This is a genomic window from Brevundimonas sp. UBA7507, assembly GCF_002478355.1.
Taxonomy (GTDB): domain Bacteria; phylum Pseudomonadota; class Alphaproteobacteria; order Caulobacterales; family Caulobacteraceae; genus Brevundimonas; species Brevundimonas diminuta_D.
The window spans coordinates 1-54632 of record NZ_DLNP01000008.1; the positions used below are offsets into that span (position 1 = coordinate 1).

Here is a 54632-nt window from a genome sequence, read left to right on the forward strand (position 1 = left end):
AGCACCTGTTCTGGTTCTTCGGCCACCCCGAAGTGTACATCATGATCCTGCCGGGCTTCGGCATGATCTCGCACATCGTCTCGACCTTCTCGAAGAAGCCGATCTTCGGCTACCTCGCGATGGCCTACGCCATGGTCGCCATCGGCTTCATCGGCTTCATCGTGTGGGCGCACCACATGTATACGGTCGGCATGAGCGTGAACCTGCGCGCCTACTTCGTGGCCGCGACCATGATCATCGCCGTGCCCACGGGCGTGAAGATCTTCAGCTGGATCGCCACCATGTGGGGCGGCTCCATCACCTTCAAGGCGCCCATGCTGTGGGCGATGGGCTTCATCTTCCTGTTCACCGTCGGCGGCGTGACCGGCGTGGTCCTGTCGAACGCCGGCATCGACTACAGCCTGCACGACACCTACTACGTCGTGGCGCACTTCCACTACGTGCTGTCGCTGGGCGCCATCTTCTCGATCTTCGCGGCCTTCTACTACTGGTACGAGAAGATGTTCGGGGTAAAGTACAACGAGTTCCTGGCTCAGGCTCACTTCTGGATCATGTTCGTGGGCGTGAACCTGGTGTTCTTCCCGCAGCACTTCCTGGGTCTGCAGGGCATGCCGCGTCGCTACGTCGACTATCCGGAAGCCTTCACCTACTGGAACCACGTCTCGTCGGTCGGCTATCTGATCACCATCATCGGCGTGGGCGTGTTCCTGGTGCTGCTGGTGGAATCCGCCATCCGTCGCCGCAAGGCCGAGGCCAACCCGTGGGGCGAAGGTGCCACCACGCTGGAGTGGACCCTGTCCTCGCCGCCGCCGCACCACCAGTTCAACGAACTGCCGGTGGTCAAGGCGGACAACCACTGATCCGTATCGGATAGACTCGGAGAGGCCGCCCTTCCGTAACCGGAAGGGCGGCCTTCGCGCTTTATGACCATGATCGAACGCCCCGCCCAAGAAACGCCCCTCGTCACCACGGCCCAGCCGGAAGACTTCTTCCAGTTGTTGAAACCGCGCGTCATGTCGCTTGTGGTGTTCACAGCGGTGACGGGCCTGGTCGTGGCGCCGGGGCAGCTGAGCTGGGTCAACGCCGTCATCGCCGTTCTGTGCATCGCCATCGGCGCCGGGGCGGCGGGCGCGCTGAACATGGCGGTCGAGGGCGAGACCGACGCCCTGATGCGTCGCACGCGCGGACGCCCGGTCGCGGCCGGACGCGTGCGCAAGAACGACGCCATCGCCTTCGGCATGGTGCTGTCGATCTTCTCGGTCATGCTGCTGGGCATGACGACCAACTGGCTGGCGGGCGGCCTGCTGGCCCTGACCATCGTCTATTACGCCTGGCTCTACACCCTGGTGCTGAAGCGCCGCACGCCCCAGAACATCGTCATCGGCGGCGCGGCCGGGGCCTTGCCGCCCGTGATCGGCTGGGCGGCGGTGACGGGCGATGCGCCGTGGCAGGCCTGGCTGCTGTTCCTGATCATCTTCATGTGGACGCCGCCGCACACATGGGCCCTGACCCTCTATTCGGCCGGCGACTACGCCAAGGCGGGCATTCCGATGATGCCGGTGGCGCGCGGAGCCAAGTCCACCCGTTTGCAGATCATGCTCTACAGCCTGGCCTTCGTGCCCGTGGCGATCGCGCCCGCCTTCACCGGCCTGGGCGGCCCCATCTATCTGGTGGTCTCGGTCGCGGGCGGCTTGGGCTTCCTGGCCCTGGCCTTCCGCCTGTGGCGCTCGCGCGCCGGCGATCAGCCCGACAAGGCCGAGGCCGTGGGGCGAGAGGCCGCATTGTATGATGTCCGGGCCGAGGCCAAACCGGCCCGCAACCTGTTCGCCTTTTCGATCTTGTACCTGATGGCGTTGTTCTCGGCCCTGCTGGTCGAGCATCTGTCGGGTGTCGGAGTCTGAGTTCCATGTCCAAACCCGAGTTCCTGAAGCTGAACGATGAACAGGTTCGTGCGCGTAAGCGTCGCAACGTGGCCATCGCCCTGGGCCTGCTGGCCTTCATCGCCCTGGTCTACACCGTGACGGTGTCTCGCATGCACGCCAACAACCAGGCGCGGCATGAAGCCGAGGCGGCGGCCCTGGCCACGCTGGAGAGGGCCGATCCGGCCCTGCCCGCGCCGGTCCAGCCGGACGCACCCGTTCCCGCGCCCGCAACCCAGGAGCCTTGAGGGCCGTGAAGAACAAGAATTCGGTCGCGTTGCTGTGCGCGGCCTTGGTCATTTTCATGACGGGCGCGGCCTTCGCCGCCGTGCCGCTGTACCGGCTGTTCTGCCAGGTCACGGGCTTTGACGGCACGACCATGAAGGCCGAGGCGGCTCCGACCGAGATTCTGGATCAGGAAGTCCTGATCCGCTTCGACACCAACGTCCGCGACCTGCCCATGACCTTCAAGGCCGAGCAGTTCAGCCAGAAGGTCCGCATCGGCGAGACGGGCATGGCCTATTTCGAAGTGACCAACACCTCGAACCAGACGATCCACGCCACGGCGGCCTACAACGTCGTGCCCGAGCGGGCCGGCCCGTACTTCCAGAAGCTTCAGTGCTTCTGCTTCGAGGGGCAGGAGATCGCGCCGGGCGCGACCGTGTCCTTCCCGATGCAGTATTTCGTCGCGCCCGAGATGGCGACCGACGCCGAGGTGAAGGGGGTGCGCGAAATCACCCTCAGCTACACCTTCTTTCCAACCAAAGGCTTTCAGCAGGCCGTTGCGAACGACTCTGCTGTTGGCAAAGCCGGAGAGCGGGGGCTATAGCCCTCTTCAAACGACTCTCGCCTTAATTCAGAGACCTTGGGAATGGCTGACGCTCACGCGAAACCGCAACACGACTACCATCTGGTCGATCCGAGCCCCTGGCCGCTGATCGCCTCCTTCTCCGCCTGCATCATGTTCGTGGGCGCCGTGATGTGGATGAAGGGCCTGTTCGGTCTGCCGGAAGGCACCAAGTGGCTGTTCTTCGCCGGTCTCGCGGGCGTGCTGTTCACGATGTACGGCTGGTGGTCCGACGTCATCAAGGAATCCAAGAAGGGCGACCACACCCCCGTCGTCGGCATCGGCCTGCGCTACGGCATGGTGCTGTTCATCGCGTCGGAGGTGATGTTCTTCGTCTCCTTCTTCTGGATGTTCTTCGACATGGCGATCTTCAACGAAGCGCGCACGATCATCCCGGAAGTCGGCAACTGGGCCGACACGGCGACCGCCTGGCAGAGCTGGCCGCCCAAGGGCGTCGAGCTGCTGGATCCGTGGAGCCTGCCGCTCATGAACACGGTCATCCTGCTGCTGTCGGGCACGACCCTGACCTGGGCGCACCACGCCCTGATCGGCGGCGACCGCAAGGGCGCCAAGCTGGGCCTGCTGATCACCGTCCTGCTGGGCGTGCTGTTCACCGGCGTTCAGGCCTATGAGTATTACCACATCCTGCACGGCCACCTGTTCTTCAGCGAAGAAGCGGCTCAGGCCAAGCTGTACGGCTCCATCTTCTTCATGACGACGGGCTTCCACGGCTTCCACGTCCTGGTCGGCACCATCTTCCTGGCCGTCTGCCTGCTGCGCCTCTACGCCGGTCAGATGACCCCGCAGAAGCACTTCGGTCTCGAAGCCGCCGCCTGGTACTGGCACTTCGTCGACGTGGTGTGGCTGTTCCTCTTCGTCTTCATGTACGTCGTCTTCGGTTGATCGAACGCGACGGACAAGTCGAGCTTTCGTCGGCGCGGGGCCCCAAGCCCCGCGCCGATTTGCTTGTCTGGCCCGCCGTGCGCGCGGGGCTCATGGGGCGCTGTCCGGCCTGCGGGCGCGGGCCTCTGTTCCAGGGCTTCCTGAAGCGCTGCGTCGTTTGCGAGGCTTGCGGCTATGATCTGGGCGCGGTCGAGACGGGCGACGGCGCCGCCACCTTCATCATGCAGCTCGCCGGCTTTCTGGTCGGCTTCTCGGCCCTGGCTGTCGAGATCGCCTGGAGCCCGCCGATCTGGCTGCACCTGATCATCTGGCTGCCGCTGGTCGCGGTTCTGGCCGTGGCCTTGATGCGGCCGGGCAAAGGGCTGATGACGGCCCTGCAGATGCTGCGCCAGCGCGGCGCCGATTCCCACCGAGACACCCGATGACCGTCGCCGCCCGGCCTCGCTTTCCCATCATCCTGACCGTGATCGCCGTCCTGCTGCTCGGCGCCCTGCTGACGCTGGGCGTGTGGCAGGTGCAGCGGCTGCAGTGGAAACTGGACCTGATCGACAAAGCCGAGGCCGCCGCGGCCCAGGCGCCGCTTCCCCTGGCCGAAGCCCTGGCGCTGGAGGATCCCGAGTTCCGCCAGGTGATCGTGACCTGCCGCGGCCTGAACGCGGCGCCCTTCGTCGAGCTTCAGACCATCGAGGACGGCGACGCCGGGGTGCGGCTGATCTCGGCCTGTCCGGTCGAGGGGCGGGGGACGGTGCTGGTCGACCGCGGCTTCCTGCCCGCCGAAGCCGCCGAGCGCCCCGCCGTGCGGGCCGAGGCCGCCATGCCGGTCGTCGTCGCGGGCGTGGTGCGCCAGGCGCCCGGCCCCAACGCCATGACCCCGCCGCCCTCGGGCAAACTCTTCTACGGCCGCGACCGGGCGGCGATGGCCCAGGCCCTGGGCGTGACGGGGGCGGTGTCGTCCTACACCGTCTATGCCACCACTTCGGCCAATCCTGAACTGACGGCGCTGCGGCCGGTGGCGCCGCCCGCCGCCTTCAGCAACAACCACCTGGGCTACGCCCTGACCTGGTTCGGCCTGGCGATCACCCTGGTCGTCTTCTATGCGGCCCTGCTGCTGCGCCGCTATCGCCCCACGCCTTCCAAGGATCGCTGACCTGACTGCTCGTCTTCACACCCTGTCCAACGGCGTGCGCGTCGTGTGCGACCCCATGCCCGGCCTGCGCACCATCGCCGTGACCGTGGCCGTCAACGGCGGCGCCCGCATGGAGGACGAAGTCCATTCCGGCTGGTCGCATCTGCTGGAGCATCTGGTCTTCAAGGGCGCGGGCGACATGGGCGCGCGCGAGATCGTCGAGCGCATCGAGGCCGAGGGCGGCTCGATCAACGCCGCCACCGGCTATGAGCGCACCAGCTTCGACGTGCGCGCCCTGAAGGGCAGCCTGCCGCTGGCCATGCAGGTGCTGTCCGACCTGGTGTTCCGTCCGACCCTGTCGCCCGAGGAGATCGAGCGCGAGAAGGACGTGGTGGCGCAGGAGATCGCCGAGGCCTTCGACACCCCCGACGATCATGTGTTCGAGATGGCCCAGACCCAGGCCTTCGCCGGCCAGGCCCTGGGGCGGCCGATCCTGGGTTCGATCGCCAGCCTGGCGCCCGCCGACCGGGCGGCCGTGGCCGACTGGCGCGCGCGCCTCTATTCGCCCGATCACATGGTGGTGTCGGTGTCCGGCGCGGTCGATGAGGCCGAGCTGCTGACCCTGGCCGAGGCCTGGTTCGGCCAGGCGGTCGCCGCGCCGCACGAACCGACGGCGTCGGCTGTCTTCACCGGCGGCGAGGCGAAGCTGGCGCGCAAGATCGAACAGGCCAATTTGGTCTTCCAGCTGCCCAGCCTGGGCGTGCGCGATCCGCGCCAGCCCGCCCTGCGCCTGTTCACCGAAATCTTGGGCGGGGGCATGGCCTCGCGCCTGTTTCAGAGCGCGCGCGAGGATCGGGGTCTGGCCTACGCCATCGACGCCTATCACGAGACCTATGACGAACTGGGCGTGCTGGGCGTCTACGCCGGGGCGGCGGCCGAGCGGTCGCTGGAACTGGCCGAGCTGTGCGCCGCCGAGATCCTCGATCTGGCCGACAAGGGGCCGACGGAGGCGGAGCTGGCGCGGGCCAAGGCCGTGCTGAACGCCAGCCTGTGGATGGCCGACGAAAGCCCGGCCAGCCGCTCGGGCCGTCTGGCGGGACAGACCCTGGCGTTCGGCGCGCCCGTCTCGTCGGAAGAGAGCGCCGCCCGCATCGAGGCCCAGACGGCGCAGGATCTGCGCGCGGTGGGCCAGGCCATGACGGGGCAAGGACTGGCGGCGACGGCGGTTCTGGGGCCCAGGGCCGCGGGCGGGGCGGGGCGCGTCTTCCGCCAGCGGATGGCGGCGGGCTGATCGCGGCCTGCTGACGCCGAGATCGCTTCGCGCTATCGTCTGCACCATGGCCCTGTTCGACTGGATGGCCGAGGCGACCGGACCGGTCCTGAACGGGCAGGGGGTTCTGCTGCGCCCGCCGCGCCCTGCGGACTATGTGGCGTGGGCCTCCCTGCGTGAGGAATCGCGCGACTATCTGCAGCCGTGGGAGCCGGCCTGGGCCGAGGACGATCTGACCCGCGCCGCCTATCGTCGCCGCCTGGGCGTCTATGCGCGGGAGATGGAGCAGGGGACGGCCTGGCCCCTGTTCGTGTTCGATCAAGCCGATGAGGCGCTGCTGGGCGCCATCACCCTGTCCAACATCCGGCGCGGCGTGGCCGAGACCGGCACCCTGGGCTACTGGGTAGGCCGTCCCTATGCGGGGCAGGGCGTCGGCACGGCGGCGGCGCGGGCCATGCTGGGCCATGCCTTCAGCGCGCTGGGGCTGCATCGGGTCGAGGCCGCCTGCGTGCCGACCAACCACGCCTCGCGGCGCGTGCTGGAAAAGGCGGGTTTTCGCCAGGAAGGCGTGGCCCGCGCTTATTTGAAAATTAACGGCCGGTGGGCAGACCATCTGCTGTTTGGCGTTCTGCGTGATGAGTTCGCCGTCGGCGTCGCCCCTTCAGTCAGAGTATCGGACCCGTCTTGAGCACACGATCCAGAGCCCTGACGTGGGATCCGACCACGGCGATCGAAGCCCTCGCCGCGGCCGACGCCGCCCTATGGATCTGGACGCCCGCCGAGGATCAGATCCGCTTTACGGGGGCCACCCGGCCGCTGGGTCTGGGGCCGCTGGCGCCGCAATGCTCGGGCGCGGCCTTCACCGCCCTGGCCATGCCTCAGGACCGCGCCCTGGCCGATCGTCTGCTGAAACCCCAGGCCGAGGGGACGGAGATCGCCGTGCGCCTGCGGATGCGCGGCTGCGAGACCTGCCTGTGGCGCGGCGTCTGGCTTGAGGACGGCCTGCGCGCGGCGGGCATCGTCGCGCTTGAAACCAAGTTCGCGGGCGCGGATCGCGATACGCTGACAGGGTTGCTGGATCGACGCACCTTCTTGGTGCGCGTGGCCGAGACGCTGGGGACGGCGGGCGACTATGAAATGGTGGTGGCCGATCTGGATCGGCTGCGTCGTCTCAACGAAGCGCTGGGCCATGAGCGCGCCGATCTGGTGCTGTCGGCCCTGGGGTCGCGCCTGTCGGCGGCCTTCTCCGAAGACTGCATCCCGGCCCGCATCGGCGAGGACGAGTTCGCCGTCCTGGTGCGGCGCGGCGGCAGCGGGGCCAGCGGCAGCGAACGCCTGCGCGAGGCGTTGGAGCAGCCGCTGCGGCTGGCGGGCTTCGACATCTATCCGACCCTGTCCATCGGCGCCGTGACGGCCGAGGGCGGACCGGACGCGCCGGACGCCGCCGAGCTTCTGCGCCGGGTCGAACTGGCGGTGGAACAGGCCAAGCAGGCCGGGCGCGGCGGCGCGGCGGCCTATGGCCGGGCGCTGGAGACCGACAGCCTGTCGCGCCTGGCGCTTGAGGCGGACCTGCGCAACGCCTTCGTACGCGGCGAGATCGAGCCCTTCTTCCAGCCGATCGTCAATCTGAACAGCGGCGCCGTGGCGGGCTTCGAGGCCCTGGCGCGCTGGCGCCACCCCCGGCGCGGCCTGGTGCCGCCGGACGAGTTCCTGACCCTGGCCGACGAAATGGGCCTGATGAACGAACTGGGCCTGCTGATGATGACCGAGGCGGCGCGTCAGCTGGCCGAGTGGCTGCAGCGCCACCCCGGCGCCGGGCGGCTGTTCTGCAGCGTCAACCTGTCGGTGGGCGAGATCGAGCGCGCCCATCTGGTCGAGGACGTGGCCCGCATCATCAAGGAGGCGGGCCTGCCGCGCGGCGCCCTGAAGCTGGAAGTCACCGAGGGCGACATCATGCGCGACACCGCGCGCGCCGCCGAGGTGCTGAAGGCCCTGCGCGAGGCGGGGGCCAGTCTGGCGCTGGACGATTTCGGCACGGGGTTCTCGTCCCTGTCCTACCTGGCCAAGCTGCCGTTCGACACGTTGAAGATCGATCGCTACTTCGTTCTGACCATGGACAAGGACGAAGGCTCGGCCAAGATCGTCAAATCCGTCGTCAACCTGGGTCGCGACCTGGCGCTGGAAGTGGTGGCCGAGGGGGTCGAAAACGCCTCCCTGGCGCAACTGCTGCTCGATGACGGCTGCCATTACGGCCAGGGCTTCGGCTATGCGCCCGCTCTGCCGGCCCAGGAGGCCGAGGTGTATCTGAACGAATCCCTCGCCGACGGCGCGGCGCCGATCAAGGCGCGGTCAGGCTGACTTTCAGCAAGCTGCAGGTGAGAGGATGCGGCCGTGTCGCGTCTCTTCGTATAAAATAGATTTGCTTCGAGCGTTAAAGGTGACGCCGGATAGGCTTTATCTAAGTTATTTGTAACTTGAACCTGTTGCTGTCGAACTGATTGATCGCCTCTTGTTTTTACATTCAGGGGCGCACAGTCGATGCGTTTGCAAGGTGAGTCTCAAACGAACGAGCGCCTTGATGTCAGCTTTGAAAAGCTGAAAGGCGCCTCGTCGGCGCCGCTCGCCGTCGGCGTACAGGATGGGGCCAGGCTCTGTTTCGCCGCCTTTCCGGACCATGAGATCGATCGGCGGTTCGAGATCGGCTCCGTCACCAAGGTCTTCACCGGCTCCTTGCTGGGCGTCATGGTCGAAGCGGGAGACGTCGATCCCGAGGCGCCGGTGGATCATCTGTTCGGCAAGGCTCTGCCCTGGCCGGTCAGGCCGCCGACCCTGGTTGAACTGGCCAGCCATCGCAGCGGACTGCCGAACACGCCCAAGCCCCTGTTCTGGCGCGAAAGCCTGGCCGCCCTGTCCCTGTCGGTGAAGGATCCTTGGCGCGGCGTGGATGCAGCGAAGTATCGCGCCATGCTCATGGCGGCGGTGAAACAGGCGCGGGTCGGCGAAGCGCCTCGGTATTCGAGCATGGGCGTCAGCCTGCTGGGCGACGCCCTAGCGCACGCTGCGGGGATGGACTTCGCCGATCTGCTGGATCAGCGCCTACTCAGACCGCTGGGAATCCGACGCACGGATTTCCTGCGGCCGGAGGAAGAGCCCGATCTGGTGGCGATCAGCGTCAACGACTGGGATCGCCCCGTGCCCTATCTGCGCGATCAGATGGCGCCTGCGGGGATGCTGGCTTCCACGGTCGAGGATCAACTGCGTTTCCTGCGCGCCGCCTGGGGCGAGGGGCCGGACGAGATCGTGAAGGGCGTGCTCAGGGCTCAGACGCCCGTGGCCCAGATGGGCGGCGTCGCCATCGGCTATTGCTGGCTTCTGGCCCCGCACAAGGACGGAGAGATCGCCTTCCACAACGGCGGGACATGGGGATCGCAGGCCGAGGTCGCCGTGGTGAAGGACCGACGGATCGCTGTCGCCGCCCTGTCCGCCAAACGCCGTCACACCGATGAGTTCGTCAGCGAGATGCTCGGAACCTGAGGGCGTTCGACCGCCTTCAGGCCCGGCCGCTCTGGCTGGACAGGCGGGCGGCGTCGACGCCGAGCGCGGCCAGGGCGCGGCTCCATTTGGTGTCGTAGTCGGCGTCGAAGATCAGGGCCGGATCGGCGTCCGTCGTCAGCCAGATGTTCTCGTTCAGCTCTTCCTCGAGCTGCCCCTCGCCCCAGCCGGCGTAGCCCAGCAGCAGGATGGAGCGGCTGGGGCCGTCCTCGGCGTCGGCCATGGCGGCCAGGGCGTCGCGGGTGCCGGTCAGGGCCAGACCCTCGCCGAAGGTCAGGCTGGCGTCCTCGCTGGTCCAGTCGTCCGTGTGCAGGACGAAGCCGCGCTCGCGCTCGACCGGGCCGCCGATCAGCACTGAACGGTCGCCCGCGGCGTCGTCGATCGGCGTGTCCAGCTTTTCAAGGACCTCGGCCAGGGACACGCCCGGCGCGGGCTGGTCCAGGCGCAGGCCCAGAGCGTGTTCATCGTCGTGGGCGCAGATCAGGATGACGGCGTGGCGGAAGCGATCGTCGTCGATACCCGGCATCGCCACCAGAAGACGCCCGGTCAGGGAGGAGAAGGCGGTCATGCCCCTATCATCGGGGCGGACGATGGCGGGCGCAAGCCATTCTCAGGGCCCCACGCGCTTGGCGATCTCCTTACGGGTCTCTATCTGACTCCCATCGTCCTGGATCGTCCGGGCCGAACTCCCGGAGACCCCGACATGACCATCCAGATCGGCGACCGCATTCCCGACGCCACCCTGACGACCATGACGCCCGACGGCCCCAAGCCGGTCACGACGGCCGAACTGTTCGGCGGCAAGACGGTCGCCCTGTTCGCCGTGCCGGGCGCCTTCACGCCGACCTGTTCGGCGCGCCACCTGCCGGGCTATGTCGATCACCGCGCCGATCTGGCGGGCAAGGGCGTGGACACGGTCGCCTGCGTCTCGGTCAACGACGCCTTCGTCATGGGCGCCTGGGCCAAGGCCAATGATCTGAACGGCGCCGACGACGTGGTCATGCTGGCCGACGGTAACGGCGACTTCACCCGCGCGGTGGGGCTGGCGCTGGACGCCAAGGGCTTCGGCATGGGCGAGCGTTCGCAGCGCTACTCCATGTTGGTCAAGGACGGGGTGGTCGACCAGCTCAACATCGAGCAGGGCGGCGAGTTCAAGGTGTCTTCGGCCGAGCACCTGCTGGCCCAGTTGTGACGACCCGCGTCGCTTATTGAACCATGGGCGACGTCTTCACCCCGGAAAAACGCAGCGCCGTCATGCGCCGGGTGAAGGGGCGCGACACCACGCCCGAGATGAAGGTCCGGCGCCTGCTGCGGGGCGCCGGGATCGGCTATCGGCTGGGCGGCTGCGGCCTGCCTGGCCGACCCGATGTGGTGATGAAGGGGCGACGCATCGCCCTGTTCGTCCACGGCTGCTTCTGGCACGGCCATGATTGCCCGCGCGGGGCGCGACAGCCCCGCTCCAACGCCGACTACTGGATCGCCAAGATTGACCGCAACCGGGCGCGCGACGACCGCGTCACGGCGGAGCTGCAGGCGCAGGGCTGGCGCGTGCTGATCCTGTGGGAGTGCGAGCAGAAGGCGCCGGATTGGGGCGAGCGGCTGCTGGACGCGTTGCTGGACCAGACGACGACTTAGGCGACGGCCTGGGCGTCGATGTCCGCCTCATCGGCCGCGCCCAGCACCTCGCTCAGGGCGGCCAACAGCACCGCCGGGGTCAGCGGCTTAGCGACGAAGTGGTTCATGCCCGCGTCCAGACAGGCGGCGATGTCCTCGGGCGCGGTGTCGGCGGTCACGGCGATGACGGGCGTCGCGACGTTCGACCCATGGCCCGAGCGCAGGCGGCGGGTGGTTTCGCGGCCGTCCAGCTCCGGCATCCGCACATCCATGAAGATGACGTCGAAGACGCCGGATTCGCAGGCCTTCAGCGCGGCCAGGCCGTCCTCGGCCATGGTCAGCTCGCAGTCGAAGGCTTGCAGGATCACCTGGATGGCGCGGCGGTTGATGGCGTGATCGTCGACCACCAGCACTCTTAAGGGGCGTTCCGCGTCGCGCGGTGCATCCGTCTCAGTCATGACGGAGGGCGGCGTCGGGGCTGGGGCCATGGTCGGGGCTGACGGCGGCGCCGTTTCGACCTCCGGGCGAACCGGCGTCGGCACGGGCGCCCGTTCAGGCGGGCTGCGGACAACGGGCGCGGCGACCAGGTCGGAGGCGGGCGCGGCGGCCTCTTCCACGCCTTCGGGCAGGGTCAGGGCGACGGTGAAAGTCGAGCCTTGGCCCGCCTGGCTGCGGACCGTCAGGCGGCCGCCCATCAGCTCGACCAGATCACGACTGATCGCCAGGCCCAGCCCCGAGCCCCCGTAGCGTGCGGCGACCCCGTCGGTGGTCTGATCGAACGGGGTGAAGAGGCGGTCCATCTGACCGGCCGTCATGCCCGCTCCGGTATCGGCCACGTCGATCAGCAGGACATGCAGCCCGGCTTCATCGCGCCAGGAGCGCAGCTGGATGGTGATGACGCCCGCATCGGTGAATTTGACGGCGTTGGAGATCAGGTTGTTCAGCACCTGGCGCAGGCGCATGGCGTCGCCCTGAACCACGCCCGGCATATAGCGCGAGCCGTCCAAACGCAGGCGCAGGCCTTTGGCCCTGACCGGGCCCTGCCACAGGCGGAAGGTGTGGTTGAGCAGGTCGCGCAGGTCGAAATCCCGCGTCTCGACCTTCAGGCGCCCGGCGTCGAGGCGGGCGTGGTCCAGCAGGTCGTCCAGCAGCCCCTTCATCATCAGCCCGGCGTCCTCGATCATGGCCGTCTGCTGACGGGTCGCGGACGAGGGGGCGGCGACGCGCGTCAGTTCATGGGCGCCGGTCAGGATGGCGCCGATCGGGGTGCGCAGGTCGTGGGCGACGGCGGCCAGAAGAGCGCTGCGGCCGGCCATGACGCTCTCGGCCTGACGGCGCTTGCCGTCGGCTTCCTTCAGGGCGCGGGCTTCGGCTTCGCCGGCGGCGTGAAGCCGGCTGCGGGTCGTCAGGCAGAAGAAGATGAAGGCCACGACGCCGATGGCGACCGGCAGGATGAAGCGGCCCTCGACCCCCAGGCGGGCCATGAACAGCGGCGCCAAGGCCAGCACCGCCACCTGGGGCGCGACCGTCCAGAGGAAGACCCGCATATTGCCGGCCGAGGCGATGACCGAATTGATCGCGCCCGCCGCCAGCAGGGTGGTGGCGACTACGCCGCCGGGCAGACCGCCCATGATCCACAGCGGCACGGCGATGCCGGCGTAGACGCCGGCGTTGGCCGTGAGCGCCAGATCGCCCAGGGCGCCGCGCCAGCCCTTGGGCGCGGAGACCTGGCCGCGCGTTACGGGGGCGAAGGCGGCGGCCTCGGCCGCTTGCATCAGCAGATAGACCGCCAGCCAGCCCAGGCAGATGGGCAGGCCCAGGATAGGGCTGAACAACAGGGCGCAGGCCAACCCCACGACAAGCCGTTGAGGCAGCATCTTGTGCCGCTGTCGGATGGCGTATGCCCACCCGTTCCGGGATGCGTCGGTCTGCGTCATGCGGCGTTCCGAACGGGCGGTAGCGCCCCTCGGTTGCATCATGGCGACGGAGACCTAATGCTCCGTCAACGGCCGGAGGCGGTCGCCTCGGCCATGCTGGCGAAGCCGTCGGCGCGCAGACGGGCCGCCAGATCGCGCTTGATCCGACCGACCATGCCCGGTCCCTCATAGATCAGGGCCGAATAGACCTGGACCGCCGAGGCGCCCGCCCGGATGCGGGCATAGGCGTCCGCGCCGTCGGCGATGCCGCCTACGGCGATCAGCGGCAGGCGCCCGCCCGCCGCCTCGGCCGCGGCCTCCAGCGCCTTCTGGGCGAAAGGCTTTAGCGGGGCGCCCGACAGGCCGCCCGCCTCGCCCTTATAGGCTGACCGCAGGGAGGCGGGCCGCTCCAGCGTCGTGTTGGACACGATCAGGGCGTCGATGCGGTGGGCGATGGAGGCCTCGACGATCATGCCGATTTCTTCGCCGATCAGGTCGGGCGCGATCTTCAGGAAGACTGGCGCCCCGTCGCCGGGGCGGGCCTCATGGATGCGGCCCAGCAGGTCGTCCAGCGCCTCGCGGCCCTGCAGCGCGCGCAGGCCCGGCGTGTTGGGCGAGGAGATGTTGACCGTGAAATAGTCCGCCAGCCCCGCCAGCTTTTTCAGCCCGATCACATAGTCGGCGGCCTTGTCTTCAGTGTCCTTGTTGGCGCCCAGGTTGGCGCCGATGGCCGTGCGGGTCGGACGCCGCGCCAGACGGGCGGCGAAGGGCTCCAGCCCCTCGTTGTTGAAGCCCATGCGGTTGATGACGGCCCGGTCTTCCGCCAGGCGGAACAGGCGCGGCCTGGGGTTGCCGGGTTGGGCGCGCGGCGTGACCGAACCGCATTCCACGGCGCCGAAGCCCAGGCGCGACAGGCCTTCCAGCGCCTCGCCGTTCTTGTCGAGGCCGGCGGCCAGACCGACGGGGTTGGACATCTCCAGCCCGGCGATCGTGGTCTTCAGGATCGGATCGTCGGCGCCGGGCGCGGGCAGGGGCGTCATCTGCAGGGCGCGGATGGCCAGGCGGTGCGCGTTTTCGGGGTCGAGTTGGCGCAGCGCCCAGGCGCCGAGGTCGGTCAGGCTCATGTTCAGGCGGTCTCTTCGACGATCATGCGGCCGTCGGCCGTCACCGACAGGGCGCGGGCGGCGCGCGTCGCCGCGACAGGCAGGGGGCCGTAGATGTGGGGAAACAGGGCGCCGCCGCGCGACGGCTCCCAGACCAAGGCGTCGCCCAGGGCGGTCAGGTCGACCTCGACCAGCATCAGCTCGGTCTGGCCCGCGTAGTGTTTCGCCGCCGTGGCTTCCAACTGGTCGGCGGCGGACAGGTGGATGTAGCCGTCGGCCAGGTCCACGGGCGAGCCGTCATAACGGCCCTCGGCCAGGACGGCGCGCCAGTCGGCGCGGCTCAGGATCTTGAAGGCGACGTCGGGCAGATCCGTCACGCCAGGGTCTCCGGCGTCAGCCAGCCTTCATAGGACGGGCGACCGGCGACATCGACGCTGAAGATCGCCGCCGCCCCGGTGGGGAAACCGCCGCTCATCTTGTCCAGCACCGAGGGCGAGGCCGCGCTCTCGATCAGATATTCGACCGCCAGCTGGTGCACGCCGGGGTTATGGGCGATCAGCAGCAGGCAGCCCGCCTGGTCCTCGGCCGTCTCGACCGCGCGGCGCAGCACGTCGGCGGGGGCGTTGTAGAGGGCGTCGGAGACGTGCAGCTCGACATCGCCGAAATGCTCGCTGACGCCATCCCAGGTGTCGCGCGTGCGCTGGGCGCCCGAGACCAGGGCCATGTCGGGCTTCAGACCCCGCGCGGCCAGGGCGCGGCCCATGGCGGCGGCGTCGCGGCGGCCGCGCTCGCTCAGGGGACGGGCCACGTCGCCGCCCGGCGCCGAGGCTTCGGCCTTGGCGTGACGCATCAGGATCAGTCTCTGCATGGCGAGGGCTTTACGGCTGTTTGCGTGCGGCGACCATAGGGTGCGCGGCGGACGCTTGATCGCGAGCGGCGGGCGAGGGGGTCAGGGCCGGGCGACCGGCCAGCACGGCCTGGGCCGCGCCGCCGGGCCGTACGCGGGCGTAGGCCCTGCGCGAGGCTTCCAGCATGATCAGGCCCGCTGCGCCGGGAAACAGCTTCGGCCCCACCTGCTCCAGACCGTCGGCCAGCGGCAGCATCGGCCGCCACGGCGGGACGTAGAGAGCCTGCGACCAGGCGGCGGGCTCCAGTCCGACCTCGCGCACCAGCCGCTCCAACTGGCCGCGGGTGAAGGGGCGGCCGTGGCCGAAGGGGGTGGTCTCGGCCCGCGCCCACATGCCGCCGCGCGCCGCCGCCGCCAGGATGATGCGCCCGGCCGGGGCCAGGACGCGCACCGCCTCGGCCAGCAGGCCTTGCGGATCGTCGGCTTCCTCGAGGGCGTGGACCAGCAGGATGCGGTCGAACGTCCCGGCGGCGAAGGGCAGGCGCCGGTCGTCGACCAGGACGGTGCGGTTGCGTCCCGCCACGGCCCATTGCTCGGCGCCCTGTCCGCCCGGCATGGCGGCGATCACCCGGCGCGCGCCGATGAAGCCGTCCAGCCAGGGCGTGGCGTAGCCCAGGCCCAGAACGTCGCAGTTGTTGGCCTCGCCCCAGGCGTCCTCCAGCCGCCGCGCCAGCATGCGCCGGGCCAGCGCGCCGGTCGGCTCGCCGTAGAAGGTGCGGAGATCGTCGATGCTGCGGCGCATGGGGGGCAGTATGGCTGAAAGTCTGCACGACTTCATCCATTCTGGGCGGCGGAGGGTTCCTCTTCGCGCGGCTTAGGATAGGGTTTCGATAGGAGACCTCCCCATGACCCTGACCGTTCGCCAGTTTCCCTGTCTGTCCGACAACTACGGCTTCCTGATCCGCGATGAGGCGACGGGGCTGGTCGCCGCCGTCGACACGCCGGACGCCGAGGCCGTCCTGGCCGATCTGGAGGCGTCGGGCTGGGGGCGGCTGGATCTGATCCTGAACACCCACTGGCACGCCGATCACACCGGCGGCAACGAACGGTTGCAGGCCGAGACGGGCTGCGAGATCGCCGGGCCGGAAGAGGTGCGCCGCGCGGCGCCGCTGGATCACGTTCTGGTCGACGGCGAGGCGGTGCGCCTGGGTGAAACGACCTTTGATGTGGTGCTGTCGCCGGGGCATACCCTGGGCCATGTGGTCTATCATGCGGCGGAGGATGGGCTGGCCTTCCTCGGCGACGTCATCTTCGCCCTAGGCTGCGGGCGGCTGTTCGAGGGAACGCCGCAGCAGATGTGGGACAGCCTGAACCGCATCGCCGCCTGGCCCGAGGCGACGACCCTCTATTGCGCCCATGAATACACGGCGTCGAACGCCCGCTTCGCCCTGTCGCTGCCGGACGCCGACGAGGCGTTGAAGGCCCACGCCGAGGCCATCTTCGCCGCTCGTGAGCGTGGGGAGGCGACCGTGCCGACCACGGTAGGGATCGAACGCCGCTTCAATCCCTTCCTGCGCGCCCGCGACGCCGCCGACTTCGCCGAACGCCGCGCCCTCAAGGACGGCTTCAAGGGCTAGGACGCCCGCCGGATTTCCAGTCACCCATCATCGGAGATGTTCATGCAGTTGAAGGATCGGGTCGCCATCGTGACCGGCGCGGGCGGGGGCCTGGGCCGCTGTCACGCCCTCTATCTGGCCGGTCAGGGCGCCAAGGTCGTGGTCAACGACCTGACCGAGGCGGCGGCGCAGGGCTTGGCGGACGAGATCGTCACGGCGGGCGGCCAGGCTATGGCGGCGGCGGGCTCCGTCACCGACGTCGACGCGGTTCAGGCCATGGTCGAGGCGGCGATGAAGGCCTGGGGCCGCATCGACATCCTGATCAACAACGCCGGCATCCTGCGCGACAAGAGCTTCTCGAAGATGACGCTGGATGACTTCCGCCTGGTGGTGGACGTGCATCTGATGGGGGCGGCCATCTGCTCCAAGGCCGTGTGGGAGATCATGCGCGCGCAGACCTACGGCCGCATCGTCATGACGACCTCTTCGTCCGGCCTCTACGGCAATTTCGGCCAGGCCAACTATGGCGCGGCCAAGCTGGCCCAGGTGGGTCTGATGCAGACCCTGGCCATCGAGGGCGCCAAGCATAACATCAAGGTCAACGCCTTGGCGCCGACCGCCGCCACCCAGATGACTGCGGGCATCCTTTCGGAGGAGGTGCTGAAGGCGCTGGACCCGGCCCTGGTCAGCCCCGGCCTGCTGGCGCTGGTGGGCGAGGACGCGCCGACGCGGGCCATCCTGTGCGCGGGCGGCGGACATTTCGCCACGGCCAACATCACCCTGACGCCGGGCGTGCGCATCGGCGGGGCTGCGGATGCGGGCGAGCAACTGATCGCACGCTGGGACGAGGCCTCGAACCGCGAGGGCGAGATCGTACCGGACTACGGCTTCCAGCAGGGCGCGCAGGAGATGATCTCGGCAGGAGTCTCGGCGCCGATGGCGGCGGGCTGAACCTTCAGGCGCGGCGGCGGTCGTCGCCGCGCCACAGCCACAGGGCGCCGAAGACCAGCGCCAGGGCGACCAGCATCAGCGCCTGGGGCGCGACCTCGGCCAGGCCGGCGCCCATGGCGTTCATCCGCACGAAGGCCTGAACCGCCGCGGTCGAGGGCGACAGGTGGGCCAGCCAGACCAGCAGCTTGGGCATCATGAAGTGCGGCCAGGCCGCGCCCGCCAGGAAGAACAGCGGCGCTGACGTGCCGACCAGCACCTGCAACACCCGCTCATGCCGGTCGAACAGTCCGCCCAGCAGCAGGCCCAGCGCCGCAACCCCGGCCGAGAAGACCGGCGCCAGCAGGATCACCCCGGCCATGTCGCCCGCGCGCGGATAGTCCTGAAACCAGAAGACGAAGCCGAAATAGAACAGGCAGGACGCCGTGCCGATCGTCGTCAGCGCCAGCCACAGGCCCAGCCGGGCGCTGCGTCGCATGGGAGCGGCGCCGGTCTCGCGACGCAGGGCGGCGATGACGCCCGCGCCCAGCAGCAGGGTCTGCTGCAGGATGATCAGGCTGACGGCGGGCACGGCGTAGTCGCCATAGCCCTCGGTCGGGTTGAACAGGGAGACCTGTTTCAGGCTCGGCGCCAACCGGGCCGCACGGGCGGCCTCGGGCAGGCCCTCCAGCCGCGTCTCGGCGACATGGGCGGCGGCCGCCGCGACCGCCTTGCCGACCGAGGTGACGCGGACCAGATAGCCGCCGTTCAGCCAGACGGCCACGCCGTCGGGCGCGCCGCGCGCCAGGTCGGCCTCGAACCGTTCGGGCAGGATGACGACGCCGTCGACCACGCCGCGCCGCATCAGGTCGGACGCTTCGGCGGTCGAGGGGAGGACGGCGGCGACCTCGACCGCGTGGGAGGCGTTCAGATCTTCGACCAGGGCGCGGGTGAGGGCGCTCTGCGTCGGCGTCACCACGGCGACCGGCAGGCCCGTCGCCGCCTGTCCGGCGTAGGCGGCCGGATAGTAGAAGGCGTAGAGAACGACGGCCAGGATCAGCAGGCTGCTGACCGGCCGGGCGCGCGGCAGGTTGCGGAAGGTCGCGATGAAGGCGGCGCCGACGCCCTGTTCGGGCAGGGGAAAGGCCAGCGCCTCCGCCTTGGGCGCGCGGCGGGCGCGAAGGCGGATCAGCACGGCAGAGACGATCAGGGCGAACAGGGTGACGACGCTCAGGATCGCCAGGTCGCGCCAGGCCCCGCCGGGCGCCGCGCCGGTCACCATCTGGCCGGTCTGAAGCCGCAGATAGTGGGTATAGGGCAGGATGTCGCTCCAGATTCGGGCGAAGCGCGGCCCGTGATCCAACGGCAGGGTGCCGTTTGAAAAGGCGATGGCCGCGCCCGAATAGATGGCGGTGGCCGAGAAGGCCATGTCGACGTCCCCCAGCAGGGCGACCAGCAGGGCCGACAGGGCGACGCTGACCGCCATCAGGGCGACCACGCCCAGCATCAGCAGGGGCAGCGACCCCGCCACGCCCCAGCCTCTGATCCCGCACAGCCAGCCGATCCAAGCCAGGCCCCACAGGGTGAAGACGACGAAGTGCGGCGTCAGCCGTCCGATCAGGGCCGCCGTGGTCCGCCCGCCGGTCTGCGCCTTGAACGCCTGGAACGAGCCGCCCTGCATCAGTCGTCCGACCGCCAGCACCGCCGAACAGGCCGCCAGCAGGTGCAGCACGCCGGGCGCCAGCAGGCCGCCGAGGAACAGCTCGAAACTCAGCTGCGGATTGCCGATGATCGACACCTGGACGGCGGGCGGCTCCAGCGCCGTGGCGGGCAGGCCCATCTGGCGCGCCCGCTCCTCCAGCCGGGGCGCGGCGGCCGAGGCGATGGCCGAGGACTGGCCCAGGGCCGACAGGGCGCCGACGGTCTGGAAGGCGCCGTTGAACGACACCGTCACCTGCTCCGGGCGGCGAAAGGCGCCTTCGCTGAAGCCTGGGGGGAAGTGGGCGATGCTGTAGACCTCGCCGCGCCGCATCAGAGCCACGGCCTCATCCACCGTCGCCGGGGCGCGGGCCACGCGCACGCCGGGGCTGGCCTCCATGTTGCGGATGGCCGCGCGGCTGAAGGCGGAATTGTCCTGATCGACCACGGCGACCGGGGCCTGGCGGATCACGCCGGGCGCCAGCATGGCGGCGATCACCGCCAGCAGGATCAGCGGCAGGCCGAAGGCGACGAAGGCGTCCCACGGGCGGGTCGCCAGCCGCCGCGTCTCGTCCTGAACGGCCGCGAGGAAGACGGCCGCGCCGCGCGTCATCGCGGCGACCAGTCGAACAGGACGCTCATGCCCGGCCGCAGCCCTTCGATCGGCCGGGCGGGCTTGGCCTTCACCTGGAAGCTGCGCACGTCATAGCCGCTGGACTGGCGGGTCGAGCGCCAGGTGGCGAACTCGCCCTGGGGGCTGATGGCGGTGACGCGGAAGGCGGCGCCCTTGATCCCCAGCGCGGGCACGTCGCCGCGCACGGCGGCGCCGATCTTCAGGTCGCGGAACTGGTCCTCGCGCACGCTGAAGGCGACCCAGGGATCGGCCGTGTCGACGATGGTGAAGACCGGCACGCCTGTCAGCACCAGTTCGCCGACATTGGCGAAGCGTTCCGACACCTCGCCGCCGTGCGGGGCGGTCAGGCGGGTTTCGCCCTGCAGGCTCTCGACCTCGGCGACGGCGGCGCGGGCGCCGCTGACGTTGGCGTCGGCGACCGACTTCTCCTGCGGCCGGGTTCCGGCCAGCGCCTTTAGATACTGCTGGCGGGCGGCCTCGGTCTGGGAGGCGGTGGCGGCGCGGGCGGCGACGGCTTCGTCGCGACGCTGGGCCGAGATGACCCCTTCGGCGAACAGGTTCTCGGCGCGGCGCGCGGTCTGGTCTGCCAGCCGGGCCGTGGCCTGAGAGGCGCGCCAGATCGATTCGACCGACTGCACGTCCTCGGCGCGGGCGCCCTCGCGGCTCATGGACTGGATGGCCTGCGTCGACTGCAGCAGGGCGCGGGCCTGGGCGTCCTTGGCTTCGACCTCGGGGCTGCTCATCAGGGCCAGCTCCTGCCCCGCCTTCACCTGATCGCCCTCGGCGGCCAGGAAGCGTTCGACGCGGCTGGGCACCTTGGTGGCGACGGTGAAGGTCTCGGCCTCGACCATGCCCTGGACCTGATCCGGCGCCGGGCGGGCGGCCAGGAACAGGCCCACGACGATGAAGGCGATCAGCAGGACCACGCCCGCCGCGACGATCAGGGGCAGCGGCGACCGGCGCGGCTTGGGCGGGGGCGCTTCGGCGGGCTGGGGCGGCGTATAGGCCGAGGAAGGCGTCTCGCTCATGGGGCGCTGATTCATGGGGCGCTGATCCGGTCGTCGCGTTGCAGATAGTCGTTCAGGGTCTGGTCGCTTCCCGCCGCCGCCAGCAGGGCCGACAGGCTGAGGTCGTATTCATAGGCCGCCGCCGCCCGTTGCAGCCGCGCCGTCCCCAGCAGGTTGCGGGCGTCGATGACCGAGGCGGCCGTCGCCTCGCCCTCGCGGAAGCCGACCTCCTGCACGCGCAGGTTCTCGCGCGCGGCCGCCAGGCTGCTGTCCATGGTCAGGAACTGCCGCCGCGCCAGCTCGACCTGGTTGTAGGCGCGCGTGACCAGCAGGCGGGCGTCGTCGCGGGCCTGGCGCTCGACCTCGCCGGCGGCCGCAGCCTGGGCGCGGGCGGCGCCGAGCATCCGCCGCCGGTCCAGCGACGACATCAGGGTGTAGCGGGCGCCCAGCCCAAAGGCCCAGTCCGGCTCGGTCGGCAGGGAATCGTCCGGGTTCATATTGTAGGTTCCGAAGGCGTAGACCGACGGCTTCATCCGCGAGGCCGCCAGATCCGCCCCGGCCTCGGCCAGATCGCGCCCCGCCTGGGCCTGGATGAGGCGCGAATTCGACTGGCTCGCGCTGTCCAGGAAGACGGCGGCGGGGCCGACCGGATCGCGATTGACGAACAGGGGGGTGGTCGGGGTCACGCCCGTCTCGACGTCGGCGACGCGGGCCAGGGAGGCGACGGCGTTTTCATGCTCCAGCTCGGCGCGGTTGACCTGGCGCTGGGCGGCGTCGCGGGCGACCTCGACCTGAAGGGTCTGGGCGCGGCTGAGCATCCCTTCCTCTTCCATGCGGCGGGCGTTCTTCAGGTGCAGGTCGAAGCCGTCGCGGGTCTCCAGCGCGATCTTCAGCGCCTCGGCCGCCAGCACCTGGCCGAAATAGGCGCGGGCCAGGTTGACGCTCTCCAGGTTCAGGGCCTCCTGCCGTCGGGCCTCGGCCAGGTCGACATTGGCCGCCGCAGCGCGTCGCAAGGCGGGGATGGCCCCGCCGGTGTAGATCGGTTGCAGCGCCGTGACCGTCGGGCGGAAGGTCGTGTCGTCCACCTGCAGCCGGATGTCGTGGGGCAGGGCGGCGAAGATCTCCGGCAGGGCGGCCTCAAGCCGCTGTCCCACCGCGTTCAGCACGTCGCCCGGCACGCCCGGCAGGTCCGAGATCAGGCCGGGAATGGCGGCGCCGAGGTCGGACTGGGCGCGGTCCAGCGCGTCCGACAGCGACAGATCGAAGGTCTTGCGATAGCGGATCAGCTGGGCGTCCAGCGATACCGTGGGCCGGTTCAGCCCGGCGGCGACCTGGGCCTGGGCCTCGGCAGCCTCGACCCCGTAGCCGGCGGCGCGCCCCAGGCTGGAGGTCGTGCGCAGCCGCGCCTCGGCCTCGGCGTAGGTCAGGGGCGTGCGCGGCGTCTCGACGGCGGCTTGCATCTGAGCCAGGGCGGGGGGCGCGCAGGCCGTCAGAACGCCCGCAGCCAAGGCGACACGCCATCCGTTCCAAGCCCTAGCCATCGCTTCAACCCCGCAACCAGCTGTGAACAACGATCCTGAAGCGCAGCCGTTGCGTCAAGCAAGCGCGCCAATTGCAAAGGGCGCGCTCGCCGTGACGAACGCGCCCCTTGGCTGAAGATGCAGCCTGTCCGGTCTTAGAGGCCCGGCAGCTTGAAGCGGCCGTCGCGGCGGGGGGCGATGGTGATGCCCTCGCGGCCGCCGGTCAGGGCGTCCAGACGCGCGCGCTCGCTGGCGGCGTCGATGGTCTTGCCCCCTTCCGAGGTCTGGCTGACGGTCGGGGCCTGGCTGGCCGGATCGTCCTTGCGCCAGAACATGATGCGGTTGGCCCAGCTTTCTTCCTTGTGCGCCAGGCTGCCGAATTCGTCGTCGACGACGTAGCGAGCCAGCGGATCGGCGCGGTCAGCGCCGGCCTCGGCGGCCAGAATCTGTTCGCCCGGCGTGCGGGTCACGGCCTGGCGCTGACCCAGCAGAATCTGGCGGGCGGCGCTTTCAGGCGCCAGCTCCTGCGGGCGCGGGGCGCCGGGCGAGGGCGGGGTGAGGCCGTATTCCGGCGGCACCACCAGGGGGGCGCTGGCCACGGTGACGAATTCGTCCGGCACGACCTTGGTCAGGCCGATGCTCTGCTTCATCGATCCGCAGGCGCTCAGGCTGAGGGCCGCGCCGGCGGCCAGGGTCACGATCAGGACGGGACGGATACGCATGGGTCGTTCGGCTCCGGGAGGCGCGCCGCGCGGGCGCAGGCTCGGGTCGATAGTTAAGGGGGGGTGATTACGACTTTTCGTGGGCCGAGCCAACTGCGGAACGGCGCTCGGACAAGAAGCTGTCCAGGATCAGCAGGGCGACCCCTACGGTGATGCCGCTGTCGGCGATGTTGAAGATCCAGGGGAACAGGCCCGTGCCGGAAAAGTCGAGGAAGTCGACCACGCCGCCGAAGCGGATGCGGTCGATGACGTTGCCGACGGCGCCGCCCATGACCAAGCCGATGGCGGCGATCAGCAGTCGACGGTCCGCCCGCGTCGCCCACCAGGCCAGCAGGCCCGCCACCACGACGGAGAAGACGCTCAGGATCCAGCGCCCGGCGCCGCCGCCGAACAGGCCGAAGCTGACGCCGGTGTTCAGCACATAGGTCAGGTTGAACACCGGCGGCGCCACCTCGGCGATGCGGAAGCCGTCGGGAATGTGGGTGATGTGTTCGGCGCCGATGGCGCTCAGCACCCAGGCCTTGGTCAACTGATCCAGCACGATGACGGCGAGGGCGATCAGATAGGCCCCCAGGGCGAGACGGGAAATCTTCATGTCCTGCCGGTTAGCAGGAAGACGTTCGACGGCGAAGAGGGAAAGCGCAGGCGCGCCGATCGCCGCACGGCCTTCCCCCCCGGTTTTCCCCCGCTATAAGCGGGGCATGACCCTGCCTCATCCGCTGCCCCGCCTGTCCGCCGTCGCCGACGACTACGACATCCTGCTCTGCGACGTCTGGGGCGTGATCCACAACGGCCGCGAAAGCTGGCCTGCGGCCTGCGAGGCCCTGACGAAGTTCAATGAGAAGGGCGGCCATGTCGTCCTGATCTCCAACTCGCCGCGCCCCTCGCCGGACGTGGTGGCCCAGCTGGATGCTCTGGGCGTGCCGCGCAGCGCCTGGAAGGCGTTCGTCACCTCGGGCGACGCCACCCGCATGGAGCTGGCGCGCCGCGCGCCGGGTCCGGCCTGGATCATCGGGCCGGATCGCGACTTCGTCCTCTATGAGGGCCTGGACCTGACCGGCGCCCATGACGCGAACGACGCCGCCTTCATCTCCGTCACCGGCCCCTACGACGATACGACCGAGACGCCCGAGGACTATCGCGAGCGCCTGACGCCCGCCGTCGCGCGCGGGCTGGAGCTGATCTGCGCCAACCCCGACCGCGTGGTGCAGCGCGGCGATTCCATCATCTATTGCGGCGGCGCCATCGCCGACCTCTATGAGTCCATGGGCGGCCGCGTGGTCATGGCGGGCAAGCCGTTCGCCCCCATCTACGCCCTGGCGCTGAAGGAGGCCGAGGGTCTGATGGGCCGCGCGGTCGATCGTTCGCGCGTCCTGTGCATCGGCGACGGCGTGGTCACGGACGTTTTGGGCGCCGCTGAACAGGCGCTGGACTGTCTGTTCATCGCCCAGGGCATTCACGGCGACGCCGCCAAGGGCGCGGACGGGGCCCTCGATCCGGCCCGCGCAGCCGAACTGCTCCGTGCCGAGACGACCTTCGCCCGCTACGCCGCGCTGGAACTGACGTGGTGAGTCTCGCCATTTCGTCGCACCTGCCTTAAAGGCGGATCATGGTTGATCTGGTCCAAGCGCACCCGTCGGGCGGTTATATCCTCGACGAACTCCACGTCGGCATGGCCGCCGAGAAGACGGTTCATGTCACGGAGGAGCGGATTCGTCTGTTCGCCGAGGCGTCCGACGACTTCAATCCGGTGCACCTGGACGAAGCCTTCGCGGCCAAGACGGCCTATCGCGGACGTATCGCCCACGGCCTGCTGTCGGCGGCCTTCGGATCGGCGGTGGTGGGAACCATCCTGCCGGGCGCGGGGTCGATCTACATCTCCCAGACGCTGGCCTTCCATTTCCCGGTGCGGATCGGCGATACGGTGCGGATTATCATCACTGTCATCGAACTGGACCAGGAAGGCGCCCGCGCCCAGTTGAAGTGCGAAGGCTTCGTCGAGGACAAGCTGATCATGGACGGCGTGGCCGTCGTGCGCGTGCCACGCCGCCGCAAGCCCTCGGCCCGCTGAAGGCTGGCGAGGTGGTCGAGGTCATTCGCGACTGGCGCGGCCTGACGGACGCGCAGAAGGGGGCGGCTGTCGCCGTCGGCGCCTTCGACGGCGTGCATCGCGGCCATCAGGCGGTCATCGCCTCGGCGCGCGAAGCGGCGGATCGCCTGGGCGTTCCCCTGGCCGTGGTCAGCTTCGACCCTCATCCGCGCCGCCTGTTTCAGCCCGAGGCCGCGCCCTTTCGCCTGATGACGCCGGACCAGATGGGGCGCGCCCTGGCGCCGCTGGGCGTCGACCGCCTGTATCTGTTGCCGTTCGACCGCGAGATGGCGGGCATGTCAGACGAGGAGTTCGCCCGCCGCGTCCTGTCGGAAGGCCTGGGGATCAGACACGCCGCCGTCGGCTTCGACTTCACCTTCGGCAAGGGCCGCTCCGGCTCGCCGGCCCTGCTGCAGACCTATGGCGAGACGCTGGGCTTTACGGTCTCCGTCACCGACCGCATCGACGACGCCTCGGGCCTCAAGCTGTCGTCCAGCGCCGTGCGCGAGGCGTTGAAGGCGGGCGACATGGATCGCGCCGCCGCCATCCTGGGCCGCCCCTTCGCCATCCAGGGCGAGGTGATCCACGGGGACAAACGCGGCCGCACCATCGGCGTGCCGACCGCCAACATCGCCATGGGCGACTATATGCGTCCGGCCTATGGAGTTTACGCCACCCGCACCCGGCTGCCGGACGGGCGGGTGGTCAAGGGCGTCGCCAATCTGGGCGTCCGTCCGATGTTCGAGGTTGACGAGCCTCTGCTGGAAGTCTGGCTGCTGGACTTCGATGAGAGCCTCTACGGCCAAGTGCTGGAGACCGAGCTGGTCGCCTTCCTGCGCGGCGAGATGAAGTTCGACGGCCTGGACGCGCTCAAGGTCCAGATCGACGCGGACGCAGAGGCGGCGAGGGCCGTGCTGGCTCTTTAGAGACCCTCTCCCATCAGGAGAGGGACTACTGGCTCAGCCCGGCGCCTTTTCGGCGATGGCCATCAGGTCGTCGTGCAGCGACTTGCCCTTGTCGTCGATGACATCGGCGATGCGCCACATCGGGCCTTCCTTCAGCAGTTTCAGCGTCCGGCGCTGGTCCTCGCCGTGGTTGGTGAAGACGACGTCGGCCGTGGCCGCGCGCGGACCGTCCGGCGTCATCGTCACTGATTTCAGCGCGAAGCCGTTGATGTCCTGACAGGCGCAGATCGGATCGTGGTCGAGGTAGGGGGCGCTGTTCGTGCGCTTGGCTTCGCGGTCGTCGACGCCGATCAGGGCGTTCATGGTGCGCGAATAGAGCGGGTCGCGGCCGGGGGTGATGGTCGCCTCGGCCGGGTCGGGCGTATCGCGCGGCTCGCTGACGCGGGCGTAGAGGGCGCGCACGAAGGCCTCGGCGTCCTTTTCGCCCGCGGCGTAGACGGCGGCGCGGCCGGTCAGGGCGGGGGCGGCCTTCTCTGCCGCCGCAGGCGTGCTCGTCGGTTCTGAGCAGGCGGCCGCCGTCAGGGCCAACGCCGCCGCCGTCGCCAGGGCTTGAACACGCATCTGATCGTCTCCCCATCTGTTCGTCTGGACTATGGCGCAGGGGACGCCGGGTCTGCTAGAGCCTTCCCATCATGACCGTTCGCGTGATCCGCCCGATTTCGATTAGCCGCCCGGCGTAGCGCTGCAGGGCTGCAAGCCCCGCGCACGTCGGGATTTCTCGAAACATTCCGCCGAGACGACGCCGCCTTGAGCCATCAGGGCATGGGCCGTCAGGCGCCTTCACGCTAGACTGACGCTCGACGCCGCTTCCAAGCGGCCGCGCGCGACAAGACGAAAAGACATTCCATGGCCGACGCCGACACCCAGACCCCTTCCGGCCGCGACTATCGCGACACCGTCTTCCTGCCCGAGACGCCGTTCCCGATGCGCGGCGGCCTGCCCAAGAAGGAGCCGGAAATCCTGGCGCAGTGGGGCGACCTGTACGGTCATCTGCGCAGCGTCCGTCAGGCCCAGAAGGCGCCGCTGTATGTGCTGCACGACGGCCCGCCCTACGCCAACGGCGACATCCACATCGGCCACGCCCTGAACAAGACGCTGAAGGACTTCGTGGTCCGCTCGCGCTTCCTGCTGGGCTATGATGTCGACTATGTGCCGGGCTGGGACTGTCACGGGCTGCCGATCGAGTGGAAGATCGAGGAGCAGTTCCGCGCCAAGGGCCGCCGCAAGGACGAGGTGTCGAAGGAAGAGTTCCGCACCGCCTGCCGCGAGTACGCTGGAAAATACATCGACCTGCAGCGCGACCAGTTCCTGCGCCTGGGCGTCACCGGCGACTTCGCCAACCGCTACGCCACCATGGACTTCGCCTCCGAGGCGGCCATCGTATCGGAGTTCCACAAGTTCAAGAACTCGGGCCAGCTGTATCGCGGCTCCAAGCCGGTGATGTGGTCGCCGGTCGAGCGCACGGCGCTGGCCGACGCCGAGGTCGAGTATCACGACCACGTCTCGCCCACGATCTGGGTCAAGTTCCCGGTGGTCGGCGCGACCGACAGCCACCCGGACGACCTGCTGACCTTCCGCGCGGCGACGCCCTCGATCGTGATCTGGACGACCACGCCGTGGACCATCCCGGCCAACCGGGCGATCTCTTACGGCCCCGAGATCAACTACGGCCTGTATGAGGTCACGGCCCTTGAGGAAGGGCTGGACTATGAGCCGTGGGCCAAGCCGGGCGACCGCTTCATCCTCGCCGACAAGCTGGTCGAGGATGTGTTCAAGGCCGCCAAGATCTCCGCCTGGACGCGCGTCTACGACATCGACCCGTCGGGCCTGGAGTGCGCCCACCCGCTGGCGGCGCTGGACAGCGGTTACGGCTTCTCCGTGCCGCTGCTGGCGGGCGACCACGTCACCGACGACGCCGGGACCGGATTCGTCCACACGGCGCCGGGCCACGGCGCGGACGACTTCGCCGTCTGGCTGGCCCACGGTCATCGCGAGGTGCCGGACACGGTCGATCCCGACGGCGCCTATTATGTGCATGTGCCGCTGTTCGCCGGCCTCAAGGTGCTGGAGACCGAGGGCAAGAAGACCGGCAAGTTCGGCCCCGCCAACGGCGCGGTGATGGACAAGCTGATCGAGGCGGGCAACCTGCTGGCGCGCGGCCGGATGGAGCACTCCTATCCGCACAGCTGGCGCTCCAAGGCCCCGATCATCTTCCGCAATACGCCGCAGTGGTTCATCCGTATGGATGAAGAGCTGGAAGACGGCGCGACCCTGCGCGACCGCGCCCTGAACGCCATCGACGCCACCGCCTTCCACCCGGCGGCGGGCAAGAACCGCATCCGCTCCATGGTCGAGGGCCGCCCCGACTGGCTGATCAGCCGTCAGCGCGCCTGGGGCACGCCGCTGGCCATGTTCGTGGACAAGCAGACCGGCCAGCCCCTGCATGACCCCGAGGTCGACGCCCGCATCGTCAAGGCCGTGGCCGAGGGCGGCGCCGACGTCTGGTTCTCGGCGCCCGACGCCGACTTCCTGGGCGCGCATGATCCGGAACGGTTCGAGAAGGTGACCGATATCCTCGACGTCTGGTTCGACTCGGGCTCGACTCACGCCTTTACGCTGGACCCGCGTACGGCCGAGAGCGGCTACACGGGCGACCGCCCGTCGCACTGGCCCGCCGACCTTTATCTGGAAGGCTCGGACCAGCACCGCGGCTGGTTCCAGTCGTCGCTGCTGGAAGGCTGCGGCACGCGCGGCCGGGCGCCCTTCAAGGCCGTCCTGACCCACGGCTTCACCCTGGACGAAAACGGGGAGAAGATGTCGAAGTCGCGGGGCAACACCACTGACCCCCTGACCATCATCAAGGAGTCGGGCGCCGACATCCTGCGTCTGTGGGTGGCCCTGGTCGACTATTCGGACGACCAGCGCATCGGCAAGCAGATCCTGCAGACCACGGTCGACGCCTATCGCAAGCTGCGCAACACGGTCCGCTATCTGCTGGGCGCGCTGAACGGCTTTGATGAGGTCGAGCGCCTGACGGACTATGATCAGTTCCCGCCGCTGGAGAAGTTCATCCTGCACCGCCTGTGGGAGCTGGATGGCCAGGTGCGTCAGGCCTACGAGGAATACCGCTTCCAGGACGTGGTGCGGCCAGTACTGGAGTTCTGCTCGGGCGACCTGTCGGCGCTATATTTCGACGTGCGCAAGGACAGCCTCTATTGCGACCGTCCCGACAGCATCAAGCGCCGCGCCGTCCGCACGGTGATGGACGAGGTGTTCAGCCGCCTGACCGCCTGGCTGGCCCCGCTGACGCCCTTCACCATGGACGAGGCCTGGACCACGCGCTTCCCCGACGCGGGCACCAACTGCGCGCGGGTGATCCCCGAAACGCCGGGCCAGTGGCGCAACACGGCCGAGGCCGAACGCTGGACCAATGTCGAGACGGTGCTGGAAGTGGTCAACGAGGCCCTGGAAGCCGCGCGTCGCGACAAGGTCATCGGCGGGGCGCTGGACGCCTGGCCGGTGGTGACGGCCCCGGCTGAACTGCTGGCGCCGTTCGAAGGGCTGGACGCCGCCGAGGTGTTCCGCACCTCGGGGGCTGAACTGATTGCGGGCGGCGAGGCCGTGACGGTCAAGGTGAAGACGGCGGACTATCCCAAATGCGCCCGCTCCTGGCGACGCGTGCCGGACGTCGGTTCCGACGCCGACTATCCCGACCTGTCGGCCCGCGACGCTGATGCGGTGCGCTGGCTGGACGCGCAGAAGGCGTAAAAGTGATCAGGCCCCTCCGTTTCACCGGAGGGGCTTTTTTCTTCCTTCTCCCTTGTGGGAGAAGGTGGCAGGCGGAGCCTGACGGATGAGGGGGGTGAACGCAGCGGTTTGAACGGCTGTCGCGGCACCGGATCGCCATAACGTCAAACGTGCGCCGACACCCCTCATCCGAGCGCCTTCGGCGCCCACCTTCTCCCACAAGGGGAGAAGGATCAGGCGGCGTCATGAAAGATCAGGCCCAGCGTTATCCGCTTGCCTGCGTGCACCGTGCTGACGCCGTGGCGCATCTGGACCCGGTAGTCGCCTCGCGTTCCGGCGACGGGACGTTCTCTCACGGCGAAGATGACCGCCTGCCCCTGTTTCAACGGCACGACATGGGCCTGTGACTGCGAACGGGGCTTCTGCTCGACCAGGACGAACTCGCCGCCTTCGAATTCCGCCGGATCGCTCAGCAGGATGGCGGCCTGCAGCGGGAAGACCAGATCGCCGTACAGATCCTGATGCAGCCGGTTGTAGTCGCCGGGGCCGTAGCGCAGCATCAGCGAGGTCGGCCGCGTCTGGCCCGCCGCGCGGCAGCGGGCGGTCAGTTCATCCAGTTGCGCCGGAAAGCCCGGTCGCCCCATACGCCTCGCCCAGTCGTCCGCGATCTGCGCCAGGCCCTCATAAAGCCGCGCCCGCAGCCGGGGCAGGGGATCAGGCAGGGGTTCGGCGAAATACTGATACTCCCCCTGACCGAAGCCGTGGCGCTGCATGACGATGCGGCTGCGGAACCGCTGGGGCTGGTCATAGAGGGTCTGCAGGGTCTTACAGGTCGCGGGCGTCAGCAGGGGGTCGGTCATGGCCCAGCCCTGGGCGTTCAGGTCGGCGGCGATGCGGGGCCAGTCGAGGGCGGCGTCGGTCATGCCGCCATCAGAGCGCGCGGCGGCTCGGTTGTCTGGCGGCTTTCGGCCGTGGGCTTAGAAGCGCACCCGCTGTTCCGCCGATTTCAGCGTCGAACGGACGAACTCGGCGGGCGGGTCGGTCTCCGCCAGGACGGCTTCCTTGATGGCGCGCGGCTCGCCGAACAGATGGCCCTGGCCCATGGCGACATCCAGTTCGAGGATGTCGACGACCTGTTTCTCGCTCTCGACCTTTTCAGCGATCAGCTCAAGGCCGTGACGGCGGGTCAGGGGGGCGAAGTCCCCGGCGCGGATGTCCGGCTGGCTGGGCAGGGGGGCGGCGCCGTCCAGATCAAGAAGCTGCTCGATCAGCAGGTCGGCCGCCACCTTGATGAAGCGGACGTCCGAGCGTTGCAGGTCGGCGAAGTCCAGGTCCAGCGTCTGCACCTTGTCGATGGAGAAGCGGAAGCCCAGGTCGGCCAGCTTGGCCATGTTGCGCGCCTCGATGGCGCCGCGCGCGTCGAACGTCGCCTGACCCAGTTCGAAGATGAGGGCGTCCTTCAGGTCGCGGTTCTGGCTCAGGAAATCGAGGAACTGCGGGAAGAAGGTCTCGTCGCCCAGCGACGCCAGCGAGATGTTGCAGAAGACGCCGACCTTGCGGTCCTGCCCGGCCAGACGGCGCACGATCTGGGCGCAGCGGAACAGCAGCAGGTTGTCGATGGCGGGCAGCAGGCCCTCGCCCTCGGCCACCGACAGGTATTCGGCGGGCATCATCACCCGGTTGGACGGGTCGCGCAGGCGGGTGAAGCTCTCATAATAGACCGTCCGCCGCTGGGGCAGGGTCACGACCGGCTGAAGATACAGGTCGACGCGGTTCTCGCTGAGGGCGTCGTGGACGGTCTTCAGCAGGGTGTTCGACTGGACCTGGCGGCGGCCCTCGAAGGTGTCGGCGGTCAGGGTGGAGGCGGCCAGCCGTTCCTCGATCGAAGCGCTCATCTGCTGGACCAGGCCTTCCAGCATCCGCACCTCGCCGGTCAGGGCGTCGGTGCGCGACAGGGCGCCGGTCTCGATCGCCTGCGCCAGTTCGGTCAGGGCGCCTTGCGTCGACTCCATCGCATCGGCCAGCAGGCGGTGGGCCTCGCGCACCTTGCCGATCTCCAGACGCAGGGCGCGACGGTCGGCCATGCCGGTGACGAGGGCGTGGAGGCCGGCCATGATCCCCAGCGCGCCCAGCACCCCGGCCGCGCCCGCGCCGCCGCCCAGACCGGCGCGCCAGATCGTCGCCCCGATGGTCAGGGCGAGGAACAGGTAGCCGAAGAACAGGAAGCCGCCGGTGATCTTTCGCATGGGGCCGGTCAGAACCGCCTTTCCCTATAGAATCGATCAAGTATCACGTTAACGAAGGCTAACGGCTAGGGTCCGCGCGGATAAACGGGCGGCAAAAGGAGGTTAACGCATGGAATTGTTCGATCTGAGCGGCAAGGTCGCCATCATCACCGGCTCTTCCAAGGGCATCGGCAAGGCCATCGCCGAGCGTCTGGCCGAGCACGGCGCCCGCGTGGTCATCTCCTCGCGCAAGGCCGAGCCGTGCGAAGAAGTCGCCGTCGCCATCAATGAAAAGCACGGCGAAGGCCGCGCCATCGCCATTCCCGCCAACATCGCCTCCAAGGAAGACCTGCAGCGGCTGGTGGACGACACGCGCACGGCTTTCGGTCAGATCGACATTCTGGTCTGCAACGCCGCGACCAATCCCTACGCCGGGCCGATGGCCGGCATCAGCGACGAGCAGTTCGAAAAGATCCTTCAGAACAACGTCATCTCCAACCACTGGCTGATCGGGATGGTCGCGCCGGAGATGGTCGAGCGCAAGGATGGAGCGATCCTGCTGATCTCCTCCATCGGGGGCCTTCGCGGCAACGCCCTGATCGGCGCATACAACATCTCCAAGGCGGCGGACATGCAGCTGGCGCGCAATCTGGCGGTCGAATACGGGCCGTCGAATGTGCGGGTGAACTGCATCGCGCCGGGTCTGGTTCAGACCGATTTCGCCAAATACCTGTGGGAGAACCCGGAACTGCTGAAGACCGTCACCGACCCCGCGCCGCTGAAAAGGATCGGTCAGCCTGATGAAATCGCGGGCACGGCGGTCTATCTGTGCAGCCCTGCGTCGGCCTATGTGACCGGCCAGACCCTGGTGGTGGACGGCGGACTGACGATTGCCTGGTGAAGATCAAACGCGCTCAAGCAGCCCGAAGGGCGGCGGCGCCGCTAAAATGAGCCAGGATCTGGTCTGGCGGCTGGAGGCGGCGGCGTTTCGCGGGCTGTTCAGCTTCCTGCGTCTGCTCGGCGTCGAACGGGCCTCGGGCTTCGGCGGCAAGCTGCTGCGGACGCTGGGGCCGTTGACCGGCACGCACAAGACGGTGACCCGAAACCTGCGCATCGCCTTCCCCGACATGGACGCCGCCGAGCGCGACCGCCTGGCCGTGGAGCAGTGGGAGCAGACGGGCCGCACCTTCGCCGAACTGGCCGTCATGGACCGGCTGACGCCGGAAAGCGGGCGCATCGACATCGTCGGGCTGGAGCGGCTGCATGCGGTGCGCGACAGCGGCAAGCCGGTGGTGCTGATCTCGGGCCATCTGGCCAATTTCGAGGTGATGGCGGCGGTCATCATGGCGGCCGGCGTGCCGTGTCAGGTGACCTATCGCGCGGCCAACAACCCCTATGTCGACGCCCTGATCCGCCAGAGCCGCGAGCGTTACGGCATCAAGCTGTTCGCGCCCAAGGGCGACGGAACGCGCGAGCTGATGGCGGGGATGAAGCGCGGCGAATCCATCGCCCTGCTGGTCGATCAGAAATACAGCCAGGGACCGGAGGTCGAGTTCTTCGGCCAGCCGGTCAACGCCTCGCCCGGCGCGGCGCGCATGGCGCTGAAGTTCGGCACGGTGATGCAGCCCCTGTCGGTGGTGCGCCTGCCCGGCGTGCGCTTCCGCGTCACCGCGCATGAGCCGATCGCCGTGCCCGATACCGGCGACAAGGCCGCCGATGTGCTGGCGGGCGTCCAGGCCGCCAACCGCTTCGTGGAGGATCGGGTGCGCGAGCATCCCGTCGACTGGTTCTGGGTCCACAAGCGCTGGCCGCCTCAGGTCTATGAGGCGCTGCGGGCGTCGGACGCCTAATCCAGCACGCCGTCATCGGCGCGGCGGAAAGGACCGGCGTAGTCCTTCGTCCCTGTGCGGCGGCGATCCGGCCCGAAATAGCTGGGCGAACGCACGAAGGGGCGGGGACGCAGGATCACCGCCTCGATCCGCGTCAGCAGGGTCTGGGCCTTGACCGGCTTGGCCACGAACTCGGTCACGCCCGCGTCGCGCGCCTCGGTCACGCGGCTCTTTTCGGAGTGCCCCGTCATCATGATGACCGGCAGATAGGGGTTTGCGCTGTCGCCTTCGCTGCGGACAGCGCGGGTGAATGCGGCGCCGTCCATGGGCTTCATGCGGAAATCGACGATGGCGATGTCGATCGCTTCGCGGCGCAACAGCTCCAGCGCCACGACGCCGTCCTCAGCCTCGCTCAGGCGGCCGACGCCGACGGATTTAAGCATGGCGGCGACGATGGCGCGCATATTGGGATTGTCGTCGACCAGCAGGACGTGGACCGAACTCAGGGCGGACATCTCAGGACACCGAGAAACAGGGCGACCGGAAACGATCCGGCCATGACATCGGAAAAGGGCTCAGCGCCCGACGGCCGTCAGATACTCGCGCGGTCCGGCGTAGGCTTCCTGCTTCTCGACCGACCAGTAGCGCAGTGCGGCCAGAGGGATGGCCGCGCCGCTGACGGCGCACCGCACGTAGGCGCCGGCCGACAGAACGGCGAACTCGCCGTCGCCGTAGTGCAGGCAGGCCGCTTCGCTGGGGGCGGAAGAAGGAGGCTGGGTGCTCATGCCGCCATCATAACGCGAAGCTTGTGCGGGACGACAGGCGAATCGCCGTCATCTGAGCGTCTGACGTTCACAAAATCGGATGTTCCATGTCTCGATCACCCGCCGACATCCTGGCCGCCGCCGTTTCCGCGGCCGTTCTGGTCGCCGCGCCTGGCGCGAACGCTCAGGACGGAGCGGCCGAGCGGCCGACCATTCGCGACCTGGGCCGGGCGCCGGGCATCCTCTCGCCGGGGCCGCTGAACGCCATCACCGACGTGGCCGGGGTGAAGGTGGGGCAGGTGACGCTGCGGTCGGGCGACAGCGTCCGCACCGGCGTCACCGCCATCGTGCCGCACGGCGGCTCCCTGTTCCGCGACAAGGTTCCGGCCGGACTGTCGGTGGCCAACGGCTTCGGCAAGCTGGCGGGCGCGACGCAGATCATGGAGCTGGGCGAGATCGAGACGCCCATCGTCCTGACCAACACCCTGTCAGTGGCGCGGGGGATCGACGGCGTTCTGGACTGGACGCTGAAACAGCCGGGGCATGAGGATATCCGCTCGGTCAACGCCGTGGTGGGCGAGACGAACGACGGCGGGCTGAACGACATCCGCGCGCGCGTCGTCACGGCCGCCGATGTGGTGCGGGCCATCGAGACGGCGACGACGGGGCCGGTCGAGCAGGGCGCGGTCGGCGCCGGGACGGGAACCATCGCCTTCGGCTTCAAGGGAGGGATCGGGACGAGTTCGCGCAAACTGCCCGACAGTCTGGGCGGCTTCACCGTCGGGGTGCTGGTCCAGTCGAACTATGGCGGCGTGTTGAGCATCGACGGGGCGCCGGTCGGGGTCCGGCTGGGCCGCTACTACCTGCGCGAAGAGGTGGAGAATGAGCGCGCCGACGGCTCCATCATGATCGTGGTGGCGACGGACGCGCCGCTGTCGGATCGTAATCTGGAGCGGCTGGCGAACCGCGCCTTCGCTGGTCTGGCGCGGACGGGGGCGGCCTTCTCGAACGGGTCGGGGGACTATGCGATCGCCTTTTCCACGGCGGAAGGCGTGCGACGGACACCCGAGCGCCGGGCCGGGCAGGCGATGGTCGCGGACTGGCCCAACGACCGGATGTCGCCCCTGTTCGTCGCGGTCGCCGAGGCGACGGAGGAGGCCATCCTCAACTCCCTGCTGAAGGCGCAGACGACGACCTCGGTGATCGACGGCAAGACGGTCACGATCGAGGCGCTGGACATCGAGGCGGTGAGGGCGGTGTTGAGCGAGACGGTCAGCCGTTAGGGCGCCGCCCCTCTAAGCCCGCTCATCCCGGCGGACGCCGGGATACAGTGCTTTGGCTTCAACCTCAGCGCCTGAAACTTGGCATTAGGCTTCCGCCGCTTGAGCGCGTTGTTCTTACTGGGTCCCGGCGTCCGCCGGGATCAGCGGAGTTTTCAGGGGTCAGAACAGATCGCCCTGACCCGCAGGCGCGGCCTTCGGGCGCGGGGCGGGCTTGGGCGCAGGCACAACACGCGGCGCGCCTCCCTCGCCGTCGATCGTCGCGTCCTTGGCGCCGTCGCTGAAGACGATCCGCACCGCCTGCCCCGGCGACAGGGCGGCGGCCGAGGCGATCATGGCGCCCTTGGCGTCTTCGATGCGGGCGAAACCGGGCTTGGGCGTCTTGGGGTTCAGCGTCGTCAGGGCGCGGGACAGGGCGGCGAGGCGGTCCTCGGCGCGCTCCAGCCGACGCGGCATGACGCTGTCCAGACGCAGACTGAGGGCCTCCAGCCGCGCCTGCCGTTGGTCGAGGCGGCGGTGCAGGGGCGCAGGGCTGAGGCGGCCCGCCGTCTGCAACAGGCGGCGCTCGTTGCGGGCGACGCCGGCCTGAAGCGCAGAGCCCAGACGGTCGGCGGCGCCGCGCAGGCGGTCCTGACCGCGCTCGACGCGGGCGCGCAGCAGGCCGGGCGTCAGCCGACCCGCCGCGACCGCCAGCTGGCGCTCATGCACGGCGACGTTGCGATGCAGCCCTGAGCCCAGTCGGCTGGCGGCGAGGTCCAGTCGTTGCTGCGGCAGGGCCAGCAGGTCTTCGGGCCGGGCGGGCAGGCCGCGCGCGGCGGCGCGCAGGCGGGTGCGGCGATCCTCCAGCATCCGCGCCCCGGCGCGCGACAGCCGCCCCTCCAGATCGCTGAGCGCCCAGCGCAGGTCGGCCAGCACCGGGGTGGCGATTTCGGCCGCCCCGGTCGGGGTCGGGGCGCGGCGGTCCGATACGAAGTCGATCAGGGTGGTGTCCGTCTCGTGCCCCACAGCCGAGATGATGGGGATGCGGGCGGCCGCGACCGTGCGCGCCAGGGCTTCGTCGTTGAAGCACCACAGATCCTCGACCGAGCCGCCGCCGCGCGCGACGATCAGCAGGTCGGGGCGGGGGATCGGCCCGTCCGGCGTCATGGCGTCGAAGCCGCGGATGGCGTTTGACACCTGGCCGCAGGCGGCGTCGCCCTGAACCACCACCGGCCAGACGATGACGCGGCAGGGCCAGCGCTCGGCGATGCGGTGCAGGATGTCGCGGATGACGGCGCCGGTCGGGCTGGTGATGACGCCGATGGTCGCGGGGAAGGTCGGCAGGGCCTTCTTCTTCGCCGGGTCGAACAGACCCTCGTCCCGCAGCTTGACCTTCAACCGCTCCAGCTGGGCCAGCAGGGCGCCTGCGCCCGCCGCCTCCATGCTCTCGATCACGATCTGATAGGAGGACCGCGCGGGGTATGAGGTGATCTTGCCGGTGACGATGACCTCCAGCCCCGTCTCGGGCTGGACGCCAAGGCCACGCACCACGCCCTTCCAGATCACGCCGTCGATGGCCGATTTGTCGTCCTTCAGCGTCAGATAGACGTGGCCCGAGGCGTGGCGGTTCACCTTGGAGATCTCGCCGCGCAGCCGCACATGGCCGAAGCGTTCCTCCAGGGTGCGTTTGAGCGCGAAGCTCAGCTCCGAGATCGACAGCGGCGGATTGTTGTCGCGGGCGGGTTGCGGGGCCGCGCCCTCGAAGGCGTAGTCGTCGTCGGAGGTCATGACGGCACCCTAGCCGTCGTCGCCGCGCGCGCAAAGACATGGGCGACAAGCGTGGCGGAACGGCCGCGTCCCCGCGCGCGTTCGCCGATCATGGTGCAGTCTTCAGACCCGTTTCCGGAAGAGCCGACGGCCGACGACCTGCCGCCCGACCAGGCGCGCGAGCGCGAACTGGCGCGCCGCAGTCATAATCCGACGCTCAGCCCGTGGCTGGTGCTGGGGCTGATTCTTCTGGCCGGCGCCGGCGTCTATGTGGTCTCGGCCCTGATCTAGAGACAGGAGGGTTCGATGATGAAGACCTTGTTCGCGGCCGCTTCGGCCGCGGCCCTGCTGGCGGCCTGTTCGCAGCCGCCGGCCAAGCCTGATAAGACGCCCGAGGCCTCGCCCGACGCCGCCTCGGCGCCGACCATGGCTGGCGCGCCCGCCGCGGCGCCTGGGGCCATGGCGCTGGGCCTGACCGTGGCCCAGTTGGAGGACGCCGACCTCATCACGCCTGCGGGCGTCGATCTGGGCGATGTTCAGCGGGTCGATGTGGACGCCTCGGGCGTCGTCACCGGCCTGATCATCGAGCCGGCGGGCGAGGGCGGGCCGCGCTGGGTGCGCATTCCGCTGGACGGTCTGACGCCCCGGAAGGAGGGCGACGCCTACGATCTGGTGTCCAACATGACGTTGGAACAGCTGAAGGCCTTGCCTGCCTGGGCGCCTTGATTTCCGCCGTCGAGGGGCCGCTAACCCTTTCCGGCGCTTGACCGGGACGGCGCGTGCGGCCATTCCGCCCCCATGAACATTCTGCTCGTCGGATCGGGAGGGCGCGAACACGCCCTGGCCTGGAAGATCGCCCAGTCGCCGCTGGTGACGCGGCTCGTCGTCGCGCCCGGCAATCCGGGCATGGCCAAGCTGGGCGAGATGCGCCCTGACCTGAAGGCGACCGACGCCGAGGGCCTGGCGGCTCTGGCGCGCGAGATGAAGGCCGACCTGGTCGTCGTCGGCCCGGAATCGGCCCTGGCCGAGGGGCTGGCCGACCGGCTGAACGCGGCGGGCATCCCCTGCTTCGGCCCGACGCAGGCGGCGGCGCAGCTGGAGACGTCCAAGGCCTTCTCCAAGGCCTTCCTGCAGCGTCACGGCGTCCCGACGGCGGGCTATGGCGTCTATGAGGACGTCGCCTCGGCCAAGGCGGCGCTGGACCAGTATTCGGCCCCCTATGTCATCAAGGCCGACGGTCTGGCGGCGGGCAAGGGCGTGGCCATCAGCCCCGATCGCGCCGACGCTGAGGCCGAGATCGAGCGGATGCTGGGCGGCCGGTTCGGCGCGGCCGGATCGCGCGTCGTGATCGAGGAATTCATGGACGGGGAGGAGGGCTCCCTCTTCGCCCTGTCCGACGGAACGCGGGCCGTGCTGTTCGGTGGCGCCCAGGACCACAAGCGCGCCTTTGACGGCGATCTGGGTCCGAACACCGGCGGCATGGGCGCCTATTCGCCCGCGCCCGTCTTCACGGCGGCTTTCACCCAGGCGGCGAACGACCGCGTGGTCGTTCCGACCATTCAGAAGATGGCCGAAGAAGGCGCCCCCTATCGCGGCGTCCTCTATGTCGGGCTGATGGCGACGGCCGAAGGCCCCAAGGTGGTCGAGTTCAACGCCCGCTTCGGCGACCCCGAATGTCAGGTGCTGATGATGCGGCTGGACGGCGACGTCGTGCCGCTGCTGCTGGCCTGCGCGCGCGGCGACCTGACCCAGGCGCCGGCGCCGGCCTTCAAGCCGGGCGTGGTGATCTGCGTGGTGCTGGCGGCCAAGGGCTATCCCGACAGTCCGCTGGAAGGCTCAGTCATTCGCGGCGCGGACCAGGACTTCGGCCCCCACGTCCAGGTCTTCCACGCGGGGACCAAGCTGCGCGACGACGGCGCCCTGGCGGCGGCGGGCGGCCGGGTGCTGAACGTCTGCGCCTATGGCGACGACGTGGCTCAGGCGCGCGAGCGCGCCTATGAGGCCATCGCCAAGATCGACTGGCCGGGCGGTTTCCACCGCACCGACATCGGCTGGCGGGCGCTGGAGCCGCGCTAAGCGGCTCCGCCGTGCTTTAGGTCATGGCGAACAACAGCCGGCCTTCGCCCATGCGTTCGCGCAAGGGGACAAGGTCGGCGTGGGACACCGAGAAGCAGCCGTAGGACCGGCCCAGCTTGCCCTGGCGCGCCAGGAAGGCCGGATCGGCGTAGTCGGCGCCGTGGATGATGATGGCCCGTTCGCGCGCCAGGTTGTTGGAATACTCCAGCCCGTCCAGCAGGACGTTCGGCCCCTGCTGGCTGCCCCAGCTGGCGCCCGCCGTGGCGTAGGCGCCGATGGACGACATATGGCTGTCCGGGCGGTTCGAGAACTGCTGCGCATAGCCTGAATGCGCCGGGTCCGAGCCGCGCCCGTGGCTGGTGCGATAGGCCGTGACCCAGCCGCCTTCCAGATCGACCTCGTAGAAACGGTCCTCGCCCGAGAACTTCTGGAAATCGACCAGATACATCCGGTCGCGCTTCGAAATCTTGTGGCCGTGCACGTCCATGGCGGCGCGGGCGCGCCCGATCAGATCCTTGCGGACGACGCCGTGGGGATCGATCGTCGTTCCAGCCTCCGCGACCTGGACATGAGCCGCCGTCGCCCGCTCAGGCAGGGTCGGAAGCGTAGGCGCGACGGCTCCGGCGAGCTGAAGGCTGGTGGTGGAGGCGGCGGAGGAACACCCCGCCAACAGGGCCGAACCGCCCAGGATCAAGCCACGTCTGGAAAGCCGCATGCGACGCCCCTCGCACGTTAAACAACTGTATCGGCTTGTTTCATGAACCGTCCGTGCAAGGCAACCTTGGCCTTGGCGCAAAGATTGGAACGGTTATGTTGCCCGCCTCAGTAACGGGAGGGATAAATGAAAAAGCTTGCCCTGATTGTGACCGCGGCCGTTCTGGCCGCGACCGGCGCCGAAGCGCGCCAAACCCCGGCGCCGGCGGCGGTTTCGGCCGAACAGCCGACGAAGTTCGTTCAAGTGGGGCGGCTTTTGGCCGATCCGGCCAGCGGCCGGGTGCTGCGCGATAAAACTCTCGTGATCAGAGGGAACCAGATCGTCGAGATCCGCGACGGCTTCGTCGGCGAGGGCGACGTGGTCGACCTGCGCTCGGCCTTCGTCCTGCCGGGGCTGATCGACAGCCACGTCCACCTGACCTTCGAATCGAACCCGAATTCGCGTCTCGACGGACTGACGCAATCCAACGCGGCCCAGGCGATGGTCGGCGCGCGGTATGCGCGGCGCACGCTCAATGCGGGCTTCACCACGGTGGCCGACCTGGGGGCGACGAACGAATCCATCTTCGCCCTGCGCGACGCCATCCGCAGCGGCGACGTGCCCGGACCGCGCATCATCGCCGCCGGCTCGGCCGTTTCGGTCCACGGGGGCCACGGCGACGTCAACGGCTACCGCGACGACATCCTGCACCTGATGTCGCCCGAGAGCATCTGTTCGGGTCCGGAAGACTGCCGCCGCGCTGTCCGTATGCAGGTGCGCGCGGGCGCCGACATCATCAAGATCACGGCCACGGGCGGCGTGCTGTCCAATACGGCGGCGGGTCTGGCGCAACAGTTCACCGAGGACGAACTGGCCTCCATCGTCGAGGTCGCCCACCGCATGGGCCGTCAGGTCACCGCCCACGCCCATGGCGGCGACGGCATCAACGCCTTCCTGAAGGCGGGCGGCGACTCGATCGAGCACGGCACCTATCTGGACGATGAATCCATGCGCCAGTTCAAGGCGAACGGCGCCTGGCTGGTGCCGACGCTGATGGCGGGCGACTTCGTGGCCCGCGTGGCCTCCAGCCCGGACAACTTCTTTACTCCGGCCCAGACGGCCAAGGCGCTGGAAGCCGGACCCAAGATGCTGGACATGGCCGCGCGCGCGCATCGCGGCGGGGTCAAGATCGCCTTCGGCACCGACTCGGGCGTCTCGGCCCACGGCGACAACGCTCAGGAGTTCGCCCTGCTGGTCCGCGCCGGTCTGACGCCGCTTCAGGCGATCCAGTCCGCCACGGTCGGCGCCGCCGAGCACCTGCGCATCTCCAACGAAGCCGGTCGTCTGGCGCCGGGCATGCCCGCCGATCTGATCGCCGTGGGCGGCGACCCGTTAACGGACGTCACCGAACTGGAGCGCGTGCGCTTCGTGATGAAGGGCGGCCAGGTCTTCAGGGCTGACTGATCCGATCGCCTAGGAAGAGGCCGCCGCTCAGCCCTTATCGCGGGCGGCGGCCTTGGCGGCGCGCTCGGCCTGGCCGCGCCAGCCGTAGCCGTCGCCATGCTTGCCGACGCTGACGAAGGTAGCTTCTTCCGCCTTGTGGAAATACTGCTCGGACACCATCCAGCCCTTGAAGGGGCGCAGCACCGACAGGCACATGGCGGCCAAGATCGGGAAGGTCACGACGAAGTGGACCCAGATCGGCGGGTGCACGGTGAACTCGAAGATCATGAAGGCGACCATGCCGACGACGCCGACCGCGCACATGACGAAGAAGGCCGGGCCGTCCGCCGGATCGGCGAAGCTGTAATCCAGACCGCATTCCGGGCAGGATTCGCGCAGCTGCAGATAGCCCTTGAACACCGGACCTTCGCCGCATCGCGGGCAGCGGCCGCGCACGCCGGTCTTGAGCGGGCTGATCGGGGGATAGGCGAAATCTGACACGAGTTTGTTCCTAGAAGAACGACGCTCATGCTGTCGGCCGTTCGCGGTCAGGACGCAAGCGGGTGTTTTGTCCTATCCGCATGGGAAGGTTTGCATTCCTCGCGTTTTAAGCCCCGTTAACCGCGATTAAAGCCCTTCGCGCGAGCATGCGCGCGATATGTCCGGGGCCCCCGCCAAGAAGCGCGTTCTGCAGACGACCGTGGCGGCCGCCGCGGCGGGCGTCGTCGTCTTCGCGCCCCTGGCTCCGGCGCCGTCCCTCGCGCAGGCGGGCGCGCCGGTTGAAATCCGCATCGGCGCCAACGCCGGCTTCACCAAGATCGAGTTCGCCGGGGTCGTGGGATCGCGCGCGCGGGTGCGCCAGGACCGCCGCACCGTCGTGGTCCGCATCGGCACGACCGCCGCCCCCGACGTCAGCCGCCTGCGCGTCGATCCGCCCAAGGGGCTGGAGAAGGTCGAGACCCGCGCCGCCCAGGGGGCGACCGAACTGGTGCTGACCCTGGCCGAGGGCGCGGGCGCCACCAGCGGGACCGCCGACGGGGCCGTCTGGCTGAACCTCTATGCGCCGGGCGCGCGGGCGGGCGGCTCGCGACCCTCGCCTGTGCCGATCGGCGGGGCGGTGCCGGTGGCGGCCGAGGTCAAGGGCCAGCAGACGGTGATGCGCTTCGCCTGGAACGGCCCGGTCGGCGCCGCCGTCTTCCGGCGCGGTGAGGCGGTCTGGGCCGTCTTCGACCACGCCGCCCGCATGGAGATGAAGGGCGAGGGGCTAAACGGCGCCCGCTGGGCCGCCGGACCCGACTTCACCGCCGTCCGCATTCCGGTCGAGCCGGGCCAGGCGGTGGCCGCCCGCGCCGAAGGCTCCACCTGGGTCGTGACCATCGGCGGAACCGCGCCTTCGCCCAGCGGCGTGGACATCGAGCGCGACGATGCGGTCAAGGCGTCGCTGACCGCCCGCATGGCCGGGGCGACTCGCACCGTCTGGCTGACCGATCCGATGATCGGCGACCGCTTTGCCGCCGTCACCGCCCTTGCGCCCGGCAAGGGGCTGAAGACCGGGCGGCGCACGGTGGACGCAGGCTTCCTGCCTACCGCCCACGGCCTGGCGATCGAGACGCCGACCGATGATCTGAGCGTCACCGCCGACGGCGATCTGGTGACGGTGACGCGTCCGCGCGGCCTGACCCTGTCCTCGCCCACGGCCGGGCTGGAGGCGGCGACCGAAGGCGGCGACGCGCCGCGGGCCGCGTCGCGCCCGGCCCTGATCCTGGCCGACTGGTCCGCCGATGCGGGCGAGGGCGGCTTCACCGCCCGCCACCGCGCCCTTCAGGACGCCGCAGAGCGCGAGAGCGGCCGCGCCGTCGACGATCCGCGCGCCCCGATCGAGGCGAGGCTGGCCTACGCCCGCTTCCTGGTCGGGCACGGTCTGGGGTTCGAGGCGGTCGGAGTGCTGAACGCCCTGATCAAGCAGACGCCCGCCATGCAGGGCGTGGCCGAGGTGCGCGGCCTGCGCGGCGCCGCCCGCGCCTCCATCGGCCGTTTCGCCGAGGCCGAGGCCGACTTCTCGTCCGGCGCCCTGGCCGGGGATCCCTCGACCAAGGTGTGGCAGGGCTATATCGCCGCCCAGCAGGGCGACTGGGCCAACGCCCGGCGGCTGTTTGCGGCCGGCGCGGGCGTGGTCGACGGCTTCGCCCCTGAATGGCGCGCCCGCTTCGGCGCCGCCCACGCCATGGCGGCGGTCGAGACCGGCGACGCCGACGCCGCGCGCGAACTGTTGGCCTATGTCTTCAGCCAACCGAACGTCTCGGCCCCCGACCAACTGACCGCCCGCCTGGTGCAGGCCCGGCTGTTCGAATTGGATCAGAATCCCGACCGCGCCCTGGCGATCTACAAGGCGGTGGCGCGCGCCCCGCTGGACGGCATCGCCACGCCCGCGCGTCTGGGCGTCATCAAGCTGGAGATGGCCAAGGGGACGCTGAAGGCCGACGCCGCCGCCGCCCAACTGGAGGCGCTGAAATGGCGCTGGCGCGGTGACGCGACCGAGCTGGCGGTGATCCGCACCCTGGGCGAACTCTATCTGTCGCAGGGCCGCTATCGCGAGGCGCTGACCACGCTGAAGACGGCGGGGCCGAAGATTGTCACCCTGCCGGGCGGCGACCGGCTTCAGGCCGATCTCGACAACGCCTTCCGCGCCCTGTTCCTCGAAGGCGCGGCCGACGGTCTGCAGCCGGTGCAGGCGCTGGCCCTGTTCTTCGACTTCCGCGAACTGACGCCCGTCGGCGCCGACGGCGACGAGATGGTGCGGCGCCTGGCCCGACGCCTGATCGACGTGGACCTGCTGGATCAGGCGGTTGAGCTGCTGAAGTATCAGGCCGAGAACCGACTGGACGGGGTGGCCAAGGCCCAGGTCTCGACCAATCTGGCCGCCGTCTATCTGATGAACCGCCAGCCGGAAGAGGCGCTGAAGGCCCTGTGGTCGTCGCGAACGACCCTGCTGCCGACGGCGATGAACCTGGAGCGCCGCGCGCTGGAGGCTCGCGCCCTGATGGAGCTGGGCCGTTACGATCACGCGCTGGAGGTGCTGGGCAAGGACGCCTCGCCCGCCGCGCGCGACGTGCGCGCCGATATCCTGTGGAAGCAGCAGCAGTGGGGGGCGGCCGCCGCCCTCTATGAACAGCGCCTCGGCGATCGCTGGAAGGAGACGGCCGTGCCGCTCAGCGAGGTCGAGGAGACGCGCCTGATCCGTGCAGGCGCGGGCTATTCCCTGGCGCGCGACGCGGCCGCGCTGAACCGACTGTCGAAGAACTACGCCCGTTTCGCCGAAGGGGCGCGTTCGCCCGGCGCGATCCGGGTGGCGCTGGCGGGGCTGGACGGGGCCGACGGCTCGGGCCGCCCGCAGGACTTCGCCGCCCTCAGCGCCGGGGCCGACGCCTACGCCGGCTGGATCGCCCAGACCAAGGCCGAGTTCCGGGCCAAGAGCGGGGCCGCCCAATAAAAAACCCCCCTCCCGGCGGGAGAGGGGTCTTTTGCGTCTATCCCCGCAAGGAGGATGGAACGCGCCTGAAAGGCTTAGCCGTTGACGGCGTCCTTCAGCGGCTTCGACACGCGGAAGCGCACGGCCTTCGAGGCCGGGATCTTGATCGTGGCGCCGGTGGCCGGGTTGCGGCCTTCGCGCTCGGCGCGCTCGGCGGTGTCGAACACGCCCAGGTTCGAGATGCGGACGTCGCCGCCCGACTTCAGCGACTTGTGGATGTTTTCGACAATGGCGGTCAGCACCTTGCCGGCGTCAGCTTGCGAAACGCCCGCGTCCTTGGCGACGGCGGCGATCAGTTCAGCTTGAGTGGTCATGAGGGTATTTTCCCAATGGTGGTCGCCCGGAAAGAAGCGCCGGACGAGGACCGGGGGATCAACGACGGTTTTGGGGAGCTTGGCAAGCCCGCATCGGCGCGAAGGCCTTGCAGGCTGGGGATTTATCCCGCTCCGGAGGCTCTCTGGAAGCTCTCGACCAGGCTTCCGGCGACCAGTCGCCACCCGTCCACCAGCACGAAGAAGATCAGCTTGAAGGGCAGGCTGACCACCACCGGCGGCAGCATCATCATACCCATGGACATGAGCACGCTGGCGACCACCAGATCGATCACAAGGAACGGAACAAAAAGAAGAAATCCGATCGTGAAGGCGGTCTTCAACTCGCTGATCATGAAGGCTGGAGTGACCACCCGCAGGGGCAGATCCTGCATGTCGGCCGGGGCCTCTACACGCGACAGGCGAGTGAACAACGCCAGGTCGTCCGGCTTCACCTGGGCCAGCATGAAGGTTTTTACCGGTTCGGACGCCGCATCGAAGGCCTGAGGCAGCTCCATCTGCTGATCCATGAGGGGGCGGATGCCCGAATCATAGGCGTCCTGCCACGTCGGACCCATGACGATGGCGCTCAGAAACAGGGCCAGGGACACCAGGACGGCGTTCGGCGGCGACTGTTGCATCCCCAGCGCGGTGCGCAGCAGGGACAGCACCACGACGATTCGCACGAAGCTGGTGGTCATGATGACGATGGACGGCGCCAGCGACAGCACCGTCATCAGCCCGACCAGTTGCACCACGCGCTGCGTCAGGCCGGCGCCGCTGCCCAGGTCGATGTTGATGGCCGATCCGCCCTGCGCCGCCTCCTGCGCCAGGGCGCCCAGCGGCCAGATCAGGCACAGGGCGGTGGTGATCAGGGACAGCAGGGCCGCGCGCTTCAGCTCGTCGCGGCTCGGCATGCCGAACAGGGCGGGGCGCTTCACTTGACGCCTCCCGGCTGGCGGGGCTCGATCAGTTCGCGGCCTTCGCCCAGCAGGATCAGGCGTTCTTCGTCATCGACGCGGATCAGCACCAGGCGGCGCGACGGGTCCAGCACCAGGGTCTCGACCACTTTCATGCGCCGCACCTGGCTTTGCGGTCCCTGGAAGCGGGCCAGGATCTCGGGCGCATAGCGCCGCGCCGCCCAGGCGGCCAGGCCGATGATGCCCAGGGTGATGGCCAGGCCGAAGATCGCCCGGAACAGATCGAGGAAGTTCATGCGGATGCAGCCCCAGACGCATACGGCGGCGGCGCGCGGACGCGGCGCTTCGGGGGCATGTTTCAACGGACGTGGTTAACGGCGCGTTTAGGGATACGAGATATTAACCATGCAGGCGGCAAATTCTGCCGATCACCGTCCGAGGGATTCGCGTGTCCGTCACCGACCTGCCGCTGCTGAATCAGATCAAGGGCCGCCTGGGCTGGCTGGACGACCGCCAGCGGGTGATCGCCCAGAACGTCGCCAACTCCGACACCCCCGGTTATGTCGCGCGCGACCTGAAGACGCCGACCGACTTCGCCGAGGCGATGCGGACGGGCGGCGGCCTGCGCATGACGGCGACCAACGCCCGGCACATCTCGCCGCCCGGCCAGGCCGCGAGGTTCGAGGCGACCAAGGCCCCGGATTCCGAAACCACGCTGGACGGCAACTCGGTCGTGGTCGAGGAGCAGATGCTCAAGATGGCCGAGAGCCGCATGGCTTACGACGCCGCCATCGGCTTCTACCAGAAGTCGATGCAGATGATCCGCCTGGCGGCCAAGAAGCCCGCGGCCTGAGGGAGAGTGAGCCATGCCTGATCCGATCAACGGCCGTCCCGTCACTCCGCGCAACACCGCCATGGCCGTCGCCTCCAGCGCGCTGAAGGCGCAGCAGTCGCGGATGCGCATCATCGCCGAAAACATCGCCAACGCGGAATCCACGGCCAACGTCGCGGGCGGCCAGCCCTATCGCCGCCAGACCCCGGTGTTTCAGGCCCGCAACGTCGACGGCGCGACCGGCGTGGTTCTGGCCGAGGTGCGGCCGGACCAGAGCGACTTCCGCATGGACTACGACCCCTCGCACCCGGCGGCGAACGCGGAAGGCTATGTCCAGCGGCCCAACGTCGACACCCTGATCGAGGCGATGGACATGCGCGAGGCGCAGCGCGCCTATGAGGCCAACCTGAACGTCATCGAGACGGCGCGGAACATGGACTCCCGCACTCTCGACATTATCAAGAAGTAAGAGGGTCTAGGGCATGAACCCCATCATGGCCGCCCGCGCCTACGCCGCCGTTCAGGGCGGAGGCGGCGTCAATGTCGCCACCTCGGCCAATGCGGCTGCAAGCACCGGCCCGAACGCGGCCGGAGGCTTCGCCGACCTGTTGCAGAACGTCATGACCCAGACGACGCAACAGACCCGCGCCGCCGAGACGCAGATGGCCCAGTCGGTCCAGGGGCAGGGCAATCTGATCGACGTCGTCACGGCCATTTCCTCGGCCGAGGCCTCGCTGGAGACGGTCATGGCCGTGCGCGACCAGGTGATCTCCGCCTATCAGGAAATCATGCGGATGCCGATCTGACGGCGCTTTGCGGTCAGAACCCCAGCTCCGTCCTCAGCGCCTCGGGCGTCAGGCCGCCCTCCCTCAGTTCCGCCAGCGTGACCGAGCGATCGCGCTTGGCGTAGCGGCGGCCGTCGGGCCCGGCCAGCAGGCGGTGGTGGCGATAGACGGGCGCAGGCCAGTCCATCAGCGCCTGGATCAGCCGCTGGATATGCGTCGCCTCGAACAGATCCTGCCCCCGGATGACATGGCTGATCCCCTGCAGGGCGTCGTCGTGCGTCACGGCCAGATGATAGGCGGTCCCGGCGTCCTTGCGCGCCAGCACCACGTCGCCCGCCGTCTCGGGCCGCGCCTTGATCACGCCGGTCTCGCCATCGGGGCCTGAGCCTTCCTCGATGAAGCTGAGTGCGTCCCAGACCGCGCCGCCCAGCGCCGCCTTCGCCCGATCCAGCGACAGCCGCCAGGCGAAGGGACGTCCCTCGGCCAGCAACCGGGCTTCTTCTTCGGCCGGATGCGGACCGGGGCGCGCCGCCTCGGCGGGGCCGTGGGGGGCGCCGCCGATGGCGTCCAATATCTCCTTGCGGGTGCGGAAGCAGCGATAGAGCAGGCCGCGCCGGTCCAGCGCCTCGACCACGGCGGCGTAGTCGGCCAGGTGGTCGGACTGGCGCCGCACCGGCGTCCCCCAGTCCAACCCCAGCCAGGCCAGGTCTTCATAGATGCCCGCCTCGAACTCGGGCCTGCACCGCGTCGGGTCGATATCCTCGATCCGCAGGACAAAGCGCCCGCCGGCCTCCTTCGCCGCCAGCCACGCCGTCAGGGCCGAAAAGGCGTGCCCCTTGTGCAGGCGGCCGGTGGGGGAAGGGGCGAAGCGGGTGGTGAACATGGCGCCAGACTAGCGGTTTCCGGCCGCGGTCAGAACCGTGCGGCGAACGGCTCTTTTCGAGGGATGGCGCGCAGGCCTAGCATGGCGTCATGGCTCTTGCTCCGTCTCCCGCTTCCGTCGCAGCCGCCCGCGAGGCTCTGGCCGCCGCCGATCCGGCGCTGGCGCGCGCGCACGCCTCGACGCCTGTGTTCGAATGGCGGTTGCGGCCGGGCGGCTATGAGGGCCTGTTCCGCATGATCGTGGAGCAGCAGGTGTCGGTGGCGGCGGCGGCCTCGATCTGGAAGCGGGTGGTGGAGGGGCTGGACGGTCAGGTGACGCCCGAGGCCGTGCTGGCGCGCGATGTGGAGACGCTGCGCACCTTCGGCCTGTCGGGACAGAAGGCGAAATACGGCCATGAGATCGCCCGCGCCCATGCGGAGGGTCACATCGACTTCGATCATCTGGAGCGGCTGGACGACGCCGAGGCCATCGCCGCCCTGGTCGCCATCAAGGGCGTGGGCAAGTGGACGGCCGAGACCTTCCTGATGTTCTGCGAGGGGCGAGGGGACGTTTTTCCCGGCGGCGACGTGGCGCTTCAGGAAGCCATGCGTTGGGCCGACCGCGCCGAGGCCCGTCCGAACGAGAAACAGGCCTATGCCCGCGCCGAGATCTGGCGGCCGCATCGCGCGGTGGCGGCGCATTTGCTCTGGGGGTGGTATGGTGGCGTTCGGCGCGGCGAGATCGCGCTGGACGAAGGCCTCTAGCCTTCGGCATTGATGAAGGTTGGGGGCGACCCCGAAGACGGCGCCGCGCGGCGCCCTGGGGATGATGACGATGTTGGAGCCGATCGCGGGCGCAGACCTGGTTCGTCCGGCTGCGGTTCTGCCGTTGCTGGATTTCGCGGGCGTGGCCGTGTTCGCCGCCACCGGCGCGCTGGCCGCCGCGCGCGAGAAGCATGACGTCCTGACCTTCGCCTTCTTCGCCGCCGTGACCGGCATGGGCGGCGGCACCCTGCGCGACCTGCTGATCGGAGCGCCGGTCTTCTGGGTGCAGGACTGGCGCTATGTCGCCGTCTGCATGGTGGCGGCGGTCGGCTTCTGGATGCTGGGCGCGCGGTCGTGGCGTTTCCGCGCCCTGCTGTGGCTGGATGCGGTCGGGCTGGCGGCCTATGGCGTCATGGGGGCGGCCAAGGCGGCCTCCTATGGCGTGACGCCGCTGATCTGCATCGTCATGGGCGTGCTGACGGCCTGCTTCGGCGGCATTGTGCGCGACGTGCTGGCGCACCAGCCCTCCATCCTGCTGCGGCGCGAACTGAACATCACCGCCGCCCTGGTGTCGGCGGCCCTGTTCGTCGGACTGAAGGCCGTGAGCCTGCCCACATGGCCCGCCGTGGCGGTGGCCGTGGCGGCCGGGTTCGGCGTGCGCGCCGGCGCCCTGAAGTGGGGCTGGAGCCTGCCCGCCTTCCCGACCGCCGCATCGCGATATTGAATCCAACTGACGAGAACGCAGATGAACGATATTCCCCCCGCATATGCGGCCGCGCCCCGTTGGCCCTTTGGCGACAGCCCCGAACTGGCCGATGAACTGCTGGCCCTGGTGCTGGACGGACGCAAGCGCGCCACCTGTTCGTCGTTGGCGTCATGCGAGGCCGACATCATGCCGACCGTGGGCGAGGTCAGCGTCATTCTGGACGGCGCCGGCGTCCCTCGCTGTGCGATCCGAACGACCGAGGTCGAGATCATGCCTTTCGAGCAGGTCAGCGAGGACTTCGCTCGCGCCGAGGGAGAGGGCGACCTGACCTACGAATGGTGGCGCGACGCCCATGAGGCCTATTACCGACGCGAAGGAACCTGGGCGCCGGGCATGAAGGTGGTCTGCGAACACTTCGAACTGGTTGAGGTCTTCTGACGGGGGTGTCACGAACGGGGGCGTCACGAAAACGCGTCGTATCCGTCATGGCGATGCGGGGGAATCAGGCGTAGGGTTTTCGCATCAGACCAAGGAAGGAGACGTGTCTTCAGTCCTGTCGCGTCGATAACCCCCCGTATGCGCGGGAGGGCCTGATGCAGGTCCTGTCCCGCCCGCCGTCCGGCTTTCCAGCCCTGGTGCTGAACGCCGATTTCAGGCCCTTGTCCTACTTCCCCTTGTCGCTGTGGCCGTGGGAAGAGGTGGTCAAGGCCGTGTGGCAGGATCGCGTCGACGTGGTCGCCACCTATGACAAGGTCGTGCGCAGCCCTTCGCTGGAGATGCAGCTGCCCAGCGTGGTCTGTCTGAAGTCCTATGTGGATCAGGACCGCAAGCCGGCCTTCACCCGCTTCAACGTCTTCCTGCGCGACGGTTTCGCCTGTCAGTACTGCGGCGCGCCCGGCACGTCCCAGGATTTGACCTTCGATCACGTCATCCCCCGCTCGCGCGGCGGGCGCACGACGTGGCAGAACATCGTCGCCGCCTGCGGCCCCTGCAACCTGCGCAAGGGCGGCCGCACGCCCGGTCAGGCCCAGATGCTCCTGCGCCGCACCGCCCATCAGCCCAGCGCCTGGCAGCTTCAGCAGGCGGGACGGCGCTTCCCGCCCCACTTCCTGCACCAGAGCTGGCTCGACTACCTCTACTGGGACATCGAGCTCGAACCCTAGGGTTTACTGGTGTTGCCTTTTGTTACCCAAGTGCCTGAATGTTAGGCGTTTTGTGGGCAAAGGGTGGTTACCCGTAGTTACCGCTTTATCCTCCGATTTGCTCCCGACTGGTGACCATGTGGTGACCAGAATGGGCACTCAAAACCCGCTGTGGCGGGACGGAGGCGAAATGTCTGGTGACCATACGGTGACCATGAAATTGACCAAACGGGCCGTGGATGCCCTGGTGGCGGGCCCAGAGCGGTATTTGGCGTGGGACATCGAGTTGAAAGGTTTCGGCGTGCGGGTCTCCCCGCAAGGTCGAAAAACCTACATCGTGCGATACCGGACGATCGGTGGCGCGCGGCGGATGCTGACGCTGGCGACGAGCGAGATTCTGACGACCGAAGAGGCGCGCGAAGAAGCGCGTCGCGCGCTCGCGCGGGCGGCTATGGGCGGCGACCCCCAGCGAGCGAAAGCCGAGCGGCGCGCGGAGATGACGGTCAGGGAGCTGTGCGAGCTCTATATGGAGGAGGGCACAGCGACGAAGAAAGAGACGACGCTTCAGATCGATCGCATACGGATCAAGCGGCACATCAACCCCCGTATCGGAAACATGAAAGTCACCGATGTCGCCAGGGCAGATATCCAGCGGCTGATGATCGACGTGGGCAACGGCAATATCCGCAAGGATGCAACGCCTCACACGCGAGGCGGCAAGGGCGCAGCCGCGCGAACGGTCGGCCTCCTGGGCGGCATTTTCAACTTCGCCGTCGAGTATGGCTTTATCGAGCAGAGCCCCGTCCGAGGCGTGAAGCGTTACAAGGACAATCGGCGTGAACGTTTCCTGTCCGCCGCGGAGATGGCGAGGCTTGGAGACGTGCTGGCTCGGCTTGAGCAGGATGGTGGCGATCCCCGACACGTGGCCATCATCCGCCTGCTGACCCTGACCGGCGCGCGCAAGAACGAGATCGCGCACCTTCGCTGGCCGGAAGTGGATCTTGAAAGCGGGCTGCTCCGGTTGAAGGACTCGAAGACGGGTCCCAAGGTGATCCGGCTTGGCAAGGCTGCGCGGGCGCTGGTGGGTTCGCTGCCGGTTCATGATCGCGAGTGGGTCTTTCCGGATCGCCGTCACGCGGGGAAGCCGGTGGCCAACCTGGACTGGGCTTGGGTGAACATTCGCAATCAGGCCGGCCTGCCGGATGTGCGCATCCATGATCTCCGTCATAGCTTCGCCAGCGTCGGGGTGGCGGGCGGCGAAGGTCTCACGCTGATCGGCAAGCTCCTGGGACACCAGCATGTGGTTACGACAAGCCGGTATGCCCACCTCTCCGACGATCCCTTGCAAGCGGCGGCAGACCGGATCAGCGATCGGTTGGCGTCAATGATCATGCCCGCCCCAGCGGATGGCGCAGGCGAGCCAGGCAGCCCTCAAGGCGGGGTTGGTCGGCCTGATGAACTGGCCGGATTTAACATGTCGGTTCCAACGTGTTAAAAAACTCAAGAATAACGAACATGTCTGGCTAGTCATGTTAAAACCCACCTATTGCATTCCTCGCCTTCCGCCGAAGGGCGAGCTTGAAACGGCGGCCGTCCTTCGCGAAGCGGCTCGCGCGCACCGCCATCTGGCGGAGTTGAAAGGGCGTGCCCGGAGCATTCCGAACCAGGCCATCCTCATCGACACGCTCGCGCTTCAGGAGGCGAAGGCGAGTTCGGAAGTCGAGAATATCGTCACCACCCAGGACGAGCTGTTTCAGGCGAGCCTGCACTGGGATGGCGCCGGCTCCGCCGCGGCCAAGGAGGTCGCCAGTTATCGTGACGCCCTAAAGAGGGGCTGGGATCAGCTCCACGAGAACCAGGGGCTGCTGACCAACAATGTCATCGTCGAGATGTTTCAGGTGCTCAAGCGGACGGATGAAGGTTTCCGCGCGACCCCCGGGACGGCTCTGCGCCATCAGGCGACGGGCGAACTCGTCTACGTGCCGCCACAGGATCGCCGGGAGATCGAGGCCCAGATGACGGCTCTCGAAGCCTTCATCAACGACGACGCGGCGAGCGATCTGGACCCTCTCGTGAAGATGGCGCTCATCCATCACCAGTTCGAGAGCATCCACCCCTTCTCGGACGGCAACGGCCGGATCGGCCGGATCCTGAACGTCCTCTACCTGACGCGAACGGGGCTGCTGGACATCCCGGTGCTCTATCTCAGCCGCTATGTGACGGCCAACAAGGCGGACTATTATCAGATGCTGCAGAGCGTTCGGGACAACGGCGACTGGGAGCCCTGGTTGCTCTACATGCTCCGCGCCGTATCCACGACGTCCCGCCAGACGCTAGCTCTGATCGACGGCATGAGCGCCCTGATGGCGGACTACAAGCAACGGCTGCGGGCGCACGCGACAATCCGCTATTCGCAGGATCTGCTGAACAACCTGTTCCGCCACCCCTACACGCGGATCGAGTTCCTCCAGAACGATCTCGACGTCACCCGTCAAACCGCTGCCAAGTATCTCGACCAACTCGCCATTGCGGGGTTTGTCGAGAAGCATCAGGCCGGCCGGAACAACTACTACATCAACCGCCCCCTGGTGGACCTGCTGATGCGAGTGTCGGACTGAGCGGGAAAAACGCGGTCGGTCTATAGGTCATCAGAATCCATCAGCGGTATGCAGACGCAGAATGAGAGGGGCGGGAGGGCAAGA

At 68.9% G+C, this 54632-nt stretch carries 59 protein-coding genes; 36 read left to right on the plus strand and 23 right to left on the minus strand.

Annotation, left to right across the window (positions count from 1 at the left end):
• The 11 genes from B3D50_RS04685 to B3D50_RS04735 all read left to right on the plus strand — a co-directional run.
• The coding region (locus B3D50_RS04685) for a cbb3-type cytochrome c oxidase subunit I (protein ID WP_286949750.1) at window positions 1-860 on the plus strand (860 nt) is incomplete at its 5' end.
• A gap of 63 nt (window positions 861-923) precedes the next feature.
• Window positions 924-1901: a heme o synthase gene (gene cyoE / locus B3D50_RS04690; RefSeq protein WP_003165977.1), complete on the plus strand. Its 978-nt coding sequence runs from the start codon at window positions 924-926 to the stop codon at window positions 1899-1901.
• 5 nt (window positions 1902-1906) lie between these two features.
• Entirely contained in the window at window positions 1907-2167 is a 261-nt protein-coding gene (locus B3D50_RS04695; protein WP_269298977.1) for a hypothetical protein, read from the plus strand.
• A gap of 5 nt (window positions 2168-2172) precedes the next feature.
• Window positions 2173-2748 carry a cytochrome c oxidase assembly protein gene (locus tag B3D50_RS04700; RefSeq protein WP_003165975.1) on the plus strand — a complete coding sequence of 192 codons (576 nt, stop codon included), beginning with the start codon at window positions 2173-2175 and terminating at the stop codon, window positions 2746-2748.
• A 42-nt stretch (window positions 2749-2790) separates the two neighbouring features.
• Window positions 2791-3669, plus strand: coding sequence for a cytochrome c oxidase subunit 3 (locus tag B3D50_RS04705; protein WP_286949755.1), 879 nt, complete (start codon window positions 2791-2793; stop codon window positions 3667-3669).
• Window positions 3666-4094 (plus strand): DUF983 domain-containing protein, encoded by a 429-nt coding sequence (locus tag B3D50_RS04710; protein ID WP_409516114.1) that lies wholly within the window; start codon window positions 3666-3668, stop codon window positions 4092-4094. The genes B3D50_RS04705 and B3D50_RS04710 overlap by 4 nt, the downstream gene beginning before the upstream one ends.
• Complete coding sequence (locus B3D50_RS04715; protein WP_286949757.1) at window positions 4091-4816, plus strand: SURF1 family protein; 726 nt, start codon at window positions 4091-4093, stop codon at window positions 4814-4816. Before B3D50_RS04710 ends, B3D50_RS04715 begins: the two co-directional genes overlap by 4 nt.
• A 55-nt stretch (window positions 4817-4871) precedes the next feature.
• Window positions 4872-6086 (plus strand): M16 family metallopeptidase, encoded by a 1215-nt coding sequence (locus tag B3D50_RS04720; RefSeq protein WP_286949759.1) that lies wholly within the window; start codon window positions 4872-4874, stop codon window positions 6084-6086.
• Between the two features lie 46 nt (window positions 6087-6132).
• Window positions 6133-6753, plus strand: a complete 621-nt coding sequence (locus B3D50_RS04725) for a GNAT family N-acetyltransferase (RefSeq protein WP_286949761.1) — start codon at window positions 6133-6135, stop codon at window positions 6751-6753.
• Window positions 6750-8423 (plus strand): putative bifunctional diguanylate cyclase/phosphodiesterase, encoded by a 1674-nt coding sequence (locus B3D50_RS04730; RefSeq protein WP_286949764.1) that lies wholly within the window; start codon window positions 6750-6752, stop codon window positions 8421-8423. The genes B3D50_RS04725 and B3D50_RS04730 overlap by 4 nt, the downstream gene beginning before the upstream one ends.
• A gap of 180 nt (window positions 8424-8603) precedes the next feature.
• On the plus strand, window positions 8604-9599 hold the full coding sequence (locus tag B3D50_RS04735; protein WP_286949766.1) for a serine hydrolase domain-containing protein: 996 nt from the start codon (window positions 8604-8606) through the stop codon (window positions 9597-9599).
• A 16-nt stretch (window positions 9600-9615) separates the two neighbouring features.
• Here the strand turns inward: B3D50_RS04735 and B3D50_RS04740 are convergent, their stop codons facing one another.
• A complete protein-coding gene (locus tag B3D50_RS04740) occupies window positions 9616-10185 on the minus strand; it encodes a YqgE/AlgH family protein (protein ID WP_286949768.1) in 570 nt (189 codons plus the stop codon).
• Between the two features lie 135 nt (window positions 10186-10320).
• Here B3D50_RS04740 and B3D50_RS04745 point away from each other — a divergent pair, with 135 nt between their 5' ends.
• Both B3D50_RS04745 and B3D50_RS04750 read left to right on the plus strand, forming a co-directional pair.
• Window positions 10321-10809 carry a peroxiredoxin gene (locus B3D50_RS04745; protein ID WP_088410358.1) on the plus strand — a complete coding sequence of 163 codons (489 nt, stop codon included), beginning with the start codon at window positions 10321-10323 and terminating at the stop codon, window positions 10807-10809.
• A gap of 23 nt (window positions 10810-10832) precedes the next feature.
• The gene (locus tag B3D50_RS04750) at window positions 10833-11252 is read left to right on the plus strand and encodes a very short patch repair endonuclease (protein WP_286949771.1); all 420 of its coding nucleotides are present in this window, start codon (window positions 10833-10835) and stop codon (window positions 11250-11252) included.
• Here the strand turns inward: B3D50_RS04750 and B3D50_RS04755 are convergent.
• The 5 genes from B3D50_RS04755 to B3D50_RS04775 all read right to left on the minus strand — a co-directional run bounded on the left by B3D50_RS04755 (window position 11249) and on the right by B3D50_RS04775 (window position 15899).
• Complete coding sequence (locus B3D50_RS04755) at window positions 11249-13108, minus strand: ATP-binding protein (RefSeq protein WP_286949773.1); 1860 nt, start codon at window positions 13106-13108, stop codon at window positions 11249-11251. The genes B3D50_RS04750 and B3D50_RS04755 overlap by 4 nt on opposite strands.
• Before the next feature lie 125 nt (window positions 13109-13233).
• The gene (locus tag B3D50_RS04760) at window positions 13234-14271 is read right to left on the minus strand and encodes a quinone-dependent dihydroorotate dehydrogenase (protein WP_269298999.1); all 1038 of its coding nucleotides are present in this window, start codon (window positions 14269-14271) and stop codon (window positions 13234-13236) included.
• A 2-nt stretch (window positions 14272-14273) separates the two neighbouring features.
• Window positions 14274-14627: a DUF952 domain-containing protein gene (locus tag B3D50_RS04765; protein WP_286949776.1), complete on the minus strand. Its 354-nt coding sequence runs from the start codon at window positions 14625-14627 to the stop codon at window positions 14274-14276.
• Window positions 14624-15118, minus strand: a complete 495-nt coding sequence (locus tag B3D50_RS04770; protein ID WP_286949778.1) for a SixA phosphatase family protein — start codon at window positions 15116-15118, stop codon at window positions 14624-14626. The genes B3D50_RS04765 and B3D50_RS04770 overlap by 4 nt, the downstream gene beginning before the upstream one ends.
• A gap of 10 nt (window positions 15119-15128) precedes the next feature.
• Entirely contained in the window at window positions 15129-15899 is a 771-nt protein-coding gene (locus B3D50_RS04775; RefSeq protein ID WP_286949780.1) for a methyltransferase domain-containing protein, read from the minus strand.
• Between the two features lie 103 nt (window positions 15900-16002).
• Here B3D50_RS04775 and gloB point away from each other — a divergent pair, with 103 nt between their 5' ends.
• Window positions 16003-16734 (plus strand): hydroxyacylglutathione hydrolase, encoded by a 732-nt coding sequence (gene gloB / locus B3D50_RS04780; RefSeq protein ID WP_286949782.1) that lies wholly within the window; start codon window positions 16003-16005, stop codon window positions 16732-16734.
• 42 nt (window positions 16735-16776) lie between these two features.
• The gene (locus B3D50_RS04785; RefSeq protein WP_286949784.1) at window positions 16777-17664 is read left to right on the plus strand and encodes an SDR family NAD(P)-dependent oxidoreductase; all 888 of its coding nucleotides are present in this window, start codon (window positions 16777-16779) and stop codon (window positions 17662-17664) included.
• Between the two features lie 4 nt (window positions 17665-17668).
• On the opposite strand, the gene B3D50_RS04790 is transcribed toward B3D50_RS04785, so the two are convergent.
• From B3D50_RS04790 to lspA, 5 genes are all read right to left on the minus strand, one after another.
• Window positions 17669-19951, minus strand: a complete 2283-nt coding sequence (locus B3D50_RS04790) for an ABC transporter permease (RefSeq protein WP_286949785.1) — start codon at window positions 19949-19951, stop codon at window positions 17669-17671.
• Window positions 19948-21000 carry an HlyD family secretion protein gene (locus tag B3D50_RS04795; RefSeq protein ID WP_286949786.1) on the minus strand — a complete coding sequence of 351 codons (1053 nt, stop codon included), beginning with the start codon at window positions 20998-21000 and terminating at the stop codon, window positions 19948-19950. Before B3D50_RS04795 ends, B3D50_RS04790 begins: the two co-directional genes overlap by 4 nt.
• Before the next feature lie 11 nt (window positions 21001-21011).
• Window positions 21012-22487 (minus strand): TolC family protein, encoded by a 1476-nt coding sequence (locus B3D50_RS04800; protein ID WP_286949787.1) that lies wholly within the window; start codon window positions 22485-22487, stop codon window positions 21012-21014.
• 167 nt (window positions 22488-22654) lie between these two features.
• Window positions 22655-23221, minus strand: a complete 567-nt coding sequence (locus B3D50_RS04805) for a DUF3035 domain-containing protein (protein WP_269299017.1) — start codon at window positions 23219-23221, stop codon at window positions 22655-22657.
• Window positions 23222-23288: 67 nt separating this feature from the next.
• Window positions 23289-23816: a signal peptidase II gene (lspA, locus tag B3D50_RS04810; RefSeq protein WP_003165948.1), complete on the minus strand. Its 528-nt coding sequence runs from the start codon at window positions 23814-23816 to the stop codon at window positions 23289-23291.
• A 106-nt stretch (window positions 23817-23922) separates the two neighbouring features.
• Between lspA and B3D50_RS04815 the strand changes: the two genes are divergently transcribed.
• The 3 genes from B3D50_RS04815 to B3D50_RS04825 are packed head-to-tail and all read left to right on the plus strand — an operon-like array spanning window position 23923 to window position 26236.
• Entirely contained in the window at window positions 23923-24792 is an 870-nt protein-coding gene (locus B3D50_RS04815; RefSeq protein WP_286949788.1) for a TIGR01459 family HAD-type hydrolase, read from the plus strand.
• A 38-nt stretch (window positions 24793-24830) separates the two neighbouring features.
• Entirely contained in the window at window positions 24831-25292 is a 462-nt protein-coding gene (locus B3D50_RS04820; protein ID WP_138140889.1) for a MaoC family dehydratase, read from the plus strand.
• A gap of 11 nt (window positions 25293-25303) precedes the next feature.
• Window positions 25304-26236, plus strand: a complete 933-nt coding sequence (locus B3D50_RS04825; protein WP_286949791.1) for a bifunctional riboflavin kinase/FAD synthetase — start codon at window positions 25304-25306, stop codon at window positions 26234-26236.
• Window positions 26237-26269: 33 nt separating this feature from the next.
• Here B3D50_RS04825 and B3D50_RS04830 read toward each other — a convergent pair whose 3' ends face one another.
• Complete coding sequence (locus B3D50_RS04830; protein WP_286949792.1) at window positions 26270-26836, minus strand: DUF3828 domain-containing protein; 567 nt, start codon at window positions 26834-26836, stop codon at window positions 26270-26272.
• Window positions 26837-27121: 285 nt separating this feature from the next.
• On the opposite strand from B3D50_RS04830, the gene ileS reads away from it, so the two are divergent.
• The gene (gene ileS, locus B3D50_RS04835) at window positions 27122-30043 is read left to right on the plus strand and encodes an isoleucine--tRNA ligase (RefSeq protein WP_286949793.1); all 2922 of its coding nucleotides are present in this window, start codon (window positions 27122-27124) and stop codon (window positions 30041-30043) included.
• Window positions 30044-30255: 212 nt separating this feature from the next.
• Here ileS and B3D50_RS04840 read toward each other — a convergent pair whose 3' ends face one another.
• Window positions 30256-30945 (minus strand): 2OG-Fe(II) oxygenase, encoded by a 690-nt coding sequence (locus tag B3D50_RS04840; RefSeq protein WP_286949794.1) that lies wholly within the window; start codon window positions 30943-30945, stop codon window positions 30256-30258.
• 54 nt (window positions 30946-30999) lie between these two features.
• A complete protein-coding gene (locus B3D50_RS04845) occupies window positions 31000-32268 on the minus strand; it encodes an EAL domain-containing protein (RefSeq protein WP_286949795.1) in 1269 nt (422 codons plus the stop codon).
• 109 nt (window positions 32269-32377) lie between these two features.
• Here B3D50_RS04845 and B3D50_RS04850 point away from each other — a divergent pair, with 109 nt between their 5' ends.
• Together B3D50_RS04850 and B3D50_RS04855 are read left to right on the plus strand one after the other, a co-directional pair.
• The gene (locus B3D50_RS04850; protein WP_286949797.1) at window positions 32378-33148 is read left to right on the plus strand and encodes an SDR family NAD(P)-dependent oxidoreductase; all 771 of its coding nucleotides are present in this window, start codon (window positions 32378-32380) and stop codon (window positions 33146-33148) included.
• A 46-nt stretch (window positions 33149-33194) separates the two neighbouring features.
• Window positions 33195-34097, plus strand: a complete 903-nt coding sequence (locus B3D50_RS04855; RefSeq protein WP_286949798.1) for a lysophospholipid acyltransferase family protein — start codon at window positions 33195-33197, stop codon at window positions 34095-34097.
• Here B3D50_RS04855 and B3D50_RS04860 read toward each other — a convergent pair.
• Window positions 34094-34591: a response regulator gene (locus B3D50_RS04860; RefSeq protein WP_046652111.1), complete on the minus strand. Its 498-nt coding sequence runs from the start codon at window positions 34589-34591 to the stop codon at window positions 34094-34096. The two genes, B3D50_RS04855 and B3D50_RS04860, sit on opposite strands and share 4 nt — an antisense overlap.
• Before the next feature lie 60 nt (window positions 34592-34651).
• Window positions 34652-34861, minus strand: a complete 210-nt coding sequence (locus B3D50_RS04865; protein ID WP_286949800.1) for a DUF2093 domain-containing protein — start codon at window positions 34859-34861, stop codon at window positions 34652-34654.
• 86 nt (window positions 34862-34947) lie between these two features.
• On the opposite strand from B3D50_RS04865, the gene B3D50_RS04870 reads away from it, so the two are divergent.
• Window positions 34948-36123: a P1 family peptidase gene (locus tag B3D50_RS04870; RefSeq protein WP_286949802.1), complete on the plus strand. Its 1176-nt coding sequence runs from the start codon at window positions 34948-34950 to the stop codon at window positions 36121-36123.
• A gap of 159 nt (window positions 36124-36282) precedes the next feature.
• Here the strand turns inward: B3D50_RS04870 and xseA are convergent, their stop codons facing one another.
• On the minus strand, window positions 36283-37887 hold the full coding sequence (gene xseA / locus B3D50_RS04875; protein WP_286949803.1) for an exodeoxyribonuclease VII large subunit: 1605 nt from the start codon (window positions 37885-37887) through the stop codon (window positions 36283-36285).
• A gap of 51 nt (window positions 37888-37938) precedes the next feature.
• Here xseA and B3D50_RS04880 point away from each other — a divergent pair, with 51 nt between their 5' ends.
• The 3 genes from B3D50_RS04880 (at window position 37939) to purD (ending at window position 39942) form a co-directional block, all read left to right on the plus strand.
• Window positions 37939-38157: a hypothetical protein gene (locus B3D50_RS04880; RefSeq protein WP_286949805.1), complete on the plus strand. Its 219-nt coding sequence runs from the start codon at window positions 37939-37941 to the stop codon at window positions 38155-38157.
• Window positions 38158-38172: 15 nt separating this feature from the next.
• Window positions 38173-38592, plus strand: a complete 420-nt coding sequence (locus B3D50_RS04885; RefSeq protein WP_286949807.1) for a PRC-barrel domain-containing protein — start codon at window positions 38173-38175, stop codon at window positions 38590-38592.
• A gap of 72 nt (window positions 38593-38664) precedes the next feature.
• Entirely contained in the window at window positions 38665-39942 is a 1278-nt protein-coding gene (gene purD, locus B3D50_RS04890) for a phosphoribosylamine--glycine ligase (RefSeq protein WP_286949809.1), read from the plus strand.
• A 16-nt stretch (window positions 39943-39958) separates the two neighbouring features.
• Here the strand turns inward: purD and B3D50_RS04895 are convergent, their stop codons facing one another.
• A complete protein-coding gene (locus B3D50_RS04895) occupies window positions 39959-40657 on the minus strand; it encodes a murein L,D-transpeptidase catalytic domain-containing protein (protein WP_286949811.1) in 699 nt (232 codons plus the stop codon).
• 126 nt (window positions 40658-40783) lie between these two features.
• Between B3D50_RS04895 and B3D50_RS04900 the strand changes: the two genes are divergently transcribed.
• The gene (locus B3D50_RS04900; protein WP_286949813.1) at window positions 40784-42100 is read left to right on the plus strand and encodes a metal-dependent hydrolase family protein; all 1317 of its coding nucleotides are present in this window, start codon (window positions 40784-40786) and stop codon (window positions 42098-42100) included.
• A gap of 27 nt (window positions 42101-42127) precedes the next feature.
• Here B3D50_RS04900 and B3D50_RS04905 read toward each other — a convergent pair whose 3' ends face one another.
• Entirely contained in the window at window positions 42128-42499 is a 372-nt protein-coding gene (locus B3D50_RS04905; RefSeq protein WP_003165930.1) for a DUF983 domain-containing protein, read from the minus strand.
• A 238-nt stretch (window positions 42500-42737) separates the two neighbouring features.
• Between B3D50_RS04905 and B3D50_RS04910 the strand changes: the two genes are divergently transcribed.
• The gene (locus B3D50_RS04910; protein WP_286949816.1) at window positions 42738-45569 is read left to right on the plus strand and encodes a tetratricopeptide repeat protein; all 2832 of its coding nucleotides are present in this window, start codon (window positions 42738-42740) and stop codon (window positions 45567-45569) included.
• Between the two features lie 74 nt (window positions 45570-45643).
• Here the strand turns inward: B3D50_RS04910 and B3D50_RS04915 are convergent, their stop codons facing one another.
• From B3D50_RS04915 to B3D50_RS04925, 3 genes are all read right to left on the minus strand, one after another.
• A complete protein-coding gene (locus tag B3D50_RS04915; RefSeq protein ID WP_003165927.1) occupies window positions 45644-45922 on the minus strand; it encodes an HU family DNA-binding protein in 279 nt (92 codons plus the stop codon).
• Between the two features lie 122 nt (window positions 45923-46044).
• Window positions 46045-46836: a flagellar type III secretion system pore protein FliP gene (gene fliP / locus B3D50_RS04920; RefSeq protein WP_286950000.1), complete on the minus strand. Its 792-nt coding sequence runs from the start codon at window positions 46834-46836 to the stop codon at window positions 46045-46047.
• 20 nt (window positions 46837-46856) lie between these two features.
• A complete protein-coding gene (locus tag B3D50_RS04925; RefSeq protein WP_286950002.1) occupies window positions 46857-47135 on the minus strand; it encodes a FliO/MopB family protein in 279 nt (92 codons plus the stop codon).
• 152 nt (window positions 47136-47287) lie between these two features.
• Here B3D50_RS04925 and flgB point away from each other — a divergent pair, with 152 nt between their 5' ends.
• From flgB to fliE, 3 genes are read left to right on the plus strand one after another with little or no spacing between them, the layout of a single operon-like run.
• Window positions 47288-47692, plus strand: a complete 405-nt coding sequence (gene flgB / locus B3D50_RS04930; protein ID WP_269299060.1) for a flagellar basal body rod protein FlgB — start codon at window positions 47288-47290, stop codon at window positions 47690-47692.
• 13 nt (window positions 47693-47705) lie between these two features.
• Window positions 47706-48140 carry a flagellar basal body rod protein FlgC gene (gene flgC, locus B3D50_RS04935; RefSeq protein WP_286949818.1) on the plus strand — a complete coding sequence of 145 codons (435 nt, stop codon included), beginning with the start codon at window positions 47706-47708 and terminating at the stop codon, window positions 48138-48140.
• A gap of 13 nt (window positions 48141-48153) precedes the next feature.
• Complete coding sequence (fliE, locus tag B3D50_RS04940) at window positions 48154-48477, plus strand: flagellar hook-basal body complex protein FliE (RefSeq protein WP_003165922.1); 324 nt, start codon at window positions 48154-48156, stop codon at window positions 48475-48477.
• Between the two features lie 13 nt (window positions 48478-48490).
• Here the strand turns inward: fliE and gluQRS are convergent, their stop codons facing one another.
• Complete coding sequence (gene gluQRS, locus B3D50_RS04945; RefSeq protein WP_286949819.1) at window positions 48491-49339, minus strand: tRNA glutamyl-Q(34) synthetase GluQRS; 849 nt, start codon at window positions 49337-49339, stop codon at window positions 48491-48493.
• An 89-nt stretch (window positions 49340-49428) separates the two neighbouring features.
• Between gluQRS and B3D50_RS04950 the strand changes: the two genes are divergently transcribed.
• From B3D50_RS04950 to B3D50_RS04975, 6 genes are all read left to right on the plus strand, one after another.
• Window positions 49429-50082: a DNA-3-methyladenine glycosylase family protein gene (locus B3D50_RS04950; protein WP_003165918.1), complete on the plus strand. Its 654-nt coding sequence runs from the start codon at window positions 49429-49431 to the stop codon at window positions 50080-50082.
• Between the two features lie 61 nt (window positions 50083-50143).
• Window positions 50144-50806, plus strand: coding sequence for a trimeric intracellular cation channel family protein (locus tag B3D50_RS04955; RefSeq protein WP_375854229.1), 663 nt, complete (start codon window positions 50144-50146; stop codon window positions 50804-50806).
• 21 nt (window positions 50807-50827) lie between these two features.
• Entirely contained in the window at window positions 50828-51226 is a 399-nt protein-coding gene (locus B3D50_RS04960) for an ASCH domain-containing protein (protein ID WP_286949821.1), read from the plus strand.
• A gap of 152 nt (window positions 51227-51378) precedes the next feature.
• Window positions 51379-51951, plus strand: coding sequence for an HNH endonuclease (locus B3D50_RS04965; protein WP_286950003.1), 573 nt, complete (start codon window positions 51379-51381; stop codon window positions 51949-51951).
• 169 nt (window positions 51952-52120) lie between these two features.
• The gene (locus B3D50_RS04970) at window positions 52121-53425 is read left to right on the plus strand and encodes a tyrosine-type recombinase/integrase (protein WP_286949822.1); all 1305 of its coding nucleotides are present in this window, start codon (window positions 52121-52123) and stop codon (window positions 53423-53425) included.
• Window positions 53426-53459: 34 nt separating this feature from the next.
• Window positions 53460-54548, plus strand: coding sequence for a Fic family protein (locus B3D50_RS04975; protein WP_286949823.1), 1089 nt, complete (start codon window positions 53460-53462; stop codon window positions 54546-54548).
• Window positions 54549-54632: the final 84 nt, after the last annotated feature.

Bases quoted from the DNA above. Each gene is read 5' to 3' on its own strand.
- B3D50_RS04725 (WP_286949761.1), top strand. From the start codon at position 6,133: ATGGCCCTGTTCGACTGGATGGCCGAGGCGACCGGACCGGTCCTGAAC.
- B3D50_RS04925 (WP_286950002.1), bottom strand. From the start codon at position 47,135: ATGAACTTCCTCGATCTGTTCCGGGCGATCTTCGGCCTGGCCATCACC.
- B3D50_RS04745 (WP_088410358.1), top strand. From the start codon at position 10,321: ATGACCATCCAGATCGGCGACCGCATTCCCGACGCCACCCTGACGACC.
- xseA (WP_286949803.1), bottom strand. From the start codon at position 37,887: ATGACCTCCGACGACGACTACGCCTTCGAGGGCGCGGCCCCGCAACCC.
- B3D50_RS04790 (WP_286949785.1), bottom strand. From the start codon at position 19,951: ATGACGCGCGGCGCGGCCGTCTTCCTCGCGGCCGTTCAGGACGAGACG.
- cyoE (WP_003165977.1), top strand. From the start codon at position 924: ATGACCATGATCGAACGCCCCGCCCAAGAAACGCCCCTCGTCACCACG.
- B3D50_RS04760 (WP_269298999.1), bottom strand. From the start codon at position 14,271: ATGAGCCTGACCGACCTCGGCGCCTGGGCGCTGCGCCAACTCGACCCC.
- B3D50_RS04750 (WP_286949771.1), top strand. From the start codon at position 10,833: ATGGGCGACGTCTTCACCCCGGAAAAACGCAGCGCCGTCATGCGCCGG.
- B3D50_RS04845 (WP_286949795.1), bottom strand. From the start codon at position 32,268: ATGCGAAAGATCACCGGCGGCTTCCTGTTCTTCGGCTACCTGTTCCTC.
- B3D50_RS04720 (WP_286949759.1), top strand. From the start codon at position 4,872: ATGCCCGGCCTGCGCACCATCGCCGTGACCGTGGCCGTCAACGGCGGC.
- B3D50_RS04840 (WP_286949794.1), bottom strand. From the start codon at position 30,945: ATGACCGACGCCGCCCTCGACTGGCCCCGCATCGCCGCCGACCTGAAC.
- B3D50_RS04740 (WP_286949768.1), bottom strand. From the start codon at position 10,185: ATGACCGCCTTCTCCTCCCTGACCGGGCGTCTTCTGGTGGCGATGCCG.
- gloB (WP_286949782.1), top strand. From the start codon at position 16,003: ATGACCCTGACCGTTCGCCAGTTTCCCTGTCTGTCCGACAACTACGGC.
- B3D50_RS04960 (WP_286949821.1), top strand. From the start codon at position 50,828: ATGAACGATATTCCCCCCGCATATGCGGCCGCGCCCCGTTGGCCCTTT.
- B3D50_RS04895 (WP_286949811.1), bottom strand. From the start codon at position 40,657: ATGCGGCTTTCCAGACGTGGCTTGATCCTGGGCGGTTCGGCCCTGTTG.
- B3D50_RS04970 (WP_286949822.1), top strand. From the start codon at position 52,121: ATGTCTGGTGACCATACGGTGACCATGAAATTGACCAAACGGGCCGTG.
- B3D50_RS04975 (WP_286949823.1), top strand. From the start codon at position 53,460: ATGTTAAAACCCACCTATTGCATTCCTCGCCTTCCGCCGAAGGGCGAG.
- B3D50_RS04715 (WP_286949757.1), top strand. From the start codon at position 4,091: ATGACCGTCGCCGCCCGGCCTCGCTTTCCCATCATCCTGACCGTGATC.
- B3D50_RS04830 (WP_286949792.1), bottom strand. From the start codon at position 26,836: ATGCGTGTTCAAGCCCTGGCGACGGCGGCGGCGTTGGCCCTGACGGCG.
- B3D50_RS04695 (WP_269298977.1), top strand. From the start codon at position 1,907: ATGTCCAAACCCGAGTTCCTGAAGCTGAACGATGAACAGGTTCGTGCG.
- B3D50_RS04775 (WP_286949780.1), bottom strand. From the start codon at position 15,899: ATGCGCCGCAGCATCGACGATCTCCGCACCTTCTACGGCGAGCCGACC.
- B3D50_RS04705 (WP_286949755.1), top strand. From the start codon at position 2,791: ATGGCTGACGCTCACGCGAAACCGCAACACGACTACCATCTGGTCGAT.
- B3D50_RS04770 (WP_286949778.1), bottom strand. From the start codon at position 15,118: ATGCAGAGACTGATCCTGATGCGTCACGCCAAGGCCGAAGCCTCGGCG.
- B3D50_RS04855 (WP_286949798.1), top strand. From the start codon at position 33,195: ATGAGCCAGGATCTGGTCTGGCGGCTGGAGGCGGCGGCGTTTCGCGGG.
- ileS (WP_286949793.1), top strand. From the start codon at position 27,122: ATGGCCGACGCCGACACCCAGACCCCTTCCGGCCGCGACTATCGCGAC.
- lspA (WP_003165948.1), bottom strand. From the start codon at position 23,816: ATGAAGATTTCCCGTCTCGCCCTGGGGGCCTATCTGATCGCCCTCGCC.
- B3D50_RS04885 (WP_286949807.1), top strand. From the start codon at position 38,173: ATGATGAAGACCTTGTTCGCGGCCGCTTCGGCCGCGGCCCTGCTGGCG.
- flgC (WP_286949818.1), top strand. From the start codon at position 47,706: ATGCCTGATCCGATCAACGGCCGTCCCGTCACTCCGCGCAACACCGCC.
- B3D50_RS04735 (WP_286949766.1), top strand. From the start codon at position 8,604: ATGCGTTTGCAAGGTGAGTCTCAAACGAACGAGCGCCTTGATGTCAGC.
- fliP (WP_286950000.1), bottom strand. From the start codon at position 46,836: ATGCCGAGCCGCGACGAGCTGAAGCGCGCGGCCCTGCTGTCCCTGATC.
- B3D50_RS04815 (WP_286949788.1), top strand. From the start codon at position 23,923: ATGACCCTGCCTCATCCGCTGCCCCGCCTGTCCGCCGTCGCCGACGAC.
- gluQRS (WP_286949819.1), bottom strand. From the start codon at position 49,339: ATGTTCACCACCCGCTTCGCCCCTTCCCCCACCGGCCGCCTGCACAAG.
- B3D50_RS04795 (WP_286949786.1), bottom strand. From the start codon at position 21,000: ATGAGCGAGACGCCTTCCTCGGCCTATACGCCGCCCCAGCCCGCCGAA.
- B3D50_RS04955 (WP_375854229.1), top strand. From the start codon at position 50,144: ATGATGACGATGTTGGAGCCGATCGCGGGCGCAGACCTGGTTCGTCCG.
- fliE (WP_003165922.1), top strand. From the start codon at position 48,154: ATGAACCCCATCATGGCCGCCCGCGCCTACGCCGCCGTTCAGGGCGGA.
- B3D50_RS04950 (WP_003165918.1), top strand. From the start codon at position 49,429: ATGGCTCTTGCTCCGTCTCCCGCTTCCGTCGCAGCCGCCCGCGAGGCT.
- B3D50_RS04900 (WP_286949813.1), top strand. From the start codon at position 40,784: ATGAAAAAGCTTGCCCTGATTGTGACCGCGGCCGTTCTGGCCGCGACC.
- purD (WP_286949809.1), top strand. From the start codon at position 38,665: ATGAACATTCTGCTCGTCGGATCGGGAGGGCGCGAACACGCCCTGGCC.
- B3D50_RS04865 (WP_286949800.1), bottom strand. From the start codon at position 34,861: ATGAGCACCCAGCCTCCTTCTTCCGCCCCCAGCGAAGCGGCCTGCCTG.
- B3D50_RS04910 (WP_286949816.1), top strand. From the start codon at position 42,738: ATGTCCGGGGCCCCCGCCAAGAAGCGCGTTCTGCAGACGACCGTGGCG.
- B3D50_RS04870 (WP_286949802.1), top strand. From the start codon at position 34,948: ATGTCTCGATCACCCGCCGACATCCTGGCCGCCGCCGTTTCCGCGGCC.
- B3D50_RS04820 (WP_138140889.1), top strand. From the start codon at position 24,831: ATGGTTGATCTGGTCCAAGCGCACCCGTCGGGCGGTTATATCCTCGAC.
- B3D50_RS04850 (WP_286949797.1), top strand. From the start codon at position 32,378: ATGGAATTGTTCGATCTGAGCGGCAAGGTCGCCATCATCACCGGCTCT.
- B3D50_RS04860 (WP_046652111.1), bottom strand. From the start codon at position 34,591: ATGTCCGCCCTGAGTTCGGTCCACGTCCTGCTGGTCGACGACAATCCC.
- B3D50_RS04915 (WP_003165927.1), bottom strand. From the start codon at position 45,922: ATGACCACTCAAGCTGAACTGATCGCCGCCGTCGCCAAGGACGCGGGC.
- B3D50_RS04785 (WP_286949784.1), top strand. From the start codon at position 16,777: ATGCAGTTGAAGGATCGGGTCGCCATCGTGACCGGCGCGGGCGGGGGC.
- B3D50_RS04805 (WP_269299017.1), bottom strand. From the start codon at position 23,221: ATGCGTATCCGTCCCGTCCTGATCGTGACCCTGGCCGCCGGCGCGGCC.
- B3D50_RS04755 (WP_286949773.1), bottom strand. From the start codon at position 13,108: ATGCTGCCTCAACGGCTTGTCGTGGGGTTGGCCTGCGCCCTGTTGTTC.